Here is a 57671-nt window from a genome sequence, read left to right as displayed (position 1 = left end):
CGGACCGAAATTCGGCGCAACCAACATGCACACCAGCAGCACCAGCATCGGTGCCCGCGGGAGCCTCAAGCTGCGAAATTCGCGCCCGAAACCACCCGGGTTATACAACAGCGCCTGCCAGTACCGCCCAAGAATCAGGCAGACCACGCTGACGATCTGCAACACCGCTGCTATCAGGCCGTTGAGGACCGGCGTAATCAATGCTCCCAGACGCGCTCGCTCTTCTACCGACATCTGTTGGTAGACATCACCGAAGACGTGAGGAAGGAGTTTCTGCAACTCCCCCGCCATGGCTTCGATGGGCTCGCGGAAAACCGCCCCCAGAATCACCGAGTACAACAATCCGGCCGCTACGCTGACCAGCAGCACACGGACCCAGGACTCGCTGGCGCGCAATAAAGCGGCCAACCCCCATGACCCCAGCAACACCATCAGGGTGCGAGGATCACCGAAATACCACCAGACCAAAGCCGGCAGCAGAGCCCAGGCGAGTACGCCCGAAGCGCCACTCAACCCGCGTCGCAGGAGCACAAGGCAACCTGCGGCAGCACTCAACCAGAACAACAGCGGCAACGCCGCACATCCCACCACTACGAGAGTGGCCTGCACGCGGCCGCGCATGATGAATTCAGCCATGGCGCGCATGCGATCTATCCCTTACTGCGTTTTTGTCGACTAAACCTGGTCTCAGCGGCCGTGGCTGTCGGTGTAGGCCAGCAGGGCCAGGAAGCGGGCGCGCTTGATAGCGGTAGCCAGCTGACGCTGATAACGAGCTTTGGTACCGGTAATGCGGCTAGGAACGATCTTGCCGGTTTCGGATACGTAGGCTTTCAGGGTGTTGAGATCCTTGTAATCGATCTCCTTCACATTTTCAGCTGTGAAGCGGCAGAATTTACGACGACGGAAGAAACGTGCCATGTAATAGGCTCCTCAAAAGGTCCGTGGATTACTCGTCAGCGTTATCGCTGTTGTCGCTGTCATCACTGTCAACGCCTTCAGCGTCGGAGTGCTCAGGACGGTCGCGACGCTCACGGCGCTCACTGCGGTTCTCTTCAGCCTTGAGCATTTCGGACTGGCCGGTAACGGCTTCGTCGCGACGGATGACAAGGTTACGGATCACGGCATCGTTGTAACGGAAGTTGTCTTCCAGCTCGGCCAGGGCCTTGCCAGTGCACTCAACGTTCAGCATCACGTAGTGAGCCTTGTGAACATTGTTGATTGCGTAGGCCAGTTGACGACGGCCCCAATCTTCCAGACGGTGGATCTTGCCGCCGTCTTCTTCGATCAGCTTGGTGTAACGCTCAACCATGCCGCCGACTTGCTCGCTCTGGTCCGGGTGAACCAGAAAGATGATTTCGTAATGACGCATGAATGCTCCTTACGGGTTGTAGCCTGCCGCCAAAGCGGTCAGACAAGGAGTGAATAACACTGGTTTATCTTGCACAGGGACAGGCACATGCGCGCCTGCCATGACAGCAAGGGGCGCAATTGTAGAGAAGGGCCAGAGACGGCGCAAGGAAATTGGTGATTATTTGAGCAGCGCAGTTGTAACACGCAATCCGGAGGGAGTGCGGACCTGTGGGCGCGAATTCACCCGCGATGACCTTTGCACAGACGACACACACCTCATCGACTGAAATACCGCATCACGAATGAATTTGTTCCCACGGGGACTGAGCCCGGCTTACTTTTTGGCGCCTGCTTTCACGCTGCGCTGGCGCATGGCCTCGAACAAGCACACACCGGTAGCGACCGAAACGTTAAGGCTGCTGACGCTGCCCGCCATCGGCAGGCGGACCAGGTAATCGCAGTGCTCACGGGTCAGGCGACGCATGCCCTTGCCTTCCGCGCCCATGATCAGGATGGTCGGTCCGGTCAAATCCTGCTGATACAGCTCTTGCTCCGCCTCGCCAGCCGTGCCAACCACCCAAAGGCCACGCTGCTGGAGTTTTTCCAGTGTGCGCGCAAGGTTGGTCACCGCCACCAACGGGATCACCTCGGCAGCGCCACACGCCACCTTCCGAACGGTAGGGGTCAGCGTTGCGGATTTGTCCTTCGGCACGATCACGGCGAGCGCACCCGCGGCGTCAGCGGTACGCAGGCAAGCACCTAGGTTGTGAGGATCCGTCACGCCATCGAGCACGAGGATAAAAGGCGCGCCTTCGGTACGGTCGAGCAACTCGTCGAGCATCGCCTCGCCCCAGACCTGGCTCGGACTGACGTCCGCCACCACGCCCTGATGCACGCCCTCTACCCACGCGTCCATTTCACGACGCTCGGCCTGACCGACCGATACGCGATTCTGTGCAGCCAGATCGATCAACACCTGAACGCGCGGATCGCTACGCCCTTCTGCCAACCAGATCTGCTTGACCCGTTTCGGGTGATGCCGCAACAGCGCTTCTACGGCGTGAACGCCGTAGATTTTTTCCAACGAACTCATGACTTCGCCTTAGGTTTACGCACTCCGCCGCTCTTGGCAGCTGGAGCCGAGCCCGACTTCGACGGGCCCTTACGGTGTTTACTCGTTTTGCCGGATTTGCTTTCAGGCGCCGCATCACTGCGAGACGACGTTCCCGACGTCGCCTTGCTACCGCCCTTCGCTTCCGCCAACAAGGCTTTCTTCATCTCGCGACTTTTGCGGACTTCGGCGTTTTTGGCGGCCGCGTCGCTTGGGCGATACGCCTCCACGACAGGCTCTTTCGACGCGCTGCGACGGCTTGGTCGTGCGGCCGACGCCTTTTCTTTCTCTTTCTCTTTCCCGGCAGGAGCAGGCTCGGCGGCCTTGCGCTTACGACCGATGGGCGCGCTGGTGGTTTTTTCAGACATCTCGAAGTCGATCTTGCGCTCGTCCAGATCAACGCGCATGACCCGCACTTCCACGGTGTCGCCCAGACGGAAGCTGCGCCCGGTGCGCTCGCCCGCCAGACGGTGATGGACCGGATCGAAATGGTAGTAATCGCCCGGCAGCGCGGTGACGTGAACCAGACCTTCGACGTAAATATCGGTCAGCTCGACGAACAGGCCAAAACCGGTCACGGCGGTAATCACACCAGGGAACGATTCGCCCACGCGGTCTTTCATGAACTCGCACTTGAGCCAGTTCGTGACGTCGCGGGTTGCCTCATCGGCACGGCGCTCGCTCATGGAGCACTGCTCGCCCAGTTGCTCCAGCACGGCTTCGTCGTACGGATAAATACGCGCCTTCGGAATCGACGCACCGCCAGCACGGCGAACATGCGGCGTGTCCTGCTTGGAGCGGATCACGCTGCGAATGGCGCGGTGGGTCAGCAAGTCCGGGTAACGGCGGATCGGCGAGGTGAAATGCGTATACGCCTCGTAGTTCAGACCGAAGTGACCGTTGTTGTCAGAGCTGTATACCGCCTGGCTCAGAGAACGCAGCATGACGGTCTGGATCAGGTGGTAATCCGGACGATCCTTGATGGTTTCCAGCAGCGCCTGATAATCCTTCGGCGTCGGACCGTCTTTACCCTTGTGCAGGGAAAGCCCCAACTCACCCAGGAAGGCGCGCAGTTTTTCCAGACGCTCCGGCGGCGGACCGTCGTGAACACGGTACAGCGCAGGAATCTCGTGTTTCTTGAGGAATTCAGCGGTGGCCACGTTGGCAGCCAGCATGCACTCCTCGATCAATTTGTGAGCATCGTTACGCGTCGTCGGGCGGATTTCCGCGATTTTGCGCTCAGAGCCGAAGATGATCCGCGTTTCCTGGGTTTCGAAATCGATCGCACCGCGCACATGACGGGCGCCCAGCAATACCTTGTACAGCGCGTACAGCTGCTTGAGGTGCGGGACCACATCGCCGTATTCGCCGCGAAGCTGTTTGGCTTCTGCGGTTTTCGGGTGCTCCAGAATCGAGCTGACCTTGTTGTAGGTCAAGCGAGCGTGGGAATGGATGACGGCTTCGTAGAATACGTAGTCGGTCATCTCGCCGGTTTTGGAGATGGTCATCTCGCACACCATCGCCAGACGATCGACCAGCGGATTCAGCGAACACAGGCCGTTGGACAACTGCTCAGGCAGCATCGGCACGACACGCTCAGGGAAATACACCGAGTTGCCTCGCACCTGAGACTCGGCGTCCAGCGCCGAACCGATCTTCACATAGCTGGAGACGTCGGCAATGGCCACGTAAAGCTTCCAGCCACCGGAGAACAAGCGCAGCTTACCGGGCTTGGCCTCGCAGAAAACCGCGTCATCGAAGTCGCGCGCATCTTCGCCGTCGATCGTGACGAACGGCAGATGGCGTAAATCGACGCGATGCTCCTTGTCTTTCTCTTCCACTTCCGGCTTGAGCTTGGCGGCTTCTTTGAGCACTGCCTCAGGCCAGACGTGAGGAATATCGTAGGTGCGCAGCGCGACATCGATTTCCATGCCCGGCGCCATGTAGTTGCCTACGACCTCGACCACGTCACCTTGCGGCTGGAAGCGCGGCGTCGGCCAGTGGGTGATTTTCACCTCGACGAACTGGCCGACCTTGGCGCTCGCGTTGCGACCTGGCGTGACCAGCACTTCCTGCTGGATTTTTGGATTGTCCGGCACAACGAAGCCGATGCCACTTTCTTCGAAGTAGCGTCCGACGACCGTTTCATGGGCGCGGGAAACGACTTCGACGATGACGCCTTCACGACGACCGCGACGGTCCAGACCGGAAACACGCGCCAGTGCGCGGTCGCCATCGAACACTAGACGCATCTGCGCAGGGCTCATGAACAAGTCGTCCGAGCCGTCGTCCGGCACCAGGAAGCCAAAACCGTCGCGATGGCCGCTGATGCGCCCAAGGATCAGGTCGAGCTTGTCCACCGGCGCATACGTGCCCCGGCGGGTGTAGATCAGCTGAGCATCACGCTCCATCGCGCGCAAGCGGCGGCGAAGGGCTTCGATCTGATCTTCAGTCGTCAGACCGAACTCTTCCACCAGCTCCTCGCGTGCAGCGGGCGAGCCACGGTCGGAGAGGTGCGCCAGGATCAGCTCACGGCTAGGGATGGGGTTTTCGTATTTTTCCGCTTCACGAGCGGCCTCGGGATCGAGGGACTGCCAATCGGCCATTGGAATGAGTTCACCTTATCTGTATGCAATTAGTTTGGCATATACCAGATTGAAACGCGAAGACAGCGTTTGCTGTCGCTTTTCGCTATTTCAAAAAAAATTTCTCAACAGGGGTTTACAGCCTCGAATGTCATCCGTAAGATGCGCCCCACAACGACGGCACTGCCACGTTGTAGTTGAAATCAAACGGCTTTTTGAAAAATTAGTCCAACGAAATCAACGAATTGCCCAGATGGTGAAATTGGTAGACACGCCAGCTTCAGGTGCTGGTGACCTTACGGTCGTGGAAGTTCGAGTCTTCTTCTGGGCACCAATTCAACGAAACCGAGCCACGTGCTCGGTTTTGTGCTTTCTGGGGTTTGAAAATCAACCACCCCACAAAACAGATCTGAGCGTAGATCACTTCCTTCTCCCTATCGAACGCCCACTGCGTCTGCATCCCGCTGAAGATTTCTCACGTCCCTCACAAAATCGCAAATTTGTGTTGCATTGAAATGAAAAATCTAATTAAATCAGCGCCATGCCCAGGTGGTGAAATTGGTAGACACGCCAGCTTCAGGTGCTGGTGACCTTACGGTCGTGGAAGTTCGAGTCTTCTCCTGGGCACCAAACAAAACGAAACCGAGCCAAGTGCTCGGTTTTGTGCTTTTCGGGGATTGGAATTTTCGGACCCGAAGCCCGCCTCACCTGCAGAGCAGGCTTGCTCGCGACAGCCCTACATCAGTGCGCGCAGCATTGCCTGATGCGTTGTGATCGCGAGCAAGCTCACGCCTGCAAAGGCTCAATCAAAGCGTATCAAGCCCGGAACTGCCCCAGGCTTGCCTTCAACTGCGCCGCAAGCTTGTCCAGTGTCTTGCCACTTGCCGTCGTTTCAACAACCGCCTGCGCGGCCTTTTCGGCTTGTGCATGGATATTCTCAACACGCCCTCTCACGGCCTGCGCACCCTTGGCCTGATGCTCAGCCGCGCGAGTCGCCAATCCAATGGCTGCATGAACCTGCTCAACCGAGACCTGCACGGTTTGCTGAAGGCGCGCGCTGTCACGCAAGACCGCAAGCCCTTCCTTGGCCTGACGCCCTGCCAGACCGATCGTCGCGACTGCCTCCTTCGCCCCGGACTGCAACTTGGCGATGTGCTCCTGAATATCACCTGTGGAACTTTGCGTCTTGCTCGCCAGCGCCCGCACCTCATCAGCGACCACCGCAAAACCACGGCCGGTCTCGCCTGCGCGTGCCGCCTCAATGGCGGCGTTGAGCGCCAAGAGGTTGGTCTGCTCGGCGATGCCATGAATCACCTCCAGCACCACCTCAATCTGTTGGCTCTGCTGCGCCAGACGCTCGATAACCTGGGAGCCGGCCTCAACCTGTCCGGCCAACGCCTCGATCAAACCACCGACCTGATTCGAAGTACGGGTGTTTTCATCGGTCGCCTGACGAATATCGACCACCTGCTGCAGCGCTGCTTGCATAGCATGGCTCTCGGCCTGCGCTTCGTCAGCCATTTGCGCCAACGCCTGAAGACTGGCGGCCACCTCATCGCGCTGCAATTCTGCGGCCGCATCGGCACCGGCATTGCGCTTGCTCATGGCGCCGATCTCGACACCGGTCTGCTGCGCAACGTCTCCCGCCTCACGAACGATCGGCTGCAGCTTGTCCACGAACCGGTTCACCGCCGCGGCCATATCGCCGATTTCGTCGTTACTGTTGAGTTTGACGCGCTTGGTCAAGTCACCCTCGCCCGCTGCCAGATCGTCCAGCGCGCGATTGAGCAATTGCAAGCGCAGAACCACACGACGACCCAGCACCACGGCCAGCGCCAGTAATACGGCAAGACCCACCAACGCCAGGCCTACACCGATTCTCCAACGCAGCGTGGCCGCAGCATCCTGAACAGTGGTGCTGGTATTGGTGGCCATCGCCGACGCTGCTGTCTGCGCCGTCGTCAGACGGGAACGCAGAGCACTGGAACTCTCAGCGGCCGCGCCACCCAGACTCTCTGAGACAAGCTGGCCGCCGCTGCCAATCAGTGCAGTGAAACGCTTGTCCAGCGCCATCAGATTTTCTTCGACGGTGGCGGTCGACACGCCCATGCGCACCTTGCCGATTTCCACACCGTTAGGGCTGATCGACGCTTCAACGTAATAAACCGAAGGGTCTTTCTGCGCGGCATTGAGGACCTTGTCCATTGCCCGCTCACCCTCGCCCTTGGCGAGCAGCGACTTAATCGACTCGTTGTCACGATTCAGATAACGGGTCAGATGCTCACCCTGCGCATCGTCGTAAACCACGAACAACACATTGGGATTGCGCTGCGCACGGCGCGCGAATTCCGACAGCGTCGGGGTGTCGCCGTCCCACATGGCGCGCGGGGCAACTGCCGCGAGAAGCTCAGCCATATCGGTAGCCGAGTCCTTCAGGTCTTTTTCCAGCGTGGCGCGCAGTTGCTTTTGTTCATCCTTCAGACGGGCGGACAAACCGGCGCTCAGACGTTGACGGGTATTTTGAGAAAGGCTGTCGAGGCTGGACGTTACGTCACGGCTCGCCTGCTCCAGTTCTCCCGACAAGTGTTGCGAATCTACACCCAGCCGTGCGGCGAGGTCAGCTTCCAGCGCAGTCACGGTGCTCCGGGTAAGGGCGACCGCCACCAGGACCTGCACCAAAAGGGCAATGCCAAGCGCAATGAATACGGGGCGCAGCAAGCGGCTGCGAAGAAGCGAAAGGACGGCTGACACAGGAGATTCCCCCACAACAAACGCCATTAAAATGATGGCATCTTTTCTGGCGGTATTTACAGCAAGTGTTGTGCCGACATTGCGAGGACGATCAAGCAGGCAAAACAAAGGGCCGCCTGAGCGACCCTTTGTTTTTATTTCAACGACTTATCAAGCGAACGGGTGACGCAGAACGATGGTCTCGTTGCGATCAGGGCCCGTCGAAATAATGTCGATTGGCGCACCGACCAGTTCTTCCAGACGAGCGATATATGCGCGCGCGTTTGCTGGCAGCTCTTCAAGGGTCTTGGCGCCCAGGGTCGACTCGGTCCAGCCAGGCATTTGCTCGTAAACAGGCTCAAGGCCGATGTAGCTGTCAGCATCGGTCGGCGCGTCGATGACTGCGCCGTCTGCGTTCTTGTAGCCTACGCAGATGTTGATGGTTTCAAGACCGTCAAGCACGTCCAGCTTGGTCAGGCAAATGCCCGAGATGCTGTTGACGTCGATGGCGCGACGCAGGATGACAGCATCGAACCAGCCGCAACGACGGGCACGGCCGGTCGTCGCGCCGAACTCATGACCGCGCTTGGCCAGGAATGCACCCACGTCGTCGAACAGCTCGGTCGGGAACGGACCCGAACCCACACGCGTGGTGTAGGCCTTGGTGATACCCAGGATGTAGTCCAGGAACATCGGGCCGACACCCGAACCGGTGGCAATGCCGCCAGCGGTCGTGTTGGAGCTGGTGACGTACGGGTAGGTCCCGTGGTCGATGTCCAGCAGCGAACCCTGTGCGCCTTCGAACATGATGTCTTTGCCAGCGCGACGCATTTCGTGCAGCGCAGCGGTAACGTCGAGCATCATTGGCTTGAGCAGCTCAGCGTATTCCATGCACTCGTCGAGTGTTTTCTGGAAGTCGATTGCCGGCTCTTTGTAGTAATTCACCAGAACGAAGTTGTGGTAATCCAGCAACTCGCCCAGCTTTGCGGCGAAACGCTCACGGTGGAACAGGTCACCGATGCGCAGGCCACGACGCGCAACCTTGTCTTCGTAAGCCGGGCCGATGCCACGACCGGTTGTACCGATCTTGTGCTCGCCACGGGCTTTTTCACGCGCCTGGTCCAGCGCAACGTGGTACGACAGGATCAGCGGGCAGGACGGGCTGATGCGCAGGCGCTCGCGCACCGGAATACCCTTCTCTTCCAGCTTGGTGATTTCACGCATGAGTGCGTCAGGCGCCACGACCACGCCGTTGCCGATCAGGCACTGAACGCCTTCGCGCAGTACGCCGGACGGAATCAGGTGCAGAACGGTTTTCTCGCCATCGATCACCAGGGTGTGACCGGCGTTGTGGCCGCCTTGATAGCGAACTACCGCGGTAGCATGTTCGGTCAGCAGATCAACGATCTTGCCTTTGCCCTCATCACCCCACTGGGTGCCCAGGACTACGACATTCTTACCCATAACACTTGTCCTCATTCACGCAAACTGGGTGCCGGCTGCAGCCGACTGGAAAACTCAAGAGGCCAGCGGCAGTACCTGCCAAAGCTCGCCATGCTGAATCAATTGCCGATCGCAGTCGGCTTCTTTCGCCGCCGAGACCGACTGGCCTGGCAACGCCTGAACCACGCGCTCACCTTCGCTGCGCAGCTGGCAGACTTTCTGCCAGAGTGCCGCATCGGTGCTGTCAGGCATCCAGATACCGCCAGACGGTAGCTCGATCTGCGCCTGCCCCAGCGTGACCAGGGTTTTCAAATCGGTGGAGAAGCCCGTTGCCGGACGTGCGCGACCAAAGTCAGCACCGATGTCATCGTAGCGACCACCCTGGGCGATCGATTGGCCGACACCCGGCACGAACACCGCGAACACCACACCCGTATGGTAGTGATAGCCGCGCAACTCACCGAGGTCGAAATACAACGGTAGATCAGGGAAACGCGCCGACAGCCGCTCGGCGATTTCCAGCAAGTCATCCAGCGCCTCGATAACCGGTGCTGGCGCCTTGGCGAGACGATCACGGGCCGCGGTCAATACTTCGCGGCCACCACACAGATCGACCAGCGCACGCAGCATGGCTGCCAGGTCCGCCGGCAGGTTTTCGGTCAAAGCGATGACTTCGTCGATTGCCTTGCGCTGCAATGCATCAAACAGTTGTTGCTCGACCTCACCGGACAAACCGGCCGCACGGGCCAGGCCACGGTAGATGCCGACATGCCCCAGATCCATATGGACGTCAGGCACATCTGCCAGTTTCAGCATAGCCAGCATCAGGCTGATGACTTCGACATCGCTGCTTGGACTGGCATCGCCGTACAACTCGGCACCGAGCTGAATCGGGCTGCGCGAGGAGGACAGTGCGCGTGGCTGAGCGTGCAGGACGCTGCCGGCGTAGCACAGACGGCTCGGGCCTTCGCGGCGCAAGGTATGCGCGTCGATGCGGGCGACCTGCGGCGTGATGTCCGCGCGGAAACCCATCTGCCGACCTGATTGCGGATCGACCACTTTGAAGGTGCGCAGATCCAGATCCTGGCCAGCGCCTGTGAGCAGTGATTCAAGGTATTCGATGTGTGGGGTGACGACGAACTCATAGCCCCAGCTCTGAAACAGATCCAACACCTGACGACGCGCCACTTCTATGCGCGCAGCTTCCGGCGGCAGTACTTCTTCGATGCCATCCGGCAGCAGCCAGCGGTCAACCGTTGCCATTACGCCTTTCCCCTATGATCCGGGCGGCCAACCCTTGGGCAAGCCTTGAGTGAAGCAGACAGCGTTGAGCCCGACGAACGTGTCCAGGAACCTTAATTCCAGAACGAGACGCGCCGCAGATTTGCCAACACTGTCCTCGAAAAAACTGCCGCGCACGAAACACGCCACGGCCAATCAATCGTGTAGACGCAAAAAAGCCGGGAATTTCCCGGCTGCCGCATCATACACACGTTTTCGCGTGCGATCACCCCGCCGGACAGTTTTGCCGCCCGGCGGAGGTCTCAATTGCGGTTGACGATCACGGTTTGGCTTTATTCAGATAGCGGAAGAATTCGCTGCCTGGATCAAGCACCATCACGTCACTTTTGTTGGCGAAGCTTTCACGGTAAGCGCGCAGGCTGCGATAGAACGCATAGAACTCCTGGTCCTGGCCGTAGGCCTTGGAGTAGATCGCGGCGGCTTGTGCATCACCGTCACCACGCGCTTCCTCGGACTCACGATACGCCTCAGCCAGCAGCACGCGGCGTTGACGATCAGCATCGGCACGAATGCCTTCTGCCAGCTCGTTACCCTTGGCGCGATGCTCGCGAGCCTCACGTTCACGCTCGGTGCTCATACGCTCGAACACGCTGCGGTTCACTTCCTTCGGCAGGTCGATCGCCTTGACGCGAACGTCGACGACTTCGATGCCCAGTTCTTTCTCGGCCATCTTGTTCAGCGACGCCGTGATGTCAGCCATCAGCGCATCACGCTCACCCGACACGGCTTCGTGCAGGGTGCGCTTACCGAACTGGTCACGCAGACCCGATTCAAGACGACGAGACAGACGTTCGTCGGCGATCTGCTTCAGACCCGATGTCGCGGTGTAGAAACGCTCAGCGTCCTTCACGCGCCACTTGGCGTAGGCATCGACCATGACGGCTTTCTTTTCCAGCGTCAGGAAACGCTGAGTCGGCGCATCCAGGGTCAACAGGCGACCGTCGAACTTGCGCACCTGGTTCACGTACGGAACCTTGACGTGCAGACCCGGTGGAACATCAGCCTGAACCACGCGACCGAATTGCAAGAGCACGGCACGCTCGGTCTGAGCAACGATGTAGAAGCTGTTCCACGCCACAACAGCCAGAACGACACAGACAATCAGGGCAACCAGAGATTTATTGCTCATCAGCGAGTCTCCCTAGTGCGCGTGTCGCGTTGCTGTTGCATGTCCGCAGCCCGAGAGCCCGGATCGACGACAGTGGTCGCCGCGCCGCTTGCAGACGATGCCGAACCCCTACGGCTGCCTTCGATCATTTTGTCCAACGGTAGATAGAGCAAGTTGTTCTGACCCTTGTCGCCGGTCACGAGTACCTTGCTGGTGTTGCTGAAGACTTCTTGCATGGTGTCCAGGTACAGACGCTCGCGGGTAACCTCGGGTGCCTTGCGGTACTCGGCGACCAGCTTGGTGAAGCGATCCGCCTCACCCTTGGCACGAGAAACCACTTCGTCACGGTAACCGTTGGCATCTTCGACGATACGCTGGGCCTGACCACGGGCTTCCGGAATCACACCGTTAGCATAGGTTTCGGCCTGGTTGCGCGAACGCTGCTCGTCTTCACGGGCACGGATCACGTCATCAAACGCTTCCTGAACTTCACGCGGCGCAGCAGCGTTCTGTACGTTCACCTGGGTCACGGTGATGCCGGTGCGATAGGTGTCGAGGAAACGCTGAAGGCGCTCCTTGATCTCGCTCGCCATCAACTCGCGACCTTCGGTCAGCACCTGATCCATGGCGGTCGAACCGACCACATGGCGCAATGCGCTTTCGGTAGCGTGTTGCAGACTGACTTCAGGCTGATCGACGCTGAGCACGAAATCCTGCAGGTTGGTGATCTTGTACTGCACGGTCAACGGCACCTCGACGATGTTTTCGTCTTCGGTGAGCATTTGCCCTTGCTTGCTGTACGCACGTTCACGCGTCACGTTCTCGAGGTACTTGCGGTCAAAGGGCGGGAAATAGATATTCAGACCCGGCCCGACCGTTTCATAGTACTTACCAAAACGCAGCACCACGGCTTGCTCTTGCTCGTCTACCACGTAGATCGCGTTGTAGAGCCAGATTGCGAGCAGCACGACCAGGCCGATGCCGAGCAGGCCAAGACCGCCGCCCTTGCCCGAACCGCCGCCACTGCCGCCGCCATCACCACTGCGTTTCTTACCACCACCGAACAACCCATTCAGGCTTTCCTGCAGCTTTCGGAAGGCCTCGTCGAGATCTGGTGGCCCCTTGCGGTCGCCGCCCTTGCGCTTACCACCCCAAGGATCCTGATTATTCGAGTTGCCACCCGGCTCATTCCAAGCCATAGCGCTCTCCATCTGATAAAGCAAAGACGCGCCCGCGGCGCGCCGACCAATGCTACAGAATGCCTGTCAAAGCAGCACAACCGCTTTTTCAGGCTTTTATTGCAAAGTGTGTTGCTCGATGAATTCCAGCGGCTGCAGTCCTTCGCGACTCACCAGGCGATTGAATTCAACTCGGGGTAAACGTACAGCCAACAGGCTTTGACCTTCGTCGTCATGCTCTTCGCTCTGCACCGCACCCAATTGGAAAAACTGGGCGCGCAGCCGGGCGAAGCGTTGTGACAGACACAAAGTGCCAACAAACAGATCATTCCCCAACAGCTCGGCAATGGCTTGCTTGAGCAAGTCCAGACCGCGACCATCACGAGCAGATACCCAGACCCGCTGCGGCTTGCCATCGGCATCGCGTTGAATCTGAGGCTCAACCCCCTCGAGCAAATCGAGTTTGTTATAGACCTCCAGCATCGGCAAGTCCTGGGCACCGATCTCGCCCAGCACCACCATCACTTGCTCGATCTGCTCCATGCGATCGGGCTCGTGAGCGTCGATGACATGCAGCAGCAGGTCCGAGTTGCTCGATTCTTCGAGCGTAGCCCGAAAGGCCTCGACCAGCTTGTGCGGCAGGTGACGGATGAAGCCCACGGTGTCGGCCAGCACGATCGGCCCCAGGTCGTTGAGCTCAAGACGGCGCAACGTCGGGTCGAGCGTTGCGAACAGCTGGTCAGCAGCGTAGACGTCGGAATCGGTCACCGCATTGAAGAGTGTCGATTTACCGGCGTTGGTGTATCCCACGATGGACACCGTGGGAATGTCGGCGCGTGAACGACCGCGACGAGCCTGGTCGCGCTGACTGCGGACTTTTTCGAGACGGCCCTTGATCTGGCGCAGGCGGACCCGCAACAGACGACGGTCCGTTTCCAGCTGGGTTTCACCCGGACCACGCAGGCCGATACCACCGCCCTGACGCTCAAGGTGAGTCCAGCCACGAACCAGACGCGTGCTCATGTGCTCGAGCTGGGCCAGCTCGACCTGCAACTTGCCTTCATGAGTGCGCGCCCGCTGGGCGAAAATGTCGAGAATCAAGCCCGTACGGTCAAGCACGCGACACTCGAAAACTCTTTCAAGGTTGCGTTCCTGACTGGGTGTAAGGACGTGATTGAAAATGACGATATCCGATTTCTCGGCTTTGACCAGGTCCCGTAGCTCTTCGACCTTGCCGCTGCCTACCAGATATTTGGCCGTTGGCCGATGCCGTGGCACGTTGATAAACGCGACGATATCGGCACCTGCCGAAAGAGCCAGCTCCCGGAACTCCTGCGGATCTTCGCGCGCCTCAGGGTCCTGACCATCCAAATGAACGAGGATTGCCCGCTCACCACCACCGTGGCGCTCAAAGAACAAAGCAGACTCCTATCAGGCGTTACCTGGCTCTGCGTCAGCCTGGTCGGATTCGGTTGCGCTAGGCAGACGAATAGGACGAACCGGAACGACGGTGGAGATGGCGTGCTTGTAAACCATTTGGCTGACAGTGTTCTTCAGCAAAATAACGAACTGGTCGAAGGACTCGATCGTGCCTTGCAGCTTGATACCGTTTACCAGATAGATCGAAACCCCAACCTTTTCTTTACGCAAAGTGTTCAGGTAAGGGTCTTGTAGCGAATGCCCTTTTGACATGTGCCGCACTCCTTTAAGGATCAATAGAATAAATTCGAAAACATTGGCTTGGGCCGTTACCCCCCAAGGATAGACGGCTATTGCAAGGACTCAGCTCAATATGGAGGCCGATCCCAGGTATTTCAAGGTGCGTGGCAGATTGTCGCAAGCCAGGCTGTCCAACCAGTGTAAATCTTCCCAGCTTCGCAACCAGGTGAACTGTCTCTTGGCCAATTGACGCGTGGCAATGATGCCGCGTTCCTGCATCTCGTCCCGAGTCAGTTTGCCATCCAGATAGTCCCAGACCTGGCGATACCCTACAGCTCTTATAGACGGTAAATTCGAGTGCAGGTCACCCCTCGAACGTAACGCCACAACTTCTTCAACGAATCCTTCATCAAGCATTTGCCTGAAACGCAGTGCGATCCGGTCATGCAGTACCTTGCGATCCGTCGGTGCGATCGCGAGATTTGCGACAGTATAGGGCAATTGATGCCGCCCCGAACCGCCAGCTTGAGCACTTTGCGCACTTTGTTGCTCGCGATGTGCGGTCATGCTCATCCCGCTGACCCGATAGACTTCCAGCGCACGAACCAGCCGCTGAGGATCATTGGGATGAATCCTGGCCGCCGACACCGGGTCGATACTCGCCAACTCATCGTGCAACGCCTGCCAGCCACGACTGGCCGCTTCAGCCTCCAGTTGCGCACGAACCTGGGCATCGGCCGCCGGCATGTCTGCCAGGCCTTCCAATAGAGCCTTGAAATACAACATGGTGCCGCCCACCAGCAGGGGAATTTTTCCCCGGGCGGTGATTTCAGCCATGGCCTGCAGCGCGTCTGTACGAAAATCAGCGGCGGAATAGCTCTGCGAGGGATCGAGGATATCGATCAGGCGGTGGGGATAGGTGTCCAAAAGCGCCTTTGAAGGCTTGGCGGTGCCGATGTCCATGCCCCGATAAACCAGCGCCGAATCGACGCTGATCAGTTCGCAAGGCAAGACTTTGGTCAGCTCGATAGCCAGATCGGTCTTGCCAGCGGCGGTCGGCCCCATCAGGAAGATGGCCGGAGGAAGAGCACTCATCAGCGACCGCGCAGGAATAGTTTGTCGAGATCGTCCAGGCCCAGCTGGGTCCAGGTCGGCCTTCCGTGGTTGCATTGACCGCTGCGCTCGGTGTTTTCCATATCGCGCAGAAGGCCATTCATTTCCGGGATTGCCAGACGCCGGTTCGCGCGGATCGCCCCATGACAGGCCATCGTGCCAAGCAGTTCGTTCATATGCGCCTGCACGCGGTCGCTGGTGCCGTACTCCATCAAATCGGCCAGCACGTCGTGCACCAGGCGATTGGCTTCAGCCTGTTTGAGCAACGCGGGAATCTGTCGGATCGCCAAGCTCTCCGGACCAAGGCGCTGCAGCTCGAAACCCAACTGCTGGAACGTTGCCATATGCTCTTCAGCGCAATCAGCTTCACGCTGACTGACCGCGATCGACTCGGGCACCAACAACGGCTGACCGCTGAGACCTTCGCTGGCCATGGCGACCTTCAGGCGCTCGTACATGATTCGCTCGTGAGCGGCATGCATGTCCACCAGCACCAGGCCGTGAGCGTTTTCCGCAAGAATATAAATGCCTTTGAGTTGCGCCAGCGCGTAGCCCAAAGGCGGAACATCGCCCTGAGACTCGGGCAGGGCAACACCTGTCGCGACCGGATTCGCCTGGGCGCCGGGCAGCGGTGCGAAGAACTCGCGATACGCAGCCTGCGCCTCGGCGATCGGCAGCATCGCGCTAGGACGGGGCGTGTACTGATACTGATATCCTGCCCCACTCCCGGTTCCGGCGCCCGCCTCGGACGACGGATTCCAGGCCGAACCTTGCGGGGTTTCCAGCAGATTGTTCGCCAGACGCATCTCGCCCTGCGGCCCGAACTCGCCCGCTTCCGGCCCGGTGGGACGCACCAGCGCGGTGACCGATGTCGTACCGGCCAGTTGATCTTCGGGGCGCACGTCACCCAGCGCGCGGTGCAGCGTGCCATACAGGAAGTCGTGAACCATGCGCCCGTCACGAAAGCGCACTTCGTGCTTGGTGGGGTGCACGTTGACGTCGACGACGGCCGGATCCACTTCAAAAAACAGCACGAACGTCGGATGACGCCCGTTGAACAGCACATCGCGATAGGCCTGACGCACGGCGTGCGCGACCAGCTTGTCGCGAACGGCGCGGCCGTTGACGAAGAAATACTGAAGATCGGCCTGACTGCGCGAGAACGTCGGCAAGCCCACCCAGCCCCACAGTTTCAGGCCGTTGCGCTCAACCTCGATGGGCAGCGCCTGCTCAAGGAAACCCGGGCCGCAGACCGCAGACACCCGACGCGCGCGAGCGACGTCATCGCGAGCCTCGTGCAGGCTGAGGATCGTCTTGCCGTTATGCCGCAGGTGGAAAGCAACGTCGAAACGCGCCAGCGCCATGCGCTTGATCACTTCCTGCAGATGATCGAATTCGGTTTTTTCGGCCTTGAGAAACTTGCGCCGCGCTGGCGTGTTGAAAAACAGATCACGCACTTCCACCGAGGTACCAACCGGATGCGCAGCAGGCTGAACGCGGGATGCCATGTCGCGGCCCTCGGTTTCAACCTGCCAGGCCTGGTCGGCATCGCGGGTGCGGGACGTCAGCGTCAGGCGTGCGACCGAGCTGATCGACGCCAGCGCTTCGCCACGGAAGCCAAGGCTCATGACCCGCTCAAGATCTTCGAGCTCACGAATCTTGCTGGTGGCGTGTCGCGCCAACGCCAGCGGCAGGTCATCGGAGGAGATGCCACCGCCGTCGTCGCGGACCCGCAATAGCTTGATGCCCGCCTGTTCGACATCCACATCGATGCGGCGCGCACCGGAGTCGAGGCTGTTTTCCAGCAGTTCCTTGATCACCGACGCAGGACGCTCAACCACCTCGCCTGCTGCAATCTGGTTGGCCAGGCGCGGGCTGAGCAACTGGATGCGCGCCGCTTGAGCGGCCGGACTGTCGGCGTTTATACCTGCGTCAAAGCCTTGCTCATCAAGCAGCAGATCGGTCATGGCTCACCCGCCAGTTCCGCGCTCGGAATCTTGAGTTGCTGACCAATCTTCAGCTCATCGGACCTGAGTTTGTTGGCCGAGCGCAGTGCCTCCATGCTCATGTCGTAACGCACGGCAATCATGCTCAGGGACTCGCCAGGGCGAACCGTGTGCTCGCGAGCGCCCATGGCCAGCTTGCCGTTGTCACGCAGCCAGGCAATGTAAGTACCCTGTGGCGGGTTTTGCTGGAAGAACTGCTTCACACCTGCAGTGATGGAGCGCGCCAACGCCTGCTGATGGCTTGAGCCTTCTAGCTTGTTGGCCTCGGCGGCATTGGAGATAAAGCCGGTTTCCACCAGGATCGACGGAATATCCGGCGACTTGAGCACCATGAAGCCCGCCTGCTCGACGCGCGATTTGTGCAGCGAAGTCACCCGCCCGATGTTGGTCAGCACCTTCTGGCCCACGTTGAGACTCGAGGTCAGCGAGGCAGTCATCGACAGATCGAGCAGCACACCGGCCAGCATGCGGTCCTTGTCATCCAGGCTCACAGCGCCCGCACCACCAATCAAGTCGGAACGGTTTTCACTGTCTGCCAGCCAACGGGCGGTTTCCGAGGTGGCGCCTCGATCCGACAGGGCAAACACCGAAGCACCAAAGGCTGCCGACGAAGGCGCAGCGTCAGCGTGAATGGACACGAAGAGGTCCGCACCTTTGGCGCGGGCAATCTCGGTGCGTTTACGCAATGGAATGAAGTAGTCGCCAGTACGTGTCAGCTCGGCGCGGTAGCCCTTTTCAGCGTTGATCTGACGCTGCAGTTCTTTTGCGATCGACAGCACCACGTTCTTTTCTTTCTGCCCGCGACCGCCCGAGGCGCCCGGGTCTTCACCGCCGTGCCCGGCATCGACCACGACCACGATGTCACGTTTGCCGTTGGGCACCGGAGGCAGTTTGATTTCAGGCTTCGACGGGCTCACCGGGACTGCAGGCGTGGCCGGTGCCACGGTTGCAGGCGTATCAGCGACGCTCGGAGGTGGATTGGCGTCGGCAGCGTTGTCGTAAAGGTCAACCACCAAGCGGTTGCCGTATTGCTGGTTCGGCGCCAGGGTAAAACTTTTCGGCGTCACGGCTTTTTTCAGGTCGATGACCACCCGCAGGTCATCCGGCGTGCGCTGTGCAGAACGCATGTTGGTGATCGGCGTATTGGCCGTGGGAATGTTCAACGAACCGCCCAGCGTCGCACCGTTGATGTCGATGACCAGACGATCCGGAGACTGCAGGGTGAAGACGCTGTGCTGTACCGGGCCGGACAGGTCGAAGACCAGTCGGGTGTTATCCGGAGCACGCCATAAGCGAACACTTCGTACCTGTGTAGCGGCCAACGCGTCGACAGCCAATGTCGCCAGCAGAAGTCCTACCACAGTAACCAGCGCGCGCATGCGCATACCTAACCCCATATCTATTTGAATTCCAAAGCCAAAGCGGCACACCACTGCTCGCCGCGCGAGCTTTTCGGGCTCAAAGTCAGCACTCGACCTTCCGCGTGGGGCCTAATGGTAATGATCAGGTCAGGCTTTGGCAAAAAGCCTGCACCAAGATTGGGCCACTCGATCAGGCAAAGCGCGTCCCCTTCGAAGTAATCGCGTATGCCGAGGAATTCTAGCTCTTCTGGATCAACAAGTCGGTAGAGATCAAAGTGATACGCGCGATTCCTCCCGATTTCGTAAGGTTCTACGAGGGTAAATGTCGGGCTTTTGACCGCGCCGACGTGACCCAGGCCACGGATGATGCCGCGTGACAGCGTCGTCTTGCCCGCACCCAGATCGCCCTCAAGAAAAATAATCCCATTGCTTTCAGTGACTTGGGCAATCCGTGCGCCAAAGCTCGTCATGGCTTCTTCACCCACCAGATGCAGGGTTAACTCAGACACGGTTGTTGCTCCTCCAGAAGCTGACGAATAACAGGAATCAGATCAGCGGCAGCCATTCCCCGCCCGCTTGCTCCACATTTTTCTCCGGCCAGCGCGTGCAACCACACCGCAAGGCAGGCTGCGTCGAACGCAGGCATCTTTTGCGCCATCAAGGCACCGATCACACCGGACAGCACATCGCCCAACCCGCCAGTCGCCATCGCTGGATGCCCATGGTCGGCTAACGCCAGTTCACCTTCGGGACTGGCAATCAGGCTGCCGCTGCCCTTGAGTACACAGACGGCGTTGTATTTTTTAGCGAGAGCCACGGCAGACGCCGTACGGTCGGCCTGAATCGCCTGAGTGCTGACACCCAGCAGACGGGCAGCCTCACCAGGATGCGGCGTGATCACGCAACCGTTCGGCAAACTGACCGACCCGGCCGCCAGTTGATTCAATGCATCGGCGTCCCAGACTTGCGGGCGAGGAGAGCTGGCGACCGCGGACAGCAAACTGCGCCCCCAGCTGTGCTGCCCGAGACCCGGCCCCACCACCAGAACGCTGGCGGGTTCGATTAACGCCATCAACTGGTTAGCCGATTGAATGCCTGCGGTCATGACTTCGGGAAAACGCGTTAGCGCCGCTGAAACGTGCTCGGGACGTGTCGCCAGCGTCACCATACCCGCGCCGCAGCGCAGCGTGCTCTCGGTGGCCAAAAGCGCTGCGCCCCCAAACCCCAGATCGCCGCCGACGACCAGCACCCGGCCAAACATGCCTTTGTGGGCCGTGCGTGAGCGAGGTGCCAGCCTGGGCAGGTTGAATGTATCCAGACGTTTAATGCTGACCGGCGTCTGCGCCACGATCGCGGCATCGGCTTGCAGGTCGTCGAAAACCAGTTCGCCCACAAGCTCGGGAGCATCGCCTGTCAACAGACCGATTTTGAGGCCGATGAATGTCACGGTGAGGTCGGCGTGAACAGCTAGACCCAGGGTGCGTCCGGTGTTCGCGCACAGGCCCGAAGGGATATCGACGGCCATCACCGGCAGGCCGCTGTCGTTGATGCACTGAATCGCGCTGGCATACGGCTCACGGACATCGCCGTTGAGGCCTGTGCCGAGCAACGCATCGACGAGAATGCCGACCAGCGGTTGCTGCCCCCAAGGCCGCACATTAACGCCCGCGCCGAGTGCTTCTTGATAGGCAGACGCCGCATCGCCGGTCAGGGCAGAAACGTCGCCCACGGCGAGTGCCGAGACTTGCCACCCCGCACGCTGCGCCAACGCAGCGATCAAATAGCCGTCGCCTGCGTTATTGCCGCGCCCCGCCAGCACGGTCAGTTGCCGTGCTTCAGGCCAGCGCCGACGCAACGCTCGCCACGCAGCATGAGCGGCGCGCTGCATCAAATCGAAGCCAGGCGTGCCCGCAGCAATCAGGCGTGCGTCGAGGTCACGCACTTGCGCGGCGCTATACAGCGCGTCGGGTAATGGGGGTTTGCTGTGCAACATGCGTCTTTGAGCTCCGATGTCTGGCAGAATTATACGCACCTGCGCCCCGGTGTCCTCTTTGCAATGTCCGCGATTACAGTAGATCCATCCCAACACTCTGTGCCCATGACGGCTGCGGGGTTGAACGAACTTGCCCAATCGATCAAGGACTGGGGGCGTGAGCTCGGGTTCCAGCAGGTCGGCATCTCGGGGCTGGATCTGGCGGAGCATGAGCAGCATCTGGAGCGCTGGCTCGAAGCCGGTTATCACGGCGAGATGGACTATATGGCAGCCCATGGCAGCAAACGTTCGCATCCGGACGAATTGGTGCCGGGAACGTTACGGGTTGTGTCGCTGCGCATGGACTATCTTCCCGGCGACACGCACATGGCCCAACGTCTGGCAGAACCTGAGAAAGCCTACGTGTCGCGTTATGCGCTGGGCCGCGACTATCACAAGCTGATCCGCAAACGCGTGCAGCAATTGGCAGAGCGCATCCAGCAAGCCATCGGGCCGTTCGGTTTCCGAGCCTTTGTCGACAGCGCGCCGGTCCTGGAGAAAGCCATTGCCGAGCAAGCCGGATTGGGCTGGATCGGCAAGAACACGCTGGTGCTCAACCGCAAGGCAGGCAGCTACTTTTTCCTCAGCGAACTGTTCGTCGACCTGCCCTTGCCGGTAGACGAACGTCACGCGACCGAGCATTGCGGGCGCTGCACCGCGTGCCTGGAGATCTGTCCGACCAATGCATTCGCAGGCCCCTATGTGCTGGATGCGCGCAAATGCATCTCTTACCTGACCATCGAACTGAAGACAGCCATTCCCGAAGCGCTGCGTTCGATGATCGGGAATCGCGTGTTCGGCTGCGACGATTGTCAGATTGTCTGCCCCTGGAACCGATTCGCCCGCCCGACTGACCAGAACGACTTCAAGCCCCGTCACGGCCTTGATAACGCCGAGCTGGCGACGTTGTTTTTGTGGGATGAAACGACCTTCTTGAGCAACACCGAAGGCTCACCGCTGCGACGTGCCGGGTATGAGCGCTGGTTGAGGAATCTGGCGGTGGGTCTGGGCAATGCGCCGTCGAGCATTCCGGTGATCGAGGCCTTGAAGGCGCGACTCGATCATCCCTCGGAAATGGTGCGCGAGCATGTGGAATGGGCGTTGCTCCAGCATGAGAGGAGAGGCGCGATTATCTGATTAGCGCCAACCATTTAAAAAACCAGCGAGCCTCAATGCCCATCCTTGTAAACGAACTTGGGCATTTCCCAGCGATATTTGATCGCCAGCAAGCGCAGTAGCAACCCTCCAAACAGCGTGATCAATGTGCCCTGCTCGATGGGCAATCCCGCCCACTGACAGAGCAGAAAACACCATGCCGCGGCAAATGACACGCTGGCGTAAAGCTCGCGCCGGAAAATCAGCGGGATGTCGTTGCAGAAGATGTCCCGCAAGATCCCGCCGAACACCCCCGTGATCACGCCGCTGACGGCCGCGACCGTCATGCTCAGGCCCATGTCCAGCGCCGTCATGCAGCCAATGACCGTGAAAGCAACCAGCCCGAGTGCGTCGAGCACCAGAAACAGCGAGCGCAAGTGCCGCATCAGCGGGGCGATAAAGATCGTCACCAACGCCGCGACGCTGGTGAGGATCAGGTATTCAGGGTGTTTGACCCACGTCAGCGGGTAATGCCCCAGCAGCACGTCGCGTACCGAGCCGCCACCGAGCGCCGTGATGCAGGCAATCAGCACCACGCCAAACCAGTCCATGCCCCGGCGGCCAGCAGACAGTGCACCTGTCATGGCCTCGGCGGTGATGGCGATCAGATAGAGCATCAACAACATGGCGGCAGTCCCTGCGAGAAAGGGGCGCAGTCTAACCACTGTGCCGAAGCACCAAAAGAGGGCGCATCATCAAGCCCTCTTCGCTTAACGATTTAGACCTTGATGAAATGCTCGCGATAGAAACGCAGCTCGGCGATAGATTCGCGAATGTCGTCCAGCGCCAGGTGCGTGCTGCCTTTCTTGAATTTCAGCTCAGGTGACCAGCGCGCGGCCAGTTCCTTGAGCGTCGAAACGTCCAGATTGCGGTAGTGGAAGTAGTTTTCCAGCGTCGGCATGCGCTTGTACAGGAAGCGGCGATCCTGGCAGATGCTGTTGCCACAGATGGGCGAGCTGCGCTCCGGCACCCACTGCTTGATGAACTCCAGGGTCATAGCTTCGGCTTCAGCCGTGGAGATCTTGCTCTCGCGCACGCGCTGGGTCAGGCCCGAACCGCCGTGTTGACGGGTGTTCCACTCGTCCATCCCGGCCAACAGCTCATCGCTCTGATGCACCGCGATGACCGGTCCCTCGGCCAGCGTATTGAGCTCGCTGTCGGTGATGATGGTCGCCATTTCGATGATGACGTCGTTATCGGGATCCAGACCGGTCATTTCCAGGTCGATCCAGATCAGGTTCTGCTTGCTCTGCATATGTCGGCTCCTCAGCGTAGGCGCGCAGTTTAGCTCAGGCGGGCATGCTAGACTCCCCCCCGCTTAACCTTCAGCTGCTTTATCCAATGGAACACTGAGCACCCATGGCCAAACGCCAACTCAACCGCCGCCAGAACTGGCGCATCGAAAAGATTCAGGGCGAGCGCGCCGCGCGTGCCGCCAAACGAGAATCGCAAGCCTTGGAAACCCTGGAAGGCGGCGATCTGGGCCCAGAGCAAACGGGGCTGGTGATCGCGCATTTCGGCGTACAGGTGGAAGTCGAGGCGCAGGAAGGAGAACTGAGTGGCCAGGTGTTCCGTTGCCATTTGCGCGCCAACCTGCCTGCACTGGTGACAGGCGACAAGGTCGTCTGGCGAGCGGGCAACCAAGGCATCGGCGTGATCGTCGCGCAACTGCCCCGCACGACCGAACTGTGCCGTCCAGACTCCCGTGGCCAGCTCAAGCCGGTCGCGTCGAACGTGGACCTGATCGTCATCGTGTTCGCGCCCATGCCCGAGCCTCACGCCAACCTGATCGACCGTTATCTGGTGGCCGCTGAACACGCCGGCATTCGTCCGCTGTTGCTGCTGAACAAATTCGACCTCATCGACGATCAGAACGCCCCGGCGCTGAACGCTTTGCTGGAGGTCTATCGCACGCTCGGTTATCCGGTGCTGGAAGTCTCGGCCCATCACGGCAACGGCATGCAGAACCTGCAGGACCAGCTGGACGGCCACATCAGCGTGTTCGTCGGGCAGTCTGGCGTGGGTAAATCCTCGCTGGTGAACAGCCTGCTGCCCGAAGTCGGCACCCGTGTCGGACCGCTGTCGGAGTATTCCGGTCAGGGCACGCACACCACGACCACCGCCCGCCTGTTCCACTTCCCGCGCGGCGGCGATCTGATCGACTCACCGGGGATTCGCGAATTCGGCCTGGGCCACGTGAGCCGCGCCGACGTCGAAGCGGGCTTCATCGAATTCAACGACCTGCTCGGCCGATGCCGCTTCCGCGACTGCAAACATGACCGCGAACCCGGCTGTGCGCTGCTCCAGGCCCTTGAAGACGGCCGCGTGCAGCAGCAACGGATGAACAGCTACCGGTCGATCATTGCGAGCTTGGCGGGTAGCAGTTACTGATCGCCGCCACAGGGTAGGAGCGCTGGCCCGCGATGGCGCTCACCTATCCAACATTGATGGTGCCTGACACACCTCAATCGCGGGCAAGCGCGCTCCTACAGGAGGGTGGCTCGTAGGCGGTGATACCTTCAATATCCCCACCGCCGGCAAGCCTGACAGCGACAGCTGGATGTTCATAGCCAAAAAAACGCCGCGATGATCGCGGCGTTTTTGTGTGCGTGGGTTATCGCCGAAGTACGGTCATCGCGAATGAAATCGCTCCCACATGAAAAATGCATGCCCACTGTGGGAGTGAATTCATTCACGAGAGGCCCGCCCGGACGACCACGATCTAACCGTCAGTTCTTGGTCTCGTCGATCTTTAGTTGCCCTTGATCGAAGATGTTCAGCTTCTGTCGGATCTCGTGGGGCTGGGCATAAGCCTGGGGATCGACCGCGGGTGCGGCGGTCGATGCGCCTGGCTTGCCGCCCGGCGCAGTCGGCGAGGTCGGAGCCGGGGCAGCGTCGGTCTTGGGCGCCTCGCCAGCGTTCTGATCGCCTTCGATGCGCGCCTGAGCCTTTTTGGTCAGCACGACGATGTCGATACGGCGGTTGATCGGGTTTTCAGGGTGTTCCTTGTCGTACAGCGAAGACGAGGCATAACCCACGACACGAGCAACCTGCGGATCGGGATAACCACCGGCAATCAACGCCCGGCGAGCGGCGTTGGCGCGGTTGGCCGACAGCTCCCAGTTACCGAATCCGTTGTTGCCTACATACGGTGTCGCGTCGGTATGACCGCTGATGCTGACTTTGTTCGGCACGGCCTTGATGGTGTCAGCCATGGCCAGCAGGATGTCTTCGAAATAAGGCTTCAGACGCGCGCTTCCGATGTCGAACATTGGGCGGTTCTCAGCGTCCATGATCTGGATACGCAGGCCGTCCTGAGTGATCTCGAACAGGATCTGGTCCTTGAACTTGGCCAGTTGCGGGTTCTCGTTGATCTTGGTCTGAAGCTCCTGCAACAGCATTTCCAGGCGCTCCTGCTCGACCTGCTCGGCGGCGGCATCCTGCTTGTCGGCATCGACAGGCACTTTGTCCGGCGCAGGCGTGCTCTTCACTTCAGGGTTGAGCGTCTGGTCAGGCGACATCTCGGGCGAACCCCCGAGGTCGATCACGTAAGGCGAGCCACTGTCGGAGAAACCGACCGGGTCCTTGAAGTAACCGGCGATGGCGATCAATTGTTCGGGCGTGGCCGAGGACATCAGCCACAGCACCAGGAAGAACGCCATCATTGCCGTCGCGAAGTCGGCAAAAGCGATTTTCCAGGCGCCGCCGTGGTGCCCTCCGCCAAAGCGCTTGACGCGCTTGACTATGATTGGCTGATTATTTTCCATGGATCAGCGACCGCGGACTGCTTGTTCCAGCTCGCTGAAGCTGGGGCGGTGCGCCGGATACAGAACCTTGCGACCGAACTCGACCGCCAGTGAAGGCGGCACGCCCGAAGCCGAAGCCACGAGGGAGGCCTTGATGGCTTCGAACACGTTCATTTCTTCCTTGGCGTCGTGCGCTAGGGAGGTGGCCAGCGGGCCGAAGAAACCGTACGCCGCGAGAATACCGAAGAAGGTACCCACGAGCGCTGCACCGACGTGCATACCGATTGCAGCCTTGTCGCCGGAGCCCAGGGAGGCCATGGTCACCACGATACCGAGTACTGCCGCGACGATACCGAAACCGGGCATACCGTCTGCCACGCCGGTCACCGCGTGGGACGGGTGCTCCAGCTCTTCCTTCATGCTCAACAGTTCCATGTCGAACAGGCCTTCGAGCTCGTGAGGGGCCATGTTGCCGGACGACATGATGCGCAAGTAGTCGCAAATGAAGGCGATCATCCTGGTGTCTTTGAGGATGCTCGGGTACTTGGCGAAGATCGGGCTGTTCTCCGGCTCTTCGATATCGCCTTCAATCGCCATCATGCCTTCACGACGGCTCTTGTTGAGGATCTCGTAGATCAGGCCCAGCACCTCAAGGTAGAAGGCGTGGGTGAAACGCGAGCTGAACATCTTCAAGGATTTCTTGATGACGTGCATGGTCATGTAGCCCGGGTTCGCCTGCAAAAATGCGCCGAACGCAGCACCGCCGATGATCAGGACCTCGAAAGGCTGGATCAACGCAGCGATCTGACCGTGGGAAAGTACGTAGCCGCCGAGGACGCTCGCGAAAACGACGATGATGCCGATAATTTTTGCCATAGATAAAAAATACTTACTGAGTCGGGTTCATGGTCATTGTGCGAGAAGCGTTCAAAACTCTTGTTCTACTTATCGGCATGAGTGCGCCAGACTATAGTCAAATCACGTGAAAAACCTGTCTGGCGTCTGGCTCGGGCACACCCGCTCGAAGGCCAGCATGATGCCATCATTCGACGCCGATCAAAACCTCCCAGCCGTATGGGCCTTGTGAATGCAATCAGATAAAGCCTCATCGCTCCCCGTTCCGCAGACACTCGACACCTGGGTCAAACAACTGGACAGCATTGCTTTGCCTGTCCCGGCGATCGCGCATGCGAAGGTCAACGCAGCGCTGAATGACAGCCGCCGCTCGCTTCGGGACATCGCCGAATTGATGCAAGACAGCCCTGCGCTGGTGCTGAGCGTGCTGCGCGAGGCCAATGTCCACGGCAGCGGCCTGGCTGAGCCGGCCGAGAGCCTTGAGGTCGCACTGAACCGACTGGGACTGGCCAGAACGGCCACCCTGCTCACTCGTCTGCCCAGCGTCGAATTACAGGACATCCCTGTCGCACTGCGCCAGCTTCAAATGATCAGCCAGCACGCCACGCAACAGGCTCATGGCTTGTTCGCCAACCAGTTGGCGCGCCTCTGGCAGGACATTCACCTGGGCAGCCTGCTGTTTCTCGCGCCGTTGTGGCCGATGGCGCTGGCCCACCCCAAGCTGCTGGAAGAGTGGGAGCTGCGGGTCATTCATAAAGGAGAGTCGGCGCGGACTGTCGAGAAGTCTTTGTTTGGCGTTCGGTTGCTGTGCCTGTGCCAGGCGCTGGCCGAGCACTGGCGGCTGCCGATCTGGGTGACGCAGGGCTATCAATTGCTGATCCACGAACAGCGCAACCTGGTGAACGTGTTGCGCATCGCTCACGAAAACGAAGATCCCCTCAAACAGCAACAGAGCCTGGATGCCGACTTGCCGTTGCAGCGCTGGCTCAATCAACCCGCCAACACCATCCTGCTGGCCAACGGTCTGGCGTTATCGGCGCAACAGGCCTGGGACACGCCGCACAACCTGCGCTGGCAATTGCTGACGAGCCTGTACCGGCAACAACCCTTGATGGAGTTGCAGCAGCAGGTGCACCAGAACGCCGCCGCCAGTGCTCGGCAACATGCGGCGCCGGGCGTCTGGCATCCGGCCGAAGCCTTGCTCTGGCCATGGGACGCGCGGCGGGTGCATAAAGGATTGCTACCGGCGCCGCCCCCTTCCGCCGAGGCGTTGCAGGTCTGGCGTAAGCACTGCGGCGACCTGCTCAGGGAGCCCAGCGCGTTCACCAACGCGATGCACCTGACCACCTGCGCACGGGATGCCTTGCTGGCGTCCGGGATGCAGCGCGCACTGCTGCTGATGATCGACCGAAAAAGCGACAGCTTGCGCGTGCACCAGATCGCGGGTGTGGATAAATCCGCAGCGGCCCTGATGATTCCTTATAAAGACAGCACCGTGCTGCAGCGATTACTCGCCCAAGCCACGCAATTGCGCCTGACACCTGCCAACAACGCTCAATTCTCGGCGCTGCTGCCACCTCAACTGCGCAACCTGTTCACGGGGGAAAACCTGCTGATTCGCTCACTGGCGAGCAATGGCCGCGTGGTGATGCTGATCGTTGCCGACCAGGGCGGCGGTCCGTTCTCGGAAGTCACGGTCCAGGCCTTTGGTAAAACAGGACAGTGCATCGAGAAAGCGCTGACGACCTTTAGCCATCGCAATGCCTGACGGCTGAGCTACAATTCGCCTCTTTTTCGTGATCTGGAGACCCACATGTCTGCCTTCTCAAGCTTGCCGCTGGTGATCGAGCCCGCAGAACTGCAGGCACGCCTCGGCGCTTCAGACCTGATCCTGGTGGATCTGACCAGCGCACCTCGTTATGAGGCCGGTCACATCCCGGGCGCACGGTTCGTTGACCCCAAGCGTACACAACTGGGTCAACCTCCTGCTCCCGGCCTGCTGCCGACGAAGACACAGCTGGAAGCCCTGTTCGGTGAGCTGGGCCACAACCCTGATGCGGTCTACGTGGTCTACGACGACGAAGGCGGCGGTTGGGCGGGCCGCTTCATCTGGCTACTGGACGTAATCGGGCATTCGAAATATCACTATCTGGACGGCGGCCTGCTGTCCTGGCAAGCCGAAGGCCTGCCATTGTCCACTGACGTGCCGGCACCGGCTGGCGGTCCTGTCCCGCTGACGCTCCATGACGAACCTACCGCCACCCGTGAATACCTGCAAAGCCGCCTGGGCGCCGCTGATCTGGCGATCTGGGACGCGCGCGGTCCAACGGAGTATTCAGGGGAGAAAGTGGTGGCCGCCAAAGGTGGACACATTCCCGGCGCCGTCAACTTTGAATGGACCGCGGGAATGGATCCGGCGCGCCATCTGCGCATCCGCAAAGACATGCCACAGATTCTGGAAAGCCTGGGCATCACGCCGGACAAAGAAGTCATCACCCATTGCCAGACCCACCACCGTTCCGGCTTCACCTATCTGGTGGCCAAGGCCCTGGGTTACCCGCGAGTCAAAGGTTATGCCGGCTCGTGGGGCGAATGGGGCAACCACCCGGACACACCGATCGAGAAATAACCGGGCGCCCCTGCTGCCCGCACTGGCTTCACCTGTCAAAAGCCCTTTTTGAAACGTTTTAGGAATCTTGATGAAACAGCGTCTGTTTATTCTTTTCCAATACCTGCTTCCCCACCATCTGCTGTCACGCCTGGCCGGCTGCGTTGCCGAATGCCGCGTGCGCTGGTTCAAGAACGCGTTCACGCAGTGGTTCGTGCGCCGTTATCAGGTCGACATGTCCCAGGCATTGGTCGAAGACTTTACCGCCTACCCTCATTTCAACGACTTCTTCACCCGCGCCTTGAAACCGGGTGCGCGTCCGCTGGACGAAACGCCGGGCGCCATCCTCTGCCCTGCCGACGGCGCGGTCAGCCAGTTAGGCCCGATTGATCACGGCCGTATCTTCCAGGCCAAAGGCCACAGTTACAGCGCGCTGGAACTGCTGGGTGGCGACGCCCGCCTGTCAGCGCCGTTCATGGGTGGCGAATTCGCGACGGTTTATCTATCACCGAAGGATTACCACCGCGTTCACATGCCGCTGGCAGGGACGCTGCGGGAGATGGTGTACGTCCCCGGTCGCCTGTTCTCGGTGAACCAGACGACCGCCGAAAACGTTCCTGAACTGTTCGCCCGCAATGAGCGCGTGGTCTGCCTGTTCGACACCGAGCGTGGCCCGATGGCGGTGGTTCTGGTCGGCGCAATGATTGTTGCGTCCATCGAAACCGTGTGGGCTGGCCTTGTTACACCACCCAAACGCGAGCTGAAAACCTTCAGCTATGACGAAGCCGCGCGTGCTCCGATCCATCTGGAAAAAGGCGCAGAGCTGGGTCGCTTCAAGCTGGGCTCGACCGCCATCGTGCTGTTCGGCCCCCATCAGGTGAAATGGGCAGAGCATCTGGCGGCAGGGTCGCCCGTGCAAATGGGCCAATTGCTGGCAGCACCTGCTCAGGCCTGATTATTGCCTGTTAATTTCTGAAACGGTTTTCTGGCGCGCCTGTAATGCCCTTGCAGGCCGCCATGGGTCGCCTCATCCCTGATGTATCAAGACTGATACGGTGTCACTTTGATATTAAAGGCTGCGATCAAGAACTGATGCTGCTAAAGTCGTCCATCGGTGTTGTAGGAAACTTCGCTTTCAATTGACGTACACTCGCTCGTTTCGCTTGACCGCGTGCCAATGCACCGCAGTTTCCACGAAGCCGTCCGAGCCAGTAGTTGTTGGGGTTTGCCTGTCACATGAGTAATTTAAGTCTCCCACTGTTGTTGCGCGCACCTGTGCCGACGCAGTCGAGCCTGTCGTTCTGTGACGCGACGCCAAGGGACCTCAAGCGCTGGATCTCTACCCTTCCCAAAGCCAACCTCGGTGAAATGGCCCGCCAGCTTTATCAGGGCCTGGGTGAACTGAATCAACTGCTCACGCCCAGTGAAAACCGGCTGCAACTGCTAGAGCTGCTGCGCCCGGAAGTGTCTTTCGTGTGCAAGCACCTGGAGCGGCATTTCCTCAATCAGTCGGTGGTACTGGAAGAGCGCCCGCGCAAAGTCGCCAACCTGTGCCAGGCCCTGCAAAACCATCTTGCCATTGGCTACAAGCAAATCATCGCTCGGGTGGCGCCACGGCTCACCAGGGATCGCACGACCCTGTTGACCACTGCCCTGCAACGGGCGCTGCATTGCCTCAACGGCCCGTTGATTCGCGCCAACCAGCTTTATTGCCCGGTGCAGGACGGTTTGTGGCTGGAGCTTCACCAGATCTACCAGATCGCCCGCCAACATCAGCTGCATAACATCCCGGTGGCCGATAGCCAGGCGCATCACACGCGCACCTTGACGGTGGAACAGACATACCTCGTTGCGCTGCTGATGGGTTGCTCACGCTGCAATCAGATGCGCCAGCACAACATCGGCAAACTGGCCGATGCGCTGGACGCCTGGAGCGCGATGGTGACGTTGCAGCAACCGCTCGACGACACCAGCCTGTACGCCATAGCCCCCAGCACTGACACCGCGCCGCGCTACACCTCGCTGTATGCCGAGGACCAACGCGCCAACCTGCTCGGCATCAACCCGCGCGCGCTGTCTGCCGCGCTGCATCGCTATATCGAACTGCCAATCGAACAGCGCTCACAGTCCTACCTGCATGTGCCGCCCGGGCTGTCGATTGATGTGCTGCAACACCTCGCGGCGGCGTGGGGTGACGTGTCGGAGCGCGCCTTTCAACGCACGCCCGGCCAGGGCACGCTGACCGTCTGCGTCGGCATGAGCGCCCTGCACTATTTTGTCGGCGGACAGAAATGCTTCAGTGATTTGCTGCTGGTGCCCGCTGTGACGGTGAGCAAGGTCGCCGAATACACGCTGCAGCCCCTGGAACCGACGCGTCATGACCCATGGGCGCAAGCCATGGACGTTCAACGCAGCGGCAGCTCCAGCAACATGCTGCCGTTCGAAGAAATCGAGTATCAGGGCAGCGAGTCCGAGGCAACGGCGGCGTCTGACGCCCAGAACAGCTTTCCCACTTACGCACTGCACATCGTCAATCACAGCCCCGGCGGCTACTGCCTGGCCTGGCCGAAAGACGTACCGGACCAGTTGCAGGCCGGAGAAATGATCGGAATTCAGGACCACGGCCACGGCTGGAGTATTGCCGTGGTGCGCTGGGTGCGTCAGGTGCGAAGCGGCGGAACGCAGATGGGCGTCGAATTGATTGCCCCGTTTGCACAGGCCTGCGGCCTGCAATTGCTGCGCGCCGAGCAAAGCAGTCAATACTTGCGTGCGCTGTTGCTGCCTGAGGTCCGCGCAATTGACGTGCCGGCCACCGTGATCGCCCCTCGCCTGCCGTTCGAAGACGGCAGCAAGGTGATGATCAACACCAGTGGCGATGAGCGTCGCGCCAGCCTGAGCAATCGCCGGGCGACGACAGGCAGCTACAACCAATTCGAGTATGAGGTGCTGGAAGGGCCGAAGAAGAGCGCGCCGCAAGCGGGTCCGGAGCAGGAATTCGATTCGTTGTGGACGGTGCTGTAGTCCTGCCGCCCGAACCAATGACGTGGAACACACGGCAGGAGACGGCTTGCTGGCGAAAGCGGCAGGTCAGCGCCACTCTCCGGGTCTGGCACATCCCGTTCGCCAGCAAGCCGGCTTACACGCCATCCGTCTACTTAACGGTCACGCCCTTCCCGATCCCGAAACCCCAGCAGATACAGCACGCCATCCAGCCCCAGCGTCGAAATCGCCTGCTTGGCTGACTGCTTGACCAGCGGCTTGGCACGAAACGCGACGCCCAGCCCGGCTATCGCCAGCATCGGCAGGTCGTTCGCGCCGTCGCCGACTGCAATCGTCTGCTCCAGGCTCAAACCTTCCTTGCTGGCCAGTTCGCGCAGCAGATCGGCTTTGCGCTGTGCATCGACGATGGGCTCGACCGCGATGCCCGTGCATTTGCCATCGACCACTTCCAGCTCGTTAGCAAAGATGTAGTCGATGCCCAGCTTGGCCTGCAGCTGACGTGCGAAGTAGGTAAAGCCGCCAGACAGAATCGCGGTTTTGTAACCCAGACGCTTGAGCTCGGCAAACAGGGTCTCGGCACCTTCGGTCAGCCGCAACGACGCGCCGATTTCGTCCAGAACCTTGATGTCCAGGCCCTTGAGCAACGCCAGCCGCTCTTTGAAGCTGGCGCGGAAATCCAGCTCACCGCGCATGGCGCGCTCGGTGATCTCCGACACACGGTCCCCAACCCCATGGGCCTTGGCCAGCTCATCGATCACTTCCGCTTCGATCAGCGTCGAGTCCATGTCGAACACCGCCAGGCGGCGATTTCGACGAAACAGTGAATCCTGCTGAAACGCGATATCGACGTTCAATTCCTGAGCCACGTGCAGAAATTCGGCGCGCATCTGCTGAGCGTCGGCAGGCTCGCCGCGCACGGAAAACTCGATGCAACCCTTGCCCTTGCCGCTCGGGATATCCAGTGGCATACGTCCGGAGAGACGATCGATGCGGTCGATGTTCAGCCCGTATTTGGCGGTGATCGCGCTGACCGTCTGCAATTGTTCGGCCGTGACCTTGCGGGTCAGCAGCGTGACGATGTGCCGGTCCTTGCCCTGATCGTCGACCCAATGCTGGTAGTCGTCTTCGCTGACGTGGGTAAACAACACCTGCTGCCCCAGCTCGTCTGCCTTTATCTGGACCCGATCCAGCACAGTCGCACCGCTTTCGGTGTCCGGAATCTCGACCAGAATGCCGAACGACAGCGTGTCGTGGATCACGGCCTGACCAATATCCAGAACATCGACGCCACCGTCGGCCAGCACACCCGTAATGGCAGCCGTGAGACCCGGGCGGTCTTCACCGGTGATGTTTATCAGGACAATTTCGCGCAAGGCGCACCCCCGCAGTGGAAAAAAACCGCATTCTACTCACTTTCAGTGACCGCCGGGCACAGTGAGCGCTTTGCCGCTACTGGGTCGCTCGCTATACTGCGCCCCAACTTCTTCCAAGAGAGCCGTGCTCAGTGAACCGGCCCACGCCAGTAAAAACCGATAACTTCTTCTTGCTGATCTTCCGGGCATTGCGTCACCGACGTGTTCCGATTGCTTTGCGTATCGCCAGCCACAACGTGATCCTCGTCGCGCTGGCGCTGGTGATTTACGCCTGCGTCATGGGTTTGCAGTTCAAGCAAGCCATGCATGAACAGGCCGACGCACTGGGGCAGGCCCTGACCACGCAAACCGCGACCTCCGCCACGGAGCTGCTGGTGTCCAACGACATCCTCAGCCTCAACGTGTTGCTGGGTAACCTGGTGAAGAATCCGCTGGTCGCTCACGCCGCCATCTACAGCGTCGACAACCGCATTCTCGCGGAGGCCGGCCAGCGTCCGAAAAACGGGCTTCTGGGTGAGGCCGAAGGCCTTTACGAGATCAAGGTCACGTTCCAGGACGTCGTCGCAGGCACGCTTCGCATCAGCCTGGACATGAGCCAGTTCCAGCAACCCTTGACCATCAGCCTTCAAAGCATGGGCATTCTTGCCGGGATTCTGCTCGCACTCGCACTGGCCTTGAGCCTGCGCCTGGGGCGGCATATTTCGACCCCCATGCTGCAACTGCGCATGTGGTTGCGCTACATCGACCCGTACACCCCGGCGACTGACCGTCAGGACGAGATCGGCGACCTGGCGCGCCAGCTCAAGGCGTCCTATGCGCCGCCTGAGCCGGAACCCGCCCCTGTTCCGGAGCCTGAGCACGTCGACGAGGAGGAAGACGCTTCGCCCGAGTTCGATACCAGCGACCTGAACGACACGGAATTCGACGACTCGCCCAAGCCGCGCGCCACCGCTATCCCTGCCCGCCGTATCGTGGCCGAGGAAGACGAGGACGACGAAGAAGATCCGTTCGCCGACCTGCGTGACCACTCGCCTGCCGTCCAGAAGCCTGCTCCACGCCCTGTGCTGCCTGTCGTGCCGTCCCAGCCGCAATACAGCGCCGTGCTGGCCGTCCAGCTGGGCTCGCAAGAGCAACTCCGTCGCCTGCCCCGCGCCCGTCTGACCGAGTTGCTGGAACGTTATCGCGACTGCATCGATCAGGCCGCCTCGCTCTACGACAGCGAACTGCACACCCTGAACGACGGCAGCTCTCTGATGGTCTTCAGTACGCAGGACAGCGGTGACGACTACCTGACCAACGCGATTTGCTGCGGCGAGTTGTTGCGCGCCCTCAGCCACGCGCTGCAGATCGAAGTCGCGGACAGCGGCATCACGCTGCAATTGCAGCTGGGCCTGACCCTCGGTGAAGGCCTGCACGGCATGAACCAGATCGACCTGCTGCTGACCGAAACCGCACAGGACGCACTGGCCTTGTCGCAGCATAGCCGCAACCTGCTGCTGGTCGAGCGCAAGATCAGCGAAGACCACACTATCCGTCAGCGTGCCCGCATCCGCCCGATCGCAAGTCCGGAAGGCGCCAGCTGCGTAGAGCGCCTGATGGAGCCCTACCCGTCGATGCTTGAACGTCAGCTTGCACGCATGCACGAGGCGCGTAAGGCCTGATTGTCTGGAAGGACAGGGCGTGGCTTGAATACCTACCTTGATGGCCTGCGGGCCATCAAGGTAGCGATCCCAACCCAGGCAACACCCACAAAAAAGCCCGCATCGCTGCGGGCTTTTTGTTTGCGCTTGATTTAGAAGCGGAACACTTCCAGATCAGTGCGGATCGGAGAAGCCATCGGAATCTTTGGCTTGTCCTGGTCGGTACGGGTCTTGGCAGGCTGAGCGGCTTTCTTTGGCTCTTCAGCGACCAATGGCTGACTCGCAACCGGTTTGACGGCAGCGCTCAGCTGTTCGGCCAGACGTTGCAGCAACACGCCCTGAGCCTTGACCTGTGCTGCAGAAGTACCGGCATGCGGCTCTTCCAAATGAATCAGCTTGCTGTCGCGGACAGTGCCACGACGGTCCAACAGGCGCCATTGTGCGTCCAGGACCGCTGGCTGATTCTCACCCGAATCCAGACGCGTGATCGACAGCACGACTTGAACGTCTGGTGTGAAGTTGGCGGCCGCTGGCGCCATAACCACACGCTGGCTGTCGAGCTTCCACGCCAATTGGCGCAGGAGCAGTTGATCGATATCAGCAGACAAACTGCCCGCCCAACGACCGTCTGTCGAGGCGGTCAGGCTACCGTCAGCTTGACGCTGCAGTAATGTTTCACGTTGCAGATAGTCAGCAACGGAGACCGGGCCCAGCAAAACCGCAACCCCGGCACTTTGTTTAGGTTGCCCGGGATCGCCACTGTCCAGTTGGTAGAGCGATGTAGGTTGATGAACGCTGCACCCGGCCAAACCCAGAACGCCGGTCAACAACAGAACAAATGGAACGCGTAGAAAATTCATCATTCCGTCCAAGTGGAGGCCGCACGGCGCGCCACACTGTCAAAGACTCAAGAAAACATGAAGGCACACAGCCACGCCCGCACCTCAAGACGACATATCATCCGTGAATATGCGCGATGACTCCAGCGATTCTGCGTCGATCTTCGTGACGAAACGAAGATCGAGCACTGAAATCTGCTGTTTACGTAGCGCTTTCCACCAACAACGCGTCTACGCGCTGGAAGCCTCGCGGTAGCTTATTGCCACGTCGCCCACGCTCACCTTTGTAGTGCTCGAGGTCGTCCGGCTTCAGAGACAGCGTACGCTTGCCCGCTTGCAGCACCAGGGTCGCGCCCTCGGGAATGACGGCCAGATCGGTCACGTATTCCTCACGGCTCGCCACGCGCTCGCCCGGAATCCCGATGATCTTGTTGCCCTTGCCTTTGCCCAGTTGCGGCAGGTCGCTGATCTTGAACACCAGCAGACGACCTTCCGTCGTGACAGCGGCCAGCCAGTTCTGCTCACGATCAGGAACAGGCCGCGGCAGGATGACTTTTGCGCCGTTCGGGAGGCTCAACAACGCCTTGCCCGCCTTGTTCTTGGCCTGCAAGTCTTCGCCTTTGACCACGAAGCCGTAGCCCGCATCGGAGGCGATGACGTACAGCGCCTCATCATCCGGCAGTAACACGCACTCGAAGGTCGCCGCAGGTGGCGGTGTCAGACGGCCGGTCAACGGGTCACCCTGACCCCGTGCCGATGGCAGCGTGTGCGCCGCCAGCGAGTAGCTGCGCCCGGTGGAGTCGATAAACACGGCGAACTGGTTGGAACGTCCCGCCGCCGCCGCTTTGAAGCCATCCCCCGCTTTGTATGAAAGCCCTGTTGCGTCGATGTCATGACCCTTGGCGCAACGCACCCAGCCTTTTTCCGACAGAACGACAGTCACAGGCTCAGTCGGCATCAGTTCGTTTTCAGACAGCGCTTTGGCTTCAGCGCGCGCGACAATCGGCGAGCGGCGGTCGTCGCCATAGGTTTGGGCGTCGGCGAGCAGTTCGGTACGGACCAGCTTGCGCAGCTTGGTCTCGCTGCCCAGCAGGGCCAGCAGCTTGGCTTGTTCCTTGAGCAGTTCATCCTGCTCGCTGCGCAGCTTCATCTCTTCCAGACGCGCCAATTGACGCAGACGGGTGTCGAGGATGTAGTCCGCCTGGATTTCCGACAGGTCGAAACGCGCGATCAGCTCGGCTTTCGGGTGCTCGGCGGTCCGAATGATGTGGATCACTTCGTCCAGATTCAGGTAGGCGGTGAGCAAACCTTCCAACAGGTGCAGGCGGCGTTCGACCTTGTCCAGACGGAACTGCAGACGGCGACGCACCGTGGTGATCCGGAACTGCAACCATTCAGACAGCAGCGCTTTCAGGTTCTTGAGCTGCGGCTTGCCGTCCAGACCGATGATGTTGATGTTCACGCGGTAGCTGGATTCAAGCTCCGTAGTCGCGAACAGGTGCTGCATCAACTCTTCTGGATCGACGCGGTTGGAACGCGGAATGATCACGATCCGGCACGGATGCTCGTGGTCGGATTCGTCACGCAGGTCGGCGACCATCGGCAGTTTCTTGGCCTGCATCTGCCCGGCGATCTGCTCCAGCACCTTGGCGCCGGACACCTGGTGCGGCAGCGCCGTGACCACGATGTCGCCATCTTCGACGCGATACACGGCGCGCATGCGCACCGAGCCACGGCCGGTTTCGTAAATTTTCAGCAGGTCAGCGCGCGGCGTGATGATTTCCGCTTCGGTCGGATAATCCGGCCCTTGAACGTGCTCGCACAGCTCCTCGATGGTGGCTTTTGGCTCGTCCAGCAGGCGCACGCAAGCGGAAGCGACCTCGCGAAGGTTGTGCGGCGGAACGTCGGTCGCCATGCCCACGGCGATGCCGGTGGTGCCGTTGAGCAGGATGTTCGGCAAACGCGCCGGCAAAACGGCAGGTTCATCCAGCGTGCCGTCGAAGTTCGGCACCCAGTCCGCCGTGCCTTGGCCCAGCTCGGTGAGCAACACTTCGGAGTAGCGCGACAGACGGGCTTCGGTGTAACGCATGGCCGCGAAGGACTTGGGATCATCCGGCGCACCCCAGTTGCCCTGGCCGTCCACCAGCGTGTAGCGATAGCTGAAAGACTGCGCCATCAGCACCATGGCTTCGTAGCAGGCCGAATCGCCGTGCGGGTGAAACTTACCGAGCACATCACCGACGGTACGCGCCGATTTCTTGTGCTTGGCGTCGGCGTCCAGACCCAACTCGCTCATGGCGTAGATAATGCGCCGCTGTACGGGCTTCAAGCCGTCACCGATGTGCGGCAGGGCGCGGTCCATGATCACGTACATCGAGTAGTTGAGATAGGCCTGTTCGGTGAAGTCAGCCAGTGACCGGCGTTCTACGCCGTCCAGGCTGAGGTCAAGGGAGTCGCTCATGCGGGCCTCATCATTTTGTCGTCTGACGCAGCAGCAATGTGCCACCGCGCTGTGTGAATTCGAGTTGTTTAACGGCGCTCATACCCAGCAGCACCTCGTCTCCGTCCAGACCGGGCACCACCAGGGCGCGCACGTTATTCAGGACGATATCGCCGATCTGCAATCGCTGCAGCGTGGTCCGAAAGGCTTCCGTACGACCGTTGGCCGTGCTGACCTCGACCCTGGCGCCGCGCTCAAGCCGCAATGTGTCTGCAACGGCCTCCGGAATCGCGACATTGGTCGCGCCCGTATCGAGCATGAACTGCACGGGACGCGCATTGATCTGCCCCGTCATGACGAAATGCCCTTGGCGATTGCTCGCCAGTTGCACTTCGACGTATCCGTCACCGTGTTCAGAGGTGACGTGGGTGTTCGGATTTTCCTGACGTTGCTCCCACTCACCAAAAAACCGCGTCGCCAGAAACAGCGCCGCGGCCCAGGCAATGATCAGCATCAGGCGTCCGGCGCGCTTGCCGGGAAGCGCCTGAGTCAAGGCTTCGCACTCCAGCCACCTTCAGGCGCGGCAAAGCGCCACACAATGGGCCGCTTTTCACCATCGGCGCGAACACCGAAATTGTTGTCGGTTCCGACCCAGGCGCCCTTGTCGTCCACGATCAGGGCTTCGGTCAGGCCGTATTTCTGATCGTAAAGCCGGTTGGGTTGCAGTGCCTCCTTGGCAAACGACCAGCAGGTTTCCAACTGACCGGTTTCCAGGGTGCGCCGACAGATGCGATACGCCGCGCGTTCAAGGGTGAACAGCTTGCCCTTGTACAGCGAGATGTCGGAAAAATCCTTGGCGACCGACTTGCCCCCTAACTGCGGAGGCAAGACGTCAGTGCCCGACTCCACCCGCAGAATGCAACTGGCATCGCAGGCCCAACCGTCCTTGCCCAGATGCGCGGTCAACAGCCCGCGTTTCTCACGCTCTGCGGCCAGCCACAACCGGTCCCCTGCAGGACTGACGGCAATGCCTTCGAAAATCGCATTGAAGTGCTGCAGCATGCCGGCGGATTGCGCCTCCTGAACCACCTTTTTCGGCAGCTCCAGCCAGCTTGGCGCGCCATTGACCGGGACCTTCAGCACCGTCGCGTAGGCCTCGCTCACCAGATAGCGATTACCGGCCGCATCACAGCTCACCCCTTCGAAATCCAGATCGCCACCACGAACCAGTGCGGACGCCTTGGCCATAGCGCGCAGCGTCGGTGATAAGCCGCTGTCGGGAATCGGCGGAATATCGAGGACCTGCGCCCGGGCCTTCCAGACGGTCGCTGAGGTATCGAGGCTGTACAGCAACGTGTCGTCGCGGTCCGACACCGTCCACAGCACACCGTTACACGACGCCAGACCGGACAGGTTTCCGCCAATCATGTCGTCGACCGGGTGCTCGGAAAGCAGCTTGAGCTCCGGCAGCGGCGCTGCGAAGACGGGAGTGGCGACCAGCAACAACGCGGCCAATCCGCCTCGCATCAAACCAGCACCTCGGCGAGGTTGCCCTTGGACTCAAGCCAGGTCTTGCGGTCGCCCGCGCGCTTTTTGGCCAGCAGCATGTCCATCATCTCCGAAGTCGCTTCGAAATCATCCAGCGTCAGCTGGACCAGACGACGGGTGTTCGGGTCCATGGTGGTTTCACGCAACTGCGGCGGGTTCATTTCACCCAGGCCTTTGAATCGGGTGACCTGTGGCTTGCCGCGCTTCTTCTCAGCGACCAGGCGATCAAGAATGCCATCACGCTCGGCCTCGTCGAGGGCGTAATAAATCTCTTTGCCCAAGTCGATGCGATACAGCGGCGGCATTGCGACGTAAACGTGCCCAGCATCGACCAGAGGGCGGAAATGCTGGACGAATAAGGCGCACAACAGCGTCGCGATGTGCAGGCCGTCGGAGTCGGCGTCGGCGAGGATGCAGATCTTGCCGTAACGCAGCTGGCTCATGTCCGCTGCGCCCGGATCGACACCGATCGCGACCGCGATGTTGTGCACTTCCTGACTGGCGAGCACTTCGCCGCCGTCGACTTCCCAGGTGTTCAGAATTTTCCCGCGCAGCGGCAGGATGGCCTGGAATTCTTTGTCCCGCGCCTGCTTGGCGGAACCGCCTGCGGAATCACCCTCGACCAGAAACAGTTCGGCGCGCATCGGGTCCTGCCCCGCGCAATCCGCCAGTTTCCCCGGCAATGCAGGGCCCTGGGTGATGCGCTTGCGTTCGACCTTCTTGCTCGCCTTGAGACGACGACCGGCGTTGTTGATTGCCAGTTCGGCCAGCTGCATGCCCATTTCCGGGTGCGCGTTGAGCCACAGGCTGAAAGCGTCTTTGACCACGCCGGAGACGAACGCCGCCGCTTCGCGGGATGACAGTCGCTCCTTGGTCTGACCTGAGAACTGCGGCTCCTGCATCTTCATCGACAGCACGAACGCGATGCGCTCCCAGACGTCTTCCGGCGCCAGCTTGACGCCACGCGGCAGCAGGTTGCGGAACTCGCAGAATTCGCGCATTGCATCGAGCAGGCCCTGACGCAAGCCGTTGACGTGCGTGCCGCCCTGCGCGGTCGGGATCAGGTTGACGTAGCTTTCCTGAACGCTGTCGCCGCCTTCCGGCAGCCATAGCAACGCCCAGTCAACCGCTTCTTTGTTGCCCGCGAATGCGCCACAGAAGGGCTCGTCCGGCAGGCGAAGGAAGTCAGTGACCGAATCCTGCAGGTACGAGCGCAGGCCGTCTTCGTAATGCCACTCGACTTTCTCGCCGGTGCTTTTGTCTTCGAAGCTGACCAGCAACCCGGGACACAAAACGGCTTTGGCTTTCAGGACGTGCTTGAGGCGACTGACGGAAAACTTCGGGCTGTCGAAGTACTTGGGGTCCGGCGCGAAATACACGCTGGTGCCGGTGTTGCGCTTGCCTACCGTGCCGACGACCGCCAGTTCGCTGGCCTTGAAGCCGTCGGCAAAGGTCATTTCGTATTCGTTGCCATCACGCTTGACCCGCACCCGCACCTGGGTCGAGAGCGCGTTGACCACGGAAATCCCCACGCCGTGCAAACCGCCGGAAAACTGGTAGTTCTTGTTGGAAAACTTACCGCCCGCGTGAAGTTTGGTGAGGATCAACTCGACGCCCGACACGCCCTCTTCCGGGTGAATGTCCACCGGCATGCCGCGGCCGTCATCGGCCACTTCCAGGGAGTTGTCGGCGTGGAGGATTACCTGAACCGATCTGGCGTGGCCGGCCAGGGCTTCGTCGACGCTGTTGTCGATGACTTCCTGGGCGAGGTGGTTCGGCCGCGTGGTGTCGGTGTACATGCCCGGCCGCTTGCGGACCGGGTCGAGGCCCGAGAGGACTTCGATGGCGTCTGCGTTATAAGAGCTAGCGCTGGGATTGGCCATGGGGTCTCGTCATCAAGTCGTTCATGAAATTTCGGAGTGACACTGTTCTACATGTTTGTTTCAGCAAAAGCTCGGTCCGGACGCGTTATTCACAGCGCCGACACGTCGATCGCCTGCAAAAGCGCCGGGGCGAAACCGGCAAAGCTCAGCAAGGCAGGCAGCTTCGAGATAAAACCCTGAAAGCTGTGATCACCGCCACCTTCGATGCGCAGGGCGCAGGCCCGGTAAAACGCTTGGGCGCGCCGGTAATCCAGCGTCTCGTCACCGGTCTGCAACCACACCTGGATGCGCTGCGGATCCTGTGGGGCGGGCACTTCAAGCTCAGCCAGCGCGTCTACGTGATCATGCGTCAGCTCCCAGCGTTCGCCGGTATACAGGTTTTGTTGGGTGCCCAGAAAACCGTCGAACAACTGATGCGGGTTGACTGCAGGATTGATCAGCACAGCCTTCAGGCCATGCCGCTCAGCCAGGTGAGTCGCATAGTAGCCGCCGAGCGAGCTGCCGACCAGCAGTGGCCGACCGCCCAGTTCCTCGATGGCGCTCTCCAGTTGCGCCAACGCCTGACGCGGATGATGGTGCAGCTCTGGCACTCGCAACTGCTCGCTCAACCCCAGGGTTTTCATCAGTTCAGCCAGCTGTGTGGCTTTTTTCGACATCGCCGAGCTGTTCAAACCGTGTATATAAAGAAGCGTCGGGTGATCCTGGTTCACGCGGTTATCTCCAGAAGCAGCGCATCAACACGCAAAGCCACGCAGTTTACAGGGACAACCGGGGGAAAACTCGTTTGTTGATCAACCGCTGGGGGCTCGAAGCATTTCCATTAATAACCGGCACCGCTGAGGTCGACCTCGAACAGACTGGGGTCAATCCGCGAGACGCCCGTTTCGACACGGCCGTCATCGTGCAGCCGCAACCAGCGATAACCCGGCGCCAGCGCGTCGAGCCTGAAATCCTCACTGTTGGGCGCGAACTGAATGCAGGTGGACGGCGACGCCATCAACCTCAAGCCGTCACGTTGCTGGTCGTATTCCTGATGCACATGACCCCAGAGCAGCGCCCGAGCGTGTGGAAAACGTTCCAGCACCGAGAACAGCGCCTCCGGGTTACGCAGCCCGATCGGCTCCATCCATGCCGCGCCAATGGGCACCGGATGATGGTGCAGGCAGACCAAATGATGACGTTGCGGGGCTTCGCTCAATGCCTGGGCGAGCAGTTGCAGTTGTTTGTCTTCGAGATAACCCGGCACCGAGCCTGAAACGGCAGAGTCCAGCATCGTGATACGCCAATTTCCGACGTCCACGACAGGCTCAAGAAAGTCACTCTGCTGAGCGGCAATCGCCATTTCCCGAAGTTCGTCATGGTTGCCAGGCAGCCAGCGTTTGGGCGCGGACAGGCGTTCACTCGACTCACGAAACGCCTGATACGACTCGATGGAGCCATCCTGGGACAAATCGCCGGTGGCGAGCACCAGGTCGATGTCCAGCTGCTCGGCCAGCACCCGATCAACGACGGCGTTCAGGCTGTCGCGCGTGGCCATGCCCAAGAGCTTGCCGTCCGCTTCAGCAAACAGGTGACTGTCCGACAGTTGCACCACCAGGACGGAGGACGAATTCAGAGGTGTGCTCGGCAATGGCCATCTCCTTGAGCAGGTATGGCCGGATTATGGTGGCTGGAGCGCCGACGGGCAAATGCCGAAGTGAGCGGCAGCTCTCAGTTATCACGCCCGGGACTTCGAGCACGCCAATAATTGCTTATCCTCCGGAACATTTTGTCGGCGTAGTAACCACCAAGGGGAAAGCCGATTGCTCCACTTAGAAAAAGCCAAGGTAAGACTTTTTCATAGCTGGTATCAGGAAAAAAGAACATCAGGGGTGTAGGACCAATCAACCCTGCCGACATCCCGCCTACGCCTCCCAATGACCAGCCCCATGAGACGTAACGCGATATTGATGCGCCCAAAAGAAAGCCCGTCAAGAATACAGATCCGGTAGCGAGCGCCGACGCTGGCTCACCGGGCGGAACAAAGAAAATCTCGAAGAAAAAATTGACGACCGCGCCTATAACGACACCATAGACGATTAGTTTTATTAGTTTCATTCCCACCTCGCGGGGCAGTTACTAAAGATCGAATCCTCCGCCCCACCCGCCAGGAAAATATCTTCTACATAACTCACGCAATTACTGGGAATAGCAAGCCAATACCATATATTGGCACTTAGCGATTCAATTTTTCTTTGAGCACCTTCGGGATTGGGAATGTGGACCCTGCGCCTGAAAAGTTCAGTCTTCCCTCCCTCTTTCGAATATCGTTGGTAACCCGCTTCAGTGAGGTGAAAGGGCCGATTCCAACCATGAACATGAAAGTAGTGATAACCAGCCTTTAGTAAAGCATGGCCACAAAAATTCATCCCATCACCACTCACAACCACTAGCCAAGTGTCATTCCAATCAAACGGAATTGCATGACAGGAATAAAGATGAGTTCCAAGATAAGCCATGAGCACGACCTCAAAGAAAAGATCGTGCAAACCTAGCTTTAGGAAAGCTAAAAAATAAAGCCAAAAAACAGCGCAACACAACTTTCAGAAACAGCCTACAAGGCGGGAAGACTTGAGAGTCAAGCTAAATGGAAAAGCCCTACAACTTCAGCGCACCGACTCAAACTCATGCCCGCACGCCAGGCAGTGACTCAACCATTCCCCCAGGAAGAGATTGAGCTGGGCCTTTTCATCCGGTTGATGCATATCGGCATTGGGGTACGGGTAGATGCCGCGGAAACGCCGAGCGTGTTCGGCGCCGATGACTTCCGCCATGCGCGCGTCATGATAAACCTGTACTTCCAGAACGGGCACCGGCAGCCATGGCAGGCTGTGTTCCTGGCGCACTTGCAGCGTGGTGGTGTACGGACAGTCGAGAATCACTTCGACCGCCAGCACGCCCAGCATCTGATCGCCTTGGGTGACGGCCACCCGGCGGGAACGTTGTTCATTGCGCATGTCAGGTAACAAACGCATCAAGCGCGCGTAGTTCGCCTCACAGGCTGCTTGCAGCCCGGCAAGGTCGACACGGTAGCGCTCGCGCAGAAGATTCACGACCACAGCCCCCTGATTTCGGCGCGATTAAGCGCCAGCCACTGTATTGCGATGATAGCTGCCGCGTTGACAATGCGTCCGTCTTTCACGGCTTGCATCGCGTCATCGAATGACCAGACCGACACACGGATGTCCTCGGCCTCTTCCTCCAGCCCGTGCAACCCACCAGCCCCCTCGCTTTCACATTTACCCAGGTACAAATGAACGAATTCGTTACTGCCACCGGGCGACGGAAAGTATTTGGTAATCGGCCACAACGCGCTGAAGACAAGCCCAGCTTCCTCCTCTCCTTCGCGGTGAGCAACCTCTTCAGGCTCCTCTTTTTTGTCGATCAGGCCGGCGACCATTTCGATCAGCCACGGGTTGGAATGCTTGCCGATCACGCCAACACGGAACTGCTCGATCAACACCACTTCGTCTCGCCGGGCGTCGTAGGGCAGAACGCAGACAGCGTCGTGACGCACAAACAGTTCGCGCTTGATTTCCGGGCTCATGCCGCCGTCGAACAGCTCGTGGCGCAGGTGCAGACGGTCCAGCTGATAGAACCCCTTGAAGCAGGTTTCACGGTGCGTGATCTCGTGCTTCGTCGGCGTCGATTTAGTCGTGTCGGTCATACATTTCTCACTGCTGAGCACTTGAGTCTTCGCGCCATCCTAACGTGCCAACACGCGGGATGCAGCCCCTCGTTCGGGCAAAACAGGCACTCAGGGTAGACGAGGGCAAGCGAAAGGCACTCTAATCCGTCCAGTGGCGAACTGATTGCGCCACACGTAGTCGAAGCTGGTTGCCGTTACTGCTCAGTGATGGCCCTTTATGCCAACGCCAAGGATCAACATGTCGTTTCTGAAGATCATTTCACTGGCCTGCCTGGCCCTGATACTGGGCGCCTGCCAGAGCCTTTTCCAGCCCAATTATCGCAGTCCGCTGACCGTTCAGCGCGACGCATCCGAATTGGTCAAACCCGGCTGCAGCACCGACGACTGCCCGCTGGTGAACATCGACACCGTGCACTTCCCGGACGAGCCGAAACTGGACGCCATCACCCAGCGGACCCTGCTGCAACTGACGCGCAGCGATACCGACGGCCCGGTACCGCCGACGCTCAAGGATTATCAAGAGCAATTCCTGAGCCGCGCCCAGCCACGCAACAGCAGCTATCTGCAGGCAAAAGTACGCGAGCAGCATGACGGTATCGTGGTGGTCGAGCTGTCGAGCTATCTGGACACCGGCGGTGCCCACGGCAATCCGGGCCGCGCCTTCATCAACTACTCCCGCCAGCAACAACGCGTCCTGACACTGAGCGACATGCTGGTGCCGGGCCAGGAAGCGGCGTTCTGGGACAAAGCCGAACTCGCCCATCAGGCCTGGCAGATCAGCACCAAGCTGGACAAGGACACCGAGTTCCAGAAGATGTGGCCATTCAAGCGAACTTCCAACGTCGCCCTGACGTACGGTGCAGTGATCCTGAAATACCCGGTCACCACGATCGCCCCCTACGCCATGGGCCACATCGAGCTGAAGATTCCTTACCCTCAGCTCAACGGCATCATCAAGCCGGAACTGTTCCCCGGCCGGAGCTGATCGCTTTACTCAACACCAGTTGCAACACGCCGGCCACGATGAGGGCCGGCAGTGTTGCACCGACGTTCGGGTACAGATTCGCAAGCACGTGGTAGGTGGCGATGCCGCCCACCCAGGCCAGCAAGGTCATCCAGCGTAATCCCACTGTCGCGGCGCCATGGCTGCGACGACGCAGGATGAAGTGATCCACCAGCACGACGCCGAACAGTGGCGCAAACACCGAGCCAATCAGCAGCAGGAAATTCTGGTATTGCGCCAACGGCGCGAAGCAGGCGATCAGCGTGCAGAGAATGCCGATGGCCAACGCCAGATGCTCGACCTTGGCTTTCAACAGAATCCCGCTGGAGACCGCTGCCGAGTGAATGTCGGCGAATGCGTTTTCCGATTCGTCGAGCAGGATCAATAGCAACGGAATGCCCATGCCCGCGCCGGCCAGCGCCAGCAACAACGCATTCGCTTCACCGCTTGGCGCGAACGCCAGGGTGTAGGCGACGCCCAGTGTCATCAACCAGAAGTTGCCCAGGAAAAAGCCCAGCACGGTGCCACCGAAGACGCCGGTTGCGCGCTTGCCGAATCGGGAATAGTCGGCAATCAGCGGCAACCAGGAGAGCGGCATGGCGATCGCGATGTCGAAACCGACGGCGAACGGCAGCGAACCGTCTCCGGCGCGTGCCCACAACGCCGACAGGTCGGCTTTGGCGAACAGGTTCCAGGTCAGCCAGACGCACGCGGCGAGCAACAACCAGATGCCCCACTTGCGCAAAATCTGCCGCACGAAGGTGAGCGGTCCGCTGACGGCGAGCAGGGTGGCGAGCGCGCCGAAGATCAACGTCCAGAGCAGCGGGTTGGCCCACAGGCTGGAGGCTGAAAACGCACCCGCGCCAAGCAGACTGGCCGCGTCACGCATGACGATGATTTCGAATGAACCCCAGCCCACCAGTTGCAGCAGGTTGAGAATCGCAGGCAGCGCCGCGCCCTTGCTGCCCAGGCTGAGTTTGAGCGCGGCCATGGACGAAAGGCCCGTGTCGCTGCCGATCACGCCAACCGCCGCGAGCAGCAGAACGCCCACCAGCGTGCCGAGGAAGATCGCCAGCATCGAGCCGGACATTCCCAGCCCCGGCGCCAGCAGCGCGCCGGTCTGCAGGACCATCAGGCCGATGCCGAGGGAAAACCACAGGGAAAACAGATCGCGACCGCCAAAGACCCGCTTGCTGGCGGGGACGGGGATATCAGGTGAGTAAGTGCCGGGTGTGTTCACGTTGTTATCTCGGAGGAACATTTTTAGTTATTTGCGGGGAATCCGCCTGATGATCGTTCCCACGCTGCGCATTGGAATGCATGCCCGGACGCTCCGCGTCCCCTGTGACGCGGAGCATCACCAAAGGCATTACCCCGCAGAGCGTGGGAACGATCAATCGTCAGGCCTTAAACCTTCTTGTAAAGCTGACTGCCTTCCTGCTTGAACCGCTCGGCCTGCTCACGCATGCCCTCGGCCACCGACAGGTCCACCGTCTCGATCTTCTGGTTGGCCGCGTAGTCGCGGACTTCCTGGGTGATCTTCATCGAGCAGAATTTCGGCCCGCACATCGAGCAGAAATGCGCGACCTTGGCCGAGTCCTTCGGCAGGGTTTCGTCGTGGTAGGCACGTGCCGTGTCCGGGTCCAGACCGAGGTTGAACTGGTCTTCCCAGCGGAACTCGAAGCGCGCCTTGCTCAAGGCATTGTCGCGAATCTGCGCGCCCGGATGCCCTTTCGCCAGGTCAGCGGCGTGGGCCGCGATCTTGTACGTAATGATCCCGGTCTTCACGTCATCCTTATTGGGCAGACCCAAGTGTTCCTTCGGCGTCACGTAGCACAGCATCGCGCACCCGAACCAGCCGATCATGGCCGCCCCGATGCCCGAGGTAATGTGGTCGTAACCCGGTGCGATGTCGGTGGTCAGCGGGCCTAGGGTGTAGAACGGCGCCTCGTCACAGCACTCCAGCTGCTTGTCCATGTTCTCTTTGATCAACTGCATCGGCACGTGGCCGGGGCCTTCGATCATGCATTGCACGTCGTGCTTCCAGGCGATCTTGGTCAGCTCGCCAAGGGTTTCCAGCTCGCCGAATTGCGCTTCGTCGTTGGCATCGGCAATCGAGCCCGGACGCAGGCCGTCACCCAGCGAGAAGCTGACGTCGTAGGCCTTCATGATTTCGCAGATTTCGTCGAAGTGCGTGTAGAGGAAGTTTTCCTTGTGGTGCGCCAGGCACCACTTGGCCATGATCGAACCGCCCCGGCTGACGATCCCGGTGACGCGCTTCGCGGTCAGCGGCACGTAGCGCAGCAGCACGCCAGCGTGAATGGTGAAGTAGTCGACGCCCTGCTCCGCTTGCTCGATCAGCGTGTCGCGGAACAGCTCCCACGTCAGGTCCTCGGCCACACCGCCGACCTTCTCCAGCGCCTGATAAATCGGCACGGTGCCGATCGGCACCGGCGAGTTGCGGATGATCCACTCGCGGGTTTCGTGAATGTGTTTGCCGGTGGACAAGTCCATCACGGTGTCAGAACCCCAGCGAATGCCCCACGTCAGCTTGGCCACTTCTTCTTCGATGGACGAACCCAGCGCACTGTTGCCGATGTTGCCGTTGATCTTCACCAGGAAGTTACGGCCGATGATCATCGGCTCCAGCTCAACGTGGTTGATGTTGGCTGGAATGATCGCGCGGCCGCGGGCAATTTCCTCGCGCACGAACTCAGGGGTGATCTCTTTCGGAATGCTCGCGCCGAAACTGTGACCGGCGTGCTGCTGCTTCAACAGGCCGGCGGCGCGGGCCTCTTGCAGCTTCATGTTCTCGCGGATGGCGACGTATTCCATCTCGGCGGTGATGATGCCCTGACGCGCATAGTGCATCTGGCTGACGTTCGCACCGGCCTTGGCCCGACGCGGGTTGCGCACATGGGCGAAACGCAGCTTGGTCAGTTCGGCATCGGCCAGGCGCTGCTGACCAAAGTTGGAACTCAGACCGTCGAGACGCTCGGTATCGCCACGGGATTCGATCCATGCCGAGCGGACATCGCCCAGGCCTTTGCGCACATCAATGACGACGTTGGGATCGGTGTAGGGCCCTGAGGTGTCGTACACGCAAACCGGCGCATTAATCTCGCCGTCGCTATTTGTCCCTGAGAAACCGGTAGGCGTGACGTCCAGACTGATCTCTCGCATGGGAACACGGATGTCAGGACGGGAGCCCTGAACGTAGATTTTCTGCGAGCGGGTGAACGGTTGAACCGACCCCGAATCGACCTGGGCGGACTCACTCAGATTGGCGTTTTTTAGTCTTGTGCTCATCACGGGCTCTCCAGACATCATATTGCGGCGCAATGGATTGTCGGAGCTTGAGCCTGATTCGAACGGACGGAGGCACCCTGAGACGACACGGATGCTGAGAATCGAATAACGAGGGCTGTTCAGAAAATGAACAATGACGACCCCGGACGACACTCAAGAGGACTCGCCGGGAGACGAGAAATCTTGTTCCCTACGCAGGCGCTAACCTGATCAGGTTCAACGGGATCCGGATTATCCGATCTCAGCCTCATATCAAGGCACCCCGACAAGAACGGCGTCAGTCTAGTCGCGAGGCAGGGCAAACGCCAAGCGCGGAATTCAAACGCGCGTTAAATGGCCGTTTTACCCGATTGTTGCGGCAATCTTCTGGAACTACACTCGCTACGCGGCGCCAAAGGCGTCTGGACTTGTTCTGGCGACAACTATTACTAGGGAATGTCTATGCTGCGCAAACTTTCACTGGCCATTGCCGTATCGTGTGCTTCGAGTGCAGTGGCCGGAGCAGCCGACATGCCGCTGCCGACCAAAACCGGGCTGGTAAGCGTTTATCAGGAAGCGGTGAACAACAACGCCGATCTGGCCGCAGCCCGCGCCAGCTATGACGCCCAGAAGGAAATCGTTCCCCAGGCCCGCGCCGGCCTGCTGCCGAACATCTCCGGCGGCGCTGATGTGAACAATACGCGCACCAAAATCGACGAGCCGTCTGCGGTCATCAATCGCAGTGGCACGGTGTATCGCGCAACGTTGAGCCAGCCGATCTTCCGCGCCGACCGCTGGTTCCAGCTCAAGGCCGCCAAGGACGTGAACGAGCAGGCCATGCTGCAGCTCTCGGCCACGGAACAGAATCTGATTTTGCAGAGTGCCGAGGATTACTTTTCGGTCCTGCGCGCGCAGGACAACCTGGCCTCGACCAAAGCCGAAGAAGCCGCGTTCAAGCGTCAGCTGGATCAGGCCAACGAACGCTTCGACGTCGGCCTCTCGGACAAGACCGACGTGCTTCAGGCTCAGGCCAGCTACGACACGGCGCGCGCGGCGCGGATTGTCGCCAAGCGTCAGGTCGACGACGCCTTTCAGGCCCTGGTGACCCTGACCAACCGCGAGTACAACTCCATTGAAGGCATCGTGCACACGCTGCCCGTGCTCGCGCCCTCGCCCAATGACGCCAAGTCGTGGGTCGACACGGCGGCTCAGCAGAACCTGAATCTGCTGGCCAGCAATTACGCCGTCAGCGCCGCCGAAGAAACCCTGCGCCAACGCAAGGCCGGGCATGCGCCCACGGTCGATGCGGTGGCTCAATACGAAAAAGGCGACAACGACCCGTTGGGCTTCACCAACCCGAACTACACCGGGCAGAGTTTCCACGGCAGCGTCGAGCAACGCACCATTGGCTTGCAGGTGAACATCCCGATCTACAGCGGCGGCCTGACCAGTTCGCAAGTGCGCGAAGCCTACGCCCGCCTGGGCCAGACCGAGCAACAGCGTGAAGGCCTGCGTCGTCAGGTGGTGGAAAACACGCGAAACCTGCATCGTGCGGTGAACACCGACGTCGAACAGGTCCAGGCGCGCAAACAGTCGATCATCTCGAACCAGAGTGCGCTGGAAGCCACGGAAATCGGTTACCAGGTGGGGACTCGCAACATCGTCGACGTGCTGGATGCTCAGCGCCAGCTGTATGCGTCGGTGCGTGATTACAACAACACCCGGTACGACTACATCCTCGACAACCTGCGCTTGAAGCAAGCCGCCGGGACGTTGAGTCCTGGGGATCTGCAGGACCTTTCGCGCTACCTCAAGCCCGACTACAACCCGGACAAAGATTTCCTGCCGCCGGACCTGGCGAAGGAAGCGGCGAAGAATTTCGAGCGGCCGACTGAGCGGTAAGACGATACTGCTGGAAAACACGCAGCGCCCTGTGGGAGCGAATTCATTCGCGAGGGGGCCGTACAGGCGATAGATGTCTATTGGCTGTACAACCGCATCGCGAATAAATTCGCTCCCACAGGTTATTCCTACATTCGGACGACCGGGTCAGGCATCAATCAACCGACCAATCCCGTCCAGCAACTTCTGCAACGCGCCCTGATTGGCCTTCATGACCGCCAGCCCAGCATCAGCCATGGCCATCGCTTGCTCTGGCTGCTCGATAAGCCGCTGCACCGCAGCCGCCAATCCTGCCGCATCACTGACCTCTTCCAACGCCCCGGCACTGCGCAGCATCGCGGCGATTTCCAGAAAGTTAAACAGGTGCGGGCCGCTCAGCACCGGCTTGTCCAGCGCGGCGGGCTCCAGCAGGTTGTGCCCGCCATTGGGCACCAGGCTGCCGCCGACGAACGCGATATCGGCCAGAGCATAGAGGTACAGCAGCTCACCCATGGTGTCGCCGACCAGGACGGACGTTTCGCTGAACACGGGTTCCGCCCTCGAACGGCGAACGCTGTTGAATCCTTGCTGCCGGCTCAATTCGAACACGCTGTCGAAGCGTTCGGGATGACGCGGCACCAGAATCAACAGCGCATCAGGATGGCTGGTCAACAGCTCGCGGTGAGCAGACAACACGACCTCGTCTTCGCCCGCGTGAGTGCTCGCAGCAATCCACACCGGACGTTGCGCGGTCTGCCACGCTTCGCGTTGCTGCGCTGCGCGCGCCAGCAATTGCGGGTCAATGGTGAGGTCAAACTTGATCGAACCCGTCACGGTCACGCACGCCGGGCGGGCGCCCAAGTCACGAAAACGCTGTGCTTCGGTTTCGGTTTGCACGGCGATCAGGCTCATTTCAGCCAGCATCGGTCGGGTGAGCCCGGCGAAGCGTCCGTAACCCCGTGCGGAACGCTCTGACAGTCGCGCATTCGCAAGAACCGTCGCGATGCCACGTTTCGCACACTGATGAATGTGATTGGGCCACAGCTCCGTTTCCATGATCACGCCGATTTTGGGCTGGATGTGATCGAGAAAACGCCCGGCTGCCCACGGAAAGTCATACGGCAGATAGCAGTGCTGAACGCGCGGCTCGTTGGCGAACATCGACTGGATGCGCTCCGAACCGGTGGGCGTCATGCAAGTGATGGTGATCGGCAGCTGTGGATAGCGTGCCAGCAAGGCCCGAATCATCGGCGCGGCGGCGATGCTCTCCCCCACCGAAACCGCGTGAACCCAGATGCCGCCACGCTGCATCGGCGGCAGTCCACGGGCAAAACGCTCACCGATACGTTGCGCGTAAGCAGGCGCCTTGCGAGCGCGAAGCCACAGACGCAGTGCAATCAGAGGCAGGCCAAGGTGAAACAGGACGGTATAGAGGGTTCTATTCATGGGCGCGGAGTTTATCAGCCAATGGCCTTCAAATGATGAGTGAAACACTCGGCCAACCAACGTGCTGCCGGCCCCAATGGTTCGTCACGGCGCCAGACCATTTCAACCACCAGCGCCGGGGGCGTCCACTCGCTGCTCAACTCGATCATCTGGTTCTGGTAGGTCGGGTATTGCACCACGTGCCGAGGCAGCCAGGCCCAGCCCAGACCTCGCATCAGCAGCTCGGCCATGACGTAGAAGCTGTCGGCTCGCCACACCTGCGGGCTCAACTGTTCGCCGCCGGGATAACCACTTTGCTGCGGCGCGATGAGCAATTGCCGATGCCGCGCCAGTTGCTGGCGGGTAATCAGCGGTTCGCTGGCCAGCGGATGATCGACTGCGCAAACAGTCACCATCTCCACACTGCCCAGCACCCGCCGTTCGAGGGCTTCAGGCATCTGTTCGTGATGAAAAAGCAGACCAAGGTCGGCACGCCGCTCCAGCAGCTTGCGCGCGACATCACCCTGCGCGCCGCTGGCCAGTTGCACTTCGACACTGGGGAAGCGCTCATCGAGAGCCTCCAGACTGTCGAGTACAGGCTGGTAAGGCATGGCCTCGTCGTGTGCGAGCCGCAGCCGCGCCTCCTGCCCGCGCATCAACGCCAGCGCCCGGCCGTCGAGGCGCTCGCACTGGCGCAACAGCTCTCGCGCCTCTTCGAGCAACGCACCGCCCGCTTCCGTCAGGCGCGGCTGACGACCGCTGCTGCGATCGAACAGGCTCACCCCGAGGTCGGTCTCGAGCAGGGCAATCGCATTGCTCACGGCGGATTGCGCACGCCGGGAGTCCCGCGCCACCGCTGAAAACGAGCGCTGATCGGCGACACTGACAAATAGCCTGATCTGTTCGAGGTTCCACTGCATGGCCACGCAACCTATCTTCCAGAGAGATGGGTAATGACTTTACCCCATCTGGGCAATCGCTAGAATCCGCAGCATTGAAGAGGAGTTTTCATCATGTCCGCCTACTACCTGCTCGCCATCGCCATCTGCGCCGAAGTCATCGCCACCGTTTCCATGAAAGCCGTCAAAGGTCTGAGCACCCCGCTGCCGCTGCTGCTGGTGATCGTCGGTTACGCAGTGGCGTTCTGGATGCTCACGCTGGTGGTGCGCAGCATTCCGGTGGGCGTGGCCTACGCGGTCTGGGCCGGCATGGGCATCGTCATGGTGAGCATCGCCGCACTGTTCATCTATGGCCAGAAACTCGACCTGCCCGCCATCGCCGGCATGGGGCTGATCGTGGCGGGGGTTGTGGTCATTCAGCTGTTCTCAAAAACAGCAGGCCATTAAAGGGAGGTCATTGAAAAGCGGCTTCCCCTATAATGGCGCGATTCGTTTCGCCATTTGAGGTGCTCATGCCATCCGCCATTTCCACTGACGTTCTGATTGTCGGCGCAGGCGTAGCCGGTCTCTGGCTCAATGCCCGCCTGCGTCGTCAGGGTTTCTCGACCGTCGTGGTGGAAAGCGCCAGCCTCGGCGGCGGGCAGACGTTCAAATCCCAGGGGATCATTCACGGCGGCGCCAAATATGCACTGCATGGGGCGTTGTCGGGTGCGTCCGAAGCCATCGCCGACATGCCGCGTCGCTGGCGTGAAGCCTTGTCCGGCAAGGGTGAGTTGAACCTGTCGGGTGTACGACTGCTTTCCGAAGCCCACTATCTCTGGTCACCGGGCACCATCGCCGGCAACCTCACCAGCTTCTTCGCCAGCAAGGCGGTGCGTGGCCGTGTCGATCAGGTCAAAGGCACCGACTTGCCTCCCGCCCTTCAGGACCCACGTTTCAAGGGCAAGGTCTATCGCCTTGCGGAGCTGGTGATCGACGTCCCGAGCCTGATCGAACGACTTGCAGAACTGGCCGGAGACAGCTTGCTGGCCGGCGAAAAGATCGAGCCGCTGCTGCACGAAGGTGAACTGGTCGGCCTGCGCGTCGACGGTCGCGACATTCATGCACAGCGTGTGGTGCTGAGCGCAGGGGAAGGCACCGCCGACCTGCTCAAAGCGCTGAACATTAATCACCCCGCCATGCAGCGTCGTCCGCTGCACATGGTCATGGTCAAAGGCCCGACGCTCAAACCGCTGTACGCGCACTGCCTGGGCGGTGGCCCGAAGCCGAGGATCACGGTGACCACGCACCCGGCGGCCAATGGCGAGTGGGTCTGGTACCTGGGCGGCGATATTTCCGAAGCGGAAGGCGTTGCCCGAAATCCAGCCGAGCAAATCGCCGCGGCCAGAAAAGAACTCGCTCATCTGCTGCCTTGGGTCGACCTCAGTCAGGCGCAGTTCGCCACGCTGCGCGTGGACCGTGCCGAGCCTCAACAAACCGGCCTGGTGCGCCCGGACAATGCGTTTCTGGATGCTCAGGGTCGGCTGATGGTGGGATGGCCGACCAAGCTGGCGCTGGCGCCCGACTTTGCTGATCGTGTGCTGGCCTCGCTGTCGCGGGACGACATTCATCCGATCCCGCAACCGCCTTACAAGGATCTGCCAAGACCGCCGCTCGCCAAACCTGTGTGGGATGTCCTGCTGCCATGAAAACTTTGCACGATCTGCATCGACCGTTGGGCAGCCTCGGCATCAACGTCTCCCCCATCGGGCTGGGGACGGTCAAGCTGGGTCGCGATCAGGGCGTCAAATACCCCAACGGCTTCACGATCCCGGACGACCATGAAGCGCAGATGCTGCTCAAGCTGGCGCGGGATCTGGGCATCAACCTGATCGACACCGCGCCCGCCTACGGCCGCAGCGAAGAGCGCCTCGGTCCGCTGTTGCGCGGCCAGCGTCAGGACTGGGTCATTGTCAGCAAAGTCGGCGAGGAGTTCGAAGCGGGGCAGTCGCGCCACGACTTCACCGCCGCCCACACGCGCCTCTCGGTGGAACGCAGCCTCAAGCGCCTGGAGACTGACTTCATCGATCTGGTGCTGGTGCATTCCGACGGCAACGACCTGCATGTCCTGAATCAATGCGATGTCTATCTAACGCTGGCGGACTTGAAACGCGAAGGCAAAATTCGTGGCTTCGGTTTTTCAGGCAAAACCGTCGAGGGCGGTCTGCTGGCGTTGCAGGACGGCGATTGCGCAATGGTCACCTACAACCTCAATGAACACGCCGAAAAACCGGTCCTCGACTACGCTGCTGCACACCATAAAGGGATTTTGATCAAAAAAGCGTTGGCCAGCGGGCACGTTTGCCTCAGTCCCGGTGTCGATCCAGTGCAGGCCAGTTTCGAGCTGCTGTTTGAGCATCCTGGCGTCACCGGTGCTATCGTCGGGACCATCAATCCACTGCATCTGGCCCATAACGTGGCAACTGCCGCTGAAGTGATTCGCCGTCGAGCCTGATCCGGGCGGCCGACCCCAACGCAAGAAGGAGCCGATATGCCGAGAACCCTGATTCGGAAAAACCCCAGCAACTTCAAAACCCTGCCGTTATTCGTCGAAGCCACTCCCGAGAGCCTGAGCTACCAGAGCGTCGGGATGCCGCTGAATTTCTCCCAGACCCTGCTGCGTCGGCGCAAGATCGAGGTGGAGAACAGCGAGCGTTTTTCCACCGAACTGGCCAACCTCGGAGTGTCGGTACGGCTGACCCTCAACTGGCAGAATCGCGATTACTGGGTGTTGGTGCGTCAGCGTCGCCAGGACCGTGGCGACGTCGTCTTGAAATTGATCTCCGGGTACGTCCCGGCGCATGAACTGAACCTGCCGCTGCACACGGCCATCCAGGAAGTGGCCGAGGAATGCCTGATCGAAACACCGCAGGGCTGGCTCGGCGGGCGTTTCAACGATACATGGCTGCCTGCGCCGTATGCCGCAGCGCTTCATTATCGCGAAGCCATGCCCTTTCGTTTGAGCCCGCTGTCGGGCGCCGCGCGACCTGTACGGTGCGGCAGCATGACGTTGATCGAGCGCCCGCGCGCTTACGTTCACCTGCCGACCGCGTCGTTGCAACTGATCTACGACATGCGCCTGGAAGTCCCGAAGGAGGCGCGCCCGCTGAGCCTCTTCCATGTGGACGAAGCGCTGGAAAACGACCAACTGGTGGCGCGACTCAACCGAAGCAAACCGGATCTGTACCTGATGCCGCTGGAAAACGGCTCGCCGCTGCCGGAGCTTTACACCCTCAAGAACGACAAGCTCTCCCCTGCGGGTACGCGGGGCCTGTATCTGGCCGAAAGCTTTGCAGCTCAGGACGGTTGGGTGGTGAGGGACGAGCGCATTCGCTGGAAGGACTGGTTGTTACAACAGGGAATGACACCGCCGAAACCGAAGA

General features: G+C 60.2%; 49 protein-coding genes, 2 tRNA genes, 2 pseudogenes and 1 riboswitch (2 of these 54 only partly in view). Of the genes and pseudogenes, 15 read left to right on the top strand and 38 right to left on the bottom strand.

The genetic code is table 11. The features are described 5' to 3' along the window. The 5 genes from BLS87_RS08025 to rnr all read right to left on the bottom strand — a co-directional run. A protein-coding gene (locus BLS87_RS08025) for a YybS family protein (protein ID WP_074751845.1) crosses the window boundary here: on the bottom strand, positions 1–645 show its 5' portion. The gene continues 252 nt to the left of window position 1, outside the view; only the first 645 of its 897 coding nucleotides appear in the window; its start codon is at positions 643–645; its stop codon lies off the left edge, out of view. 42 nt (positions 646–687) lie between these two features. Beyond that, positions 688–918 carry a 30S ribosomal protein S18 gene (rpsR, locus tag BLS87_RS08020; RefSeq protein WP_037015707.1) on the bottom strand — a complete coding sequence of 77 codons (231 nt, stop codon included), beginning with the start codon at positions 916–918 and terminating at the stop codon, positions 688–690. Between the two features lie 28 nt (positions 919–946). Further along, on the bottom strand, positions 947–1369 hold the full coding sequence (gene rpsF / locus BLS87_RS08015) for a 30S ribosomal protein S6 (RefSeq protein WP_062379020.1): 423 nt from the start codon (positions 1367–1369) through the stop codon (positions 947–949). A 315-nt stretch (positions 1370–1684) separates the two neighbouring features. After that, positions 1685–2443 carry a 23S rRNA (guanosine(2251)-2'-O)-methyltransferase RlmB gene (gene rlmB, locus BLS87_RS08010; protein WP_074751843.1) on the bottom strand — a complete coding sequence of 253 codons (759 nt, stop codon included), beginning with the start codon at positions 2441–2443 and terminating at the stop codon, positions 1685–1687. After that, positions 2440–5067: a ribonuclease R gene (rnr, locus tag BLS87_RS08005; RefSeq protein ID WP_074751841.1), complete on the bottom strand. Its 2628-nt coding sequence runs from the start codon at positions 5065–5067 to the stop codon at positions 2440–2442. The genes rlmB and rnr overlap by 4 nt, the downstream gene beginning before the upstream one ends. 226 nt (positions 5068–5293) lie before the next feature. Here rnr and BLS87_RS08000 point away from each other — a divergent pair. Together BLS87_RS08000 and BLS87_RS07995 are read left to right on the top strand one after the other, a co-directional pair. After that, a tRNA-Leu gene (locus tag BLS87_RS08000) sits at positions 5294–5380 on the top strand. 209 nt (positions 5381–5589) lie between these two features. Then, a tRNA-Leu gene (locus BLS87_RS07995) sits at positions 5590–5676 on the top strand. 186 nt (positions 5677–5862) lie between these two features. On the opposite strand, the pseudogene BLS87_RS35175 reads toward BLS87_RS07995, so the two are convergent. The 13 genes and pseudogenes from BLS87_RS35175 to BLS87_RS07935 all read right to left on the bottom strand — a co-directional run. Further along, a pseudogene (locus tag BLS87_RS35175) lies at positions 5863–6378 on the bottom strand (methyl-accepting chemotaxis protein); the annotation flags it as partial. A gap of 390 nt (positions 6379–6768) precedes the next feature. Continuing rightward, positions 6769–6981 (bottom strand): annotated as a pseudogene (locus tag BLS87_RS35170) (methyl-accepting chemotaxis protein); the annotation flags it as partial. A 966-nt stretch (positions 6982–7947) separates the two neighbouring features. After that, positions 7948–9240 (bottom strand): adenylosuccinate synthase, encoded by a 1293-nt coding sequence (locus BLS87_RS07985; protein ID WP_074751839.1) that lies wholly within the window; start codon positions 9238–9240, stop codon positions 7948–7950. Positions 9241–9294: 54 nt separating this feature from the next. Continuing rightward, positions 9295–10482 carry an ATP phosphoribosyltransferase regulatory subunit gene (locus BLS87_RS07980; RefSeq protein WP_074751837.1) on the bottom strand — a complete coding sequence of 396 codons (1188 nt, stop codon included), beginning with the start codon at positions 10480–10482 and terminating at the stop codon, positions 9295–9297. 298 nt (positions 10483–10780) lie between these two features. Further along, a complete protein-coding gene (gene hflC / locus BLS87_RS07975; RefSeq protein ID WP_074751835.1) occupies positions 10781–11650 on the bottom strand; it encodes a protease modulator HflC in 870 nt (289 codons plus the stop codon). Next, the gene (hflK, locus tag BLS87_RS07970) at positions 11650–12828 is read right to left on the bottom strand and encodes an FtsH protease activity modulator HflK (RefSeq protein ID WP_074751833.1); all 1179 of its coding nucleotides are present in this window, start codon (positions 12826–12828) and stop codon (positions 11650–11652) included. Before hflK ends, hflC begins: the two co-directional genes overlap by 1 nt. Before the next feature lie 96 nt (positions 12829–12924). After that, a complete protein-coding gene (gene hflX / locus BLS87_RS07965; RefSeq protein ID WP_074751831.1) occupies positions 12925–14226 on the bottom strand; it encodes a ribosome rescue GTPase HflX in 1302 nt (433 codons plus the stop codon). Between the two features lie 12 nt (positions 14227–14238). After that, positions 14239–14499 carry an RNA chaperone Hfq gene (hfq, locus tag BLS87_RS07960; protein WP_062379035.1) on the bottom strand — a complete coding sequence of 87 codons (261 nt, stop codon included), beginning with the start codon at positions 14497–14499 and terminating at the stop codon, positions 14239–14241. 90 nt (positions 14500–14589) lie between these two features. Continuing rightward, a complete protein-coding gene (gene miaA / locus BLS87_RS07955) occupies positions 14590–15561 on the bottom strand; it encodes a tRNA (adenosine(37)-N6)-dimethylallyltransferase MiaA (protein WP_074751830.1) in 972 nt (323 codons plus the stop codon). After that, positions 15561–17546 carry a DNA mismatch repair endonuclease MutL gene (gene mutL, locus BLS87_RS07950; protein WP_074751828.1) on the bottom strand — a complete coding sequence of 662 codons (1986 nt, stop codon included), beginning with the start codon at positions 17544–17546 and terminating at the stop codon, positions 15561–15563. Before mutL ends, miaA begins: the two co-directional genes overlap by 1 nt. After that, a complete protein-coding gene (locus BLS87_RS07945; RefSeq protein WP_208605150.1) occupies positions 17543–18982 on the bottom strand; it encodes an N-acetylmuramoyl-L-alanine amidase in 1440 nt (479 codons plus the stop codon). Before BLS87_RS07945 ends, mutL begins: the two co-directional genes overlap by 4 nt. A 2-nt stretch (positions 18983–18984) precedes the next feature. Then, on the bottom strand, positions 18985–19455 hold the full coding sequence (tsaE, locus tag BLS87_RS07940) for a tRNA (adenosine(37)-N6)-threonylcarbamoyltransferase complex ATPase subunit type 1 TsaE (protein WP_074751824.1): 471 nt from the start codon (positions 19453–19455) through the stop codon (positions 18985–18987). Continuing rightward, a complete protein-coding gene (locus BLS87_RS07935) occupies positions 19443–20939 on the bottom strand; it encodes a bifunctional ADP-dependent NAD(P)H-hydrate dehydratase/NAD(P)H-hydrate epimerase (protein WP_074751822.1) in 1497 nt (498 codons plus the stop codon). The genes tsaE and BLS87_RS07935 overlap by 13 nt, the downstream gene beginning before the upstream one ends. A gap of 105 nt (positions 20940–21044) precedes the next feature. Between BLS87_RS07935 and queG the strand changes: the two genes are divergently transcribed. Continuing rightward, on the top strand, positions 21045–22115 hold the full coding sequence (gene queG / locus BLS87_RS07930; protein ID WP_074751820.1) for a tRNA epoxyqueuosine(34) reductase QueG: 1071 nt from the start codon (positions 21045–21047) through the stop codon (positions 22113–22115). A gap of 32 nt (positions 22116–22147) precedes the next feature. Here the strand turns inward: queG and BLS87_RS07925 are convergent, their stop codons facing one another. Both BLS87_RS07925 and orn read right to left on the bottom strand, forming a co-directional pair. After that, positions 22148–22759, bottom strand: a complete 612-nt coding sequence (locus BLS87_RS07925; RefSeq protein WP_074751817.1) for a trimeric intracellular cation channel family protein — start codon at positions 22757–22759, stop codon at positions 22148–22150. Between the two features lie 92 nt (positions 22760–22851). Beyond that, positions 22852–23388 (bottom strand): oligoribonuclease, encoded by a 537-nt coding sequence (gene orn / locus BLS87_RS07920; protein WP_074751815.1) that lies wholly within the window; start codon positions 23386–23388, stop codon positions 22852–22854. Between the two features lie 104 nt (positions 23389–23492). On the opposite strand from orn, the gene rsgA reads away from it, so the two are divergent. Further along, positions 23493–24524, top strand: a complete 1032-nt coding sequence (gene rsgA / locus BLS87_RS07915) for a small ribosomal subunit biogenesis GTPase RsgA (RefSeq protein WP_074751813.1) — start codon at positions 23493–23495, stop codon at positions 24522–24524. A 338-nt stretch (positions 24525–24862) separates the two neighbouring features. Here the strand turns inward: rsgA and motB are convergent, their stop codons facing one another. Further along, on the bottom strand, positions 24863–25900 hold the full coding sequence (gene motB, locus BLS87_RS07910) for a flagellar motor protein MotB (protein ID WP_074751811.1): 1038 nt from the start codon (positions 25898–25900) through the stop codon (positions 24863–24865). Positions 25901–25903: 3 nt separating this feature from the next. Next, positions 25904–26755, bottom strand: coding sequence for a flagellar motor stator protein MotA (motA, locus tag BLS87_RS07905; protein WP_062379054.1), 852 nt, complete (start codon positions 26753–26755; stop codon positions 25904–25906). Positions 26756–26966: 211 nt separating this feature from the next. Between motA and BLS87_RS07900 the strand changes: the two genes are divergently transcribed. The 4 genes from BLS87_RS07900 (at position 26967) to BLS87_RS07885 (ending at position 32363) form a co-directional block, all read left to right on the top strand. Beyond that, positions 26967–28502: an HDOD domain-containing protein gene (locus tag BLS87_RS07900; RefSeq protein WP_074751809.1), complete on the top strand. Its 1536-nt coding sequence runs from the start codon at positions 26967–26969 to the stop codon at positions 28500–28502. Positions 28503–28547: 45 nt separating this feature from the next. Then, positions 28548–29363 carry a thiosulfate sulfurtransferase gene (gene rhdA, locus BLS87_RS07895; RefSeq protein WP_074751807.1) on the top strand — a complete coding sequence of 272 codons (816 nt, stop codon included), beginning with the start codon at positions 28548–28550 and terminating at the stop codon, positions 29361–29363. Between the two features lie 64 nt (positions 29364–29427). Next, the gene (asd, locus tag BLS87_RS07890) at positions 29428–30297 is read left to right on the top strand and encodes an archaetidylserine decarboxylase (RefSeq protein ID WP_167362045.1); all 870 of its coding nucleotides are present in this window, start codon (positions 29428–29430) and stop codon (positions 30295–30297) included. A 281-nt stretch (positions 30298–30578) separates the two neighbouring features. Continuing rightward, positions 30579–32363 (top strand): molecular chaperone, encoded by a 1785-nt coding sequence (locus BLS87_RS07885; protein ID WP_074751803.1) that lies wholly within the window; start codon positions 30579–30581, stop codon positions 32361–32363. Between the two features lie 134 nt (positions 32364–32497). Here the strand turns inward: BLS87_RS07885 and serB are convergent, their stop codons facing one another. Beyond that, the gene (gene serB, locus BLS87_RS07880; RefSeq protein ID WP_074751801.1) at positions 32498–33715 is read right to left on the bottom strand and encodes a phosphoserine phosphatase SerB; all 1218 of its coding nucleotides are present in this window, start codon (positions 33713–33715) and stop codon (positions 32498–32500) included. 131 nt (positions 33716–33846) lie between these two features. Between serB and BLS87_RS07875 the strand changes: the two genes are divergently transcribed. Continuing rightward, positions 33847–35376, top strand: a complete 1530-nt coding sequence (locus BLS87_RS07875) for a HAMP domain-containing protein (RefSeq protein WP_074751799.1) — start codon at positions 33847–33849, stop codon at positions 35374–35376. Positions 35377–35507: 131 nt separating this feature from the next. Here BLS87_RS07875 and BLS87_RS07870 read toward each other — a convergent pair whose 3' ends face one another. From BLS87_RS07870 to BLS87_RS07825, 11 genes are all read right to left on the bottom strand, one after another. Then, entirely contained in the window at positions 35508–36215 is a 708-nt protein-coding gene (locus BLS87_RS07870; protein ID WP_074751795.1) for a PqiC family protein, read from the bottom strand. Between the two features lie 181 nt (positions 36216–36396). Further along, positions 36397–38655 (bottom strand): DNA topoisomerase IV subunit A, encoded by a 2259-nt coding sequence (gene parC, locus BLS87_RS07865; protein ID WP_074751793.1) that lies wholly within the window; start codon positions 38653–38655, stop codon positions 36397–36399. A gap of 10 nt (positions 38656–38665) precedes the next feature. Continuing rightward, positions 38666–39148, bottom strand: a complete 483-nt coding sequence (locus BLS87_RS07860) for a retropepsin-like aspartic protease family protein (protein ID WP_208605152.1) — start codon at positions 39146–39148, stop codon at positions 38666–38668. 35 nt (positions 39149–39183) lie between these two features. Beyond that, positions 39184–40161, bottom strand: a complete 978-nt coding sequence (locus BLS87_RS07855) for an esterase-like activity of phytase family protein (RefSeq protein WP_074751789.1) — start codon at positions 40159–40161, stop codon at positions 39184–39186. Beyond that, a complete protein-coding gene (parE, locus tag BLS87_RS07850) occupies positions 40161–42065 on the bottom strand; it encodes a DNA topoisomerase IV subunit B (protein WP_074751787.1) in 1905 nt (634 codons plus the stop codon). Before parE ends, BLS87_RS07855 begins: the two co-directional genes overlap by 1 nt. Positions 42066–42154: 89 nt before the next feature. After that, the gene (locus tag BLS87_RS07845) at positions 42155–42775 is read right to left on the bottom strand and encodes a YqiA/YcfP family alpha/beta fold hydrolase (protein ID WP_425262205.1); all 621 of its coding nucleotides are present in this window, start codon (positions 42773–42775) and stop codon (positions 42155–42157) included. Positions 42776–42885: 110 nt separating this feature from the next. Next, positions 42886–43695, bottom strand: a complete 810-nt coding sequence (cpdA, locus tag BLS87_RS07840) for a 3',5'-cyclic-AMP phosphodiesterase (protein WP_074751785.1) — start codon at positions 43693–43695, stop codon at positions 42886–42888. A gap of 80 nt (positions 43696–43775) precedes the next feature. Next, positions 43776–44162 carry a hypothetical protein gene (locus BLS87_RS07835; protein WP_074751783.1) on the bottom strand — a complete coding sequence of 129 codons (387 nt, stop codon included), beginning with the start codon at positions 44160–44162 and terminating at the stop codon, positions 43776–43778. Continuing rightward, positions 44159–44563: a hypothetical protein gene (locus BLS87_RS33660; protein WP_143024329.1), complete on the bottom strand. Its 405-nt coding sequence runs from the start codon at positions 44561–44563 to the stop codon at positions 44159–44161. The genes BLS87_RS07835 and BLS87_RS33660 overlap by 4 nt, the downstream gene beginning before the upstream one ends. A gap of 147 nt (positions 44564–44710) precedes the next feature. Next, positions 44711–45163 carry a DUF1249 domain-containing protein gene (locus tag BLS87_RS07830; protein ID WP_074751781.1) on the bottom strand — a complete coding sequence of 151 codons (453 nt, stop codon included), beginning with the start codon at positions 45161–45163 and terminating at the stop codon, positions 44711–44713. Further along, on the bottom strand, positions 45154–45771 hold the full coding sequence (locus BLS87_RS07825) for an NUDIX domain-containing protein (RefSeq protein WP_074751779.1): 618 nt from the start codon (positions 45769–45771) through the stop codon (positions 45154–45156). Before BLS87_RS07825 ends, BLS87_RS07830 begins: the two co-directional genes overlap by 10 nt. Positions 45772–45991: 220 nt before the next feature. On the opposite strand from BLS87_RS07825, the gene BLS87_RS07820 reads away from it, so the two are divergent. Next, the gene (locus BLS87_RS07820; RefSeq protein ID WP_074751777.1) at positions 45992–46738 is read left to right on the top strand and encodes an RsiV family protein; all 747 of its coding nucleotides are present in this window, start codon (positions 45992–45994) and stop codon (positions 46736–46738) included. Here BLS87_RS07820 and cytX read toward each other — a convergent pair. Beyond that, positions 46707–47996, bottom strand: a complete 1290-nt coding sequence (gene cytX / locus BLS87_RS07815; protein ID WP_074752167.1) for a putative hydroxymethylpyrimidine transporter CytX — start codon at positions 47994–47996, stop codon at positions 46707–46709. The genes BLS87_RS07820 and cytX overlap by 32 nt on opposite strands. 167 nt (positions 47997–48163) lie before the next feature. After that, on the bottom strand, positions 48164–50065 hold the full coding sequence (gene thiC / locus BLS87_RS07810) for a phosphomethylpyrimidine synthase ThiC (RefSeq protein ID WP_074751774.1): 1902 nt from the start codon (positions 50063–50065) through the stop codon (positions 48164–48166). Positions 50066–50235: 170 nt separating this feature from the next. Next, a riboswitch (TPP riboswitch) is annotated at positions 50236–50340 on the bottom strand. Positions 50341–50506: 166 nt separating this feature from the next. Between thiC and BLS87_RS07805 the strand changes: the two genes are divergently transcribed. Further along, on the top strand, positions 50507–51946 hold the full coding sequence (locus BLS87_RS07805; RefSeq protein WP_074751771.1) for a TolC family outer membrane protein: 1440 nt from the start codon (positions 50507–50509) through the stop codon (positions 51944–51946). A gap of 147 nt (positions 51947–52093) precedes the next feature. On the opposite strand, the gene waaA is transcribed toward BLS87_RS07805, so the two are convergent. Together waaA and BLS87_RS07795 are read right to left on the bottom strand one after the other, a co-directional pair. Continuing rightward, complete coding sequence (gene waaA / locus BLS87_RS07800) at positions 52094–53371, bottom strand: lipid IV(A) 3-deoxy-D-manno-octulosonic acid transferase (protein WP_074751767.1); 1278 nt, start codon at positions 53369–53371, stop codon at positions 52094–52096. Positions 53372–53385: 14 nt separating this feature from the next. Beyond that, entirely contained in the window at positions 53386–54270 is an 885-nt protein-coding gene (locus tag BLS87_RS07795; protein WP_167362040.1) for a LysR family transcriptional regulator, read from the bottom strand. 93 nt (positions 54271–54363) lie between these two features. Between BLS87_RS07795 and BLS87_RS07790 the strand changes: the two genes are divergently transcribed. The 4 genes from BLS87_RS07790 to BLS87_RS07775 all read left to right on the top strand — a co-directional run. Then, positions 54364–54696, top strand: coding sequence for a DMT family transporter (locus tag BLS87_RS07790; RefSeq protein WP_074751763.1), 333 nt, complete (start codon positions 54364–54366; stop codon positions 54694–54696). Between the two features lie 65 nt (positions 54697–54761). Further along, a complete protein-coding gene (locus tag BLS87_RS07785; protein ID WP_074752166.1) occupies positions 54762–55937 on the top strand; it encodes an NAD(P)/FAD-dependent oxidoreductase in 1176 nt (391 codons plus the stop codon). Beyond that, entirely contained in the window at positions 55934–56743 is an 810-nt protein-coding gene (locus BLS87_RS07780) for an aldo/keto reductase (RefSeq protein WP_074751762.1), read from the top strand. The genes BLS87_RS07785 and BLS87_RS07780 overlap by 4 nt, the downstream gene beginning before the upstream one ends. 36 nt (positions 56744–56779) lie before the next feature. After that, positions 56780–57671, top strand: the 5' portion of a protein-coding gene (locus BLS87_RS07775; protein WP_074751760.1) for a metal ABC transporter ATPase. It continues 80 nt past the right edge of the window; the window shows 892 of its 972 coding nt (coding positions 1–892); the start codon lies at positions 56780–56782; the stop codon falls past the right edge of the window.

Origin of the sequence: Pseudomonas abietaniphila (assembly GCF_900100795.1) — a bacterium.
In the GTDB taxonomy this organism is placed as follows: Bacteria; Pseudomonadota; Gammaproteobacteria; order Pseudomonadales; family Pseudomonadaceae; genus Aquipseudomonas; species Aquipseudomonas abietaniphila.
Note: the sequence above shows the minus strand (reverse complement) of the source record. Positions and strands in the feature narration are given on the sequence as shown.

Coding starts and splice junctions, on each gene's coding strand:
- rpsR (WP_037015707.1), bottom strand. CDS start 918: ATGGCACGTTTCTTCCGTCGTCGTAAATTCTGCCGCTTCACAGCTGAA.
- rpsF (WP_062379020.1), bottom strand. CDS start 1,369: ATGCGTCATTACGAAATCATCTTTCTGGTTCACCCGGACCAGAGCGAG.
- rlmB (WP_074751843.1), bottom strand. CDS start 2,443: ATGAGTTCGTTGGAAAAAATCTACGGCGTTCACGCCGTAGAAGCGCTG.
- rnr (WP_074751841.1), bottom strand. CDS start 5,067: ATGGCCGATTGGCAGTCCCTCGATCCCGAGGCCGCTCGTGAAGCGGAA.
- BLS87_RS07985 (WP_074751839.1), bottom strand. CDS start 9,240: ATGGGTAAGAATGTCGTAGTCCTGGGCACCCAGTGGGGTGATGAGGGC.
- BLS87_RS07980 (WP_074751837.1), bottom strand. CDS start 10,482: ATGGCAACGGTTGACCGCTGGCTGCTGCCGGATGGCATCGAAGAAGTA.
- hflC (WP_074751835.1), bottom strand. CDS start 11,650: ATGAGCAATAAATCTCTGGTTGCCCTGATTGTCTGTGTCGTTCTGGCT.
- hflK (WP_074751833.1), bottom strand. CDS start 12,828: ATGGCTTGGAATGAGCCGGGTGGCAACTCGAATAATCAGGATCCTTGG.
- hfq (WP_062379035.1), bottom strand. CDS start 14,499: ATGTCAAAAGGGCATTCGCTACAAGACCCTTACCTGAACACTTTGCGT.
- miaA (WP_074751830.1), bottom strand. CDS start 15,561: ATGAGTGCTCTTCCTCCGGCCATCTTCCTGATGGGGCCGACCGCCGCT.
- mutL (WP_074751828.1), bottom strand. CDS start 17,546: ATGACCGATCTGCTGCTTGATGAGCAAGGCTTTGACGCAGGTATAAAC.
- BLS87_RS07945 (WP_208605150.1), bottom strand. CDS start 18,982: ATGGGGTTAGGTATGCGCATGCGCGCGCTGGTTACTGTGGTAGGACTT.
- BLS87_RS07935 (WP_074751822.1), bottom strand. CDS start 20,939: ATGTTGCACAGCAAACCCCCATTACCCGACGCGCTGTATAGCGCCGCG.
- queG (WP_074751820.1), top strand. CDS start 21,045: ATGACGGCTGCGGGGTTGAACGAACTTGCCCAATCGATCAAGGACTGG.
- BLS87_RS07925 (WP_074751817.1), bottom strand. CDS start 22,759: ATGTTGTTGATGCTCTATCTGATCGCCATCACCGCCGAGGCCATGACA.
- orn (WP_074751815.1), bottom strand. CDS start 23,388: ATGCAGAGCAAGCAGAACCTGATCTGGATCGACCTGGAAATGACCGGT.
- rsgA (WP_074751813.1), top strand. CDS start 23,493: ATGGCCAAACGCCAACTCAACCGCCGCCAGAACTGGCGCATCGAAAAG.
- motB (WP_074751811.1), bottom strand. CDS start 25,900: ATGGAAAATAATCAGCCAATCATAGTCAAGCGCGTCAAGCGCTTTGGC.
- motA (WP_062379054.1), bottom strand. CDS start 26,755: ATGGCAAAAATTATCGGCATCATCGTCGTTTTCGCGAGCGTCCTCGGC.
- BLS87_RS07900 (WP_074751809.1), top strand. CDS start 26,967: ATGCAATCAGATAAAGCCTCATCGCTCCCCGTTCCGCAGACACTCGAC.
- rhdA (WP_074751807.1), top strand. CDS start 28,548: ATGTCTGCCTTCTCAAGCTTGCCGCTGGTGATCGAGCCCGCAGAACTG.
- BLS87_RS07885 (WP_074751803.1), top strand. CDS start 30,579: ATGAGTAATTTAAGTCTCCCACTGTTGTTGCGCGCACCTGTGCCGACG.
- BLS87_RS07870 (WP_074751795.1), bottom strand. CDS start 36,215: ATGAATTTTCTACGCGTTCCATTTGTTCTGTTGTTGACCGGCGTTCTG.
- parC (WP_074751793.1), bottom strand. CDS start 38,655: ATGAGCGACTCCCTTGACCTCAGCCTGGACGGCGTAGAACGCCGGTCA.
- BLS87_RS07860 (WP_208605152.1), bottom strand. CDS start 39,148: ATGCTGATCATTGCCTGGGCCGCGGCGCTGTTTCTGGCGACGCGGTTT.
- BLS87_RS07855 (WP_074751789.1), bottom strand. CDS start 40,161: ATGCGAGGCGGATTGGCCGCGTTGTTGCTGGTCGCCACTCCCGTCTTC.
- parE (WP_074751787.1), bottom strand. CDS start 42,065: ATGGCCAATCCCAGCGCTAGCTCTTATAACGCAGACGCCATCGAAGTC.
- BLS87_RS07835 (WP_074751783.1), bottom strand. CDS start 44,162: ATGAAACTAATAAAACTAATCGTCTATGGTGTCGTTATAGGCGCGGTC.
- BLS87_RS33660 (WP_143024329.1), bottom strand. CDS start 44,563: ATGGCTTATCTTGGAACTCATCTTTATTCCTGTCATGCAATTCCGTTT.
- BLS87_RS07825 (WP_074751779.1), bottom strand. CDS start 45,771: ATGACCGACACGACTAAATCGACGCCGACGAAGCACGAGATCACGCAC.
- BLS87_RS07820 (WP_074751777.1), top strand. CDS start 45,992: ATGTCGTTTCTGAAGATCATTTCACTGGCCTGCCTGGCCCTGATACTG.
- thiC (WP_074751774.1), bottom strand. CDS start 50,065: ATGAGCACAAGACTAAAAAACGCCAATCTGAGTGAGTCCGCCCAGGTC.
- BLS87_RS07805 (WP_074751771.1), top strand. CDS start 50,507: ATGCTGCGCAAACTTTCACTGGCCATTGCCGTATCGTGTGCTTCGAGT.
- waaA (WP_074751767.1), bottom strand. CDS start 53,371: ATGAATAGAACCCTCTATACCGTCCTGTTTCACCTTGGCCTGCCTCTG.
- BLS87_RS07795 (WP_167362040.1), bottom strand. CDS start 54,270: ATGCAGTGGAACCTCGAACAGATCAGGCTATTTGTCAGTGTCGCCGAT.
- BLS87_RS07790 (WP_074751763.1), top strand. CDS start 54,364: ATGTCCGCCTACTACCTGCTCGCCATCGCCATCTGCGCCGAAGTCATC.
- BLS87_RS07785 (WP_074752166.1), top strand. CDS start 54,762: ATGCCATCCGCCATTTCCACTGACGTTCTGATTGTCGGCGCAGGCGTA.
- BLS87_RS07780 (WP_074751762.1), top strand. CDS start 55,934: ATGAAAACTTTGCACGATCTGCATCGACCGTTGGGCAGCCTCGGCATC.